The sequence below is a fragment of the Coleofasciculus sp. D1-CHI-01 genome, assembly GCF_040218875.1.
In the GTDB taxonomy this organism is placed as follows: domain Bacteria; phylum Cyanobacteriota; class Cyanobacteriia; order Cyanobacteriales; family Coleofasciculaceae; genus Coleofasciculus.
The window spans coordinates 1-45,442 of the sequence record NZ_JAVJQP010000185.1; the positions used below are offsets into that span (position 1 = coordinate 1).

The following is a 45,442-nucleotide window of genomic DNA, read 5'->3' on the forward strand; positions in this document are numbered from 1 at the left end:
GAAACTGCATAAAGTGCTTTCGTTTTGACACATATATGCTGGATATCCTGGCATTTGTCGAGGATGCGATCGCCTTCGACACTAAGCTGTTCGGCATTTAAACCTTAATGTCAATAATGGCTCTCATCCTTGTAGTGCGAGGTAGTGCGAGCATCTTGCTCGCTACCCCTTCCCAATTTAAATGCATGACAGCCTATTCCCCATTCCCCATTCCCTGACAAATGACAAATGACTCATAATCCAGAAAATCGTTATGATAATGTTTTTCGCCTCTCGTCAAGGGCAACAATCCCGATAGGATAATAGAAACGCGGCATTTCATTTCTAAACGATTAAGTCGAGAAGCGTATTTATGGATCTAGTTTCACTCCAAAACAGCTTAGATAATATTTCATTTGCAGTTCTCCTAGTCACCATGCTCCTGTATTGGGTTGGTGCAGCCTTCAAGAACATCCCCTATCTGCCCACCTTAGGCGGAACGGGTATGATTATCGCCAACCTTTGTATCGCCGCCTTACTCGGTGCCCGTTGGCTGAGTGCGGGGTATTTTCCCTTAAGCAATCTCTATGAATCACTCTTTTTCTTAACCTGGGGCATCACCGCGATGCATCTGGTAGCCGAGAAAATGAGCGCGAGTCGTTGGGTGGGCGTGGTTACCTCCCCTGTCGCCATGGGAATTACCGCTTTTGCCGCTCTGTCACTCCCTGCTGATATGCAAAAGGCGGAACCCTTAGTTCCGGCGCTCAAATCCAACTGGCTAATGATGCACGTCAGCGTGATGATGCTCAGTTACGCCACATTAATGGTGGGATCACTATTAGCGATCGCCTTTTTAGTCGTGACTCGGGGTCAAAATGTTGAACTGCGAGGGAGTTCCGTGGGTACAGGTGGCTTTCGCCGTAAACAAGACTCCATGGGGACGGCTTCCTATCAGCTTAAACGGAATCAGGATAACCTTCAGCCCCAGGGTGGCGATAATGGAGCAATGGCGATGAGTTGGCAAGACACGTCAGGTTCGACAAGTACAGCCGTTCTGAATCCTGTCACCTCTACGCCATCCTCCGCATCCGAGTTGGCTAGCGCCCCCACCCTTTCTCCCCAACGCCTCAACTTAGCAGATACGTTAGATAATATTAGCTATCGGATTATCGGGCTAGGATTTCCGTTGCTGACGATTGGCATTATTGCTGGTGCAGTTTGGGCAAATGAGGCATGGGGTTCCTATTGGAGTTGGGACCCAAAAGAAACCTGGGCATTAATTACCTGGCTAGTCTTTGCCGCTTACCTTCATGCTCGCATTACCCGAGGGTGGCAAGGACGCAGACCTGCTATCCTAGCGGCAACAGGATTTGTTGTAGTCTGGATTTGTTATCTTGGGGTGAATCTATTGGGTAAAGGATTGCATTCCTACGGCTGGTTCTTCTAGGCATTCCAGGAATGATCAACGCGACGACCAAATCGCTTACTCCTAGGTGATCCAGGGAATGACCCAATTTGTAAATCATTAAGCACACAAGTAGAACGTTAATCGGGGAAAATGGGCGTAGATAATCAGTTTGAGCCACTCGCTAGTGGTGAAGTCTTATCCGTTGACGAATCAGCGCAAATCTTAATTGGGCATCGTACCTTTCGAGTAAGCGAATTGGCGGACGCGATCAAAACGCAGCTTGAGCATGGGTTGAGCGAATGGACTCAAGACAAAAATGCCTGGTTTAGTGAGGAGGGTATCTCCTGTGAAGTCTTGCGATTTAGTTCCGGTGGCTGGCAAAAAGGCAAGGTGAGAATCAATCTGGAATTTTGTCCCCAGGTGGCTGAGGATGAAACACCAGTAGCACCCGTCAGTGGAGACGCTGAGACTGAGGATGAGCTGGCTGAGGAAGAGTCCTCAATCAGCATGGATGAGGACTTTGATGTAGAACAGCCGTCGATGAGTCTGGATGAGGCGGATCATGAGTATGAATTATCTGCTGAGGATCAACAGCAAGACAGCCTCGGTGACTTCATGGATGAGGGGACAAGCTTTTCCATGGAGGGGCTAGAAGAAGAGGAGCCACCTGTTACCTTTGAAAGCGACTTCGATGAACTCTCTGTCGAGGAGGAGGAAGAGCCATCCGTCAGCTTTGAGAGTGATTTCGATGAAATGTCTCCCGGTGAGGAGGAAGAGCCATCCGTCAGCTTTGAGAGTGATTTCGATGAAATGTCTCCCGGTAAGGAGGAAGAGCCACTTGTCAGCTTTGAGAGTGATTTCGATGAAATGTCTCCCGGTGAGGAAGAAGAGTCACCTGTCAGCTTTGAGAGTGGCTTCGATGAACTCTCTGTAGAGGAGGAGGAAGAGTCACCTGTCAGCTTTGAGAGTGATTTAGAGGAACTCTCTGTCGAGGAGGAGGAAGATACATCAGCTAGCTTTGATGATGAATTTGATGAACTCTCCAGCAGCATCGAAGAAGAGTTGGAGATGGAAGAGGAAAGCACCAGCAACGACGAGGAGTTGCTAGATTTGGGATCGATTTCCACAGAAAGTGATAAGGAACTCGATTTTGATGAAACCTCTGCTAGTGATGAAGATGAGTTTGATTTAGGTGATTTTTCCTCCTTAGAGGAAGAGGAGAATAATGAGACAGACTCCCTTCTCGATGATGTTTGGCAAGAAATGAGTCAAGAAGGTTGGCAAAGTAATCAGTAACGTTCAGTAGGTTGGTGGAAATGAGGGAGCAGGGGGAGTTGGGGAAGCATGTAGAGACGTAGCATGCTACGTCTGGAAGCTGGGGAAGCGATTTCCTCAACAAAGGACGAATGACGAAGGACGAATGACAAATAACGAATGTCTAAACGTTCAGATTGGACGCTACTTCACGCCCGTCTTCATCAAACGCTACGGCAAAGACAGCTATTAGCGCCAAGTCATCCTGTTTTAGTGGCGGTATCGGGGGGACAAGATTCCCTCTGTTTGATGAAACTGCTGTTAGATTTGCAGCCGAAGTGGAAATGGCAATTAGCGATCGCGCATTGTGATCACCGTTGGTCTGCAGATAAGGGGTTGGCGGCTCACATTGAACAAGTGGCTCAGAGTTGGGCGATTCCTTTTTATCTGGAAATTGCGGATCAAGTGACTAAAAGCGAGGGAGCGGCTCGACAATGGCGTTATCAGGCACTGGGGAAGATTGCTCACACCTATCAATTTCAATATGTAGTCACGGCTCACACCCAGAGCGATCGCGCGGAAACGGTTTTGTATAATCTGATTCGAGGGACGGGGGTTGATGGTCTCCAATCGCTGACCTGGCAACGTCCTCTAGTAGCAGGGGTACAGCTAGTACGCCCGTTGCTAGAGGTTACCCGTAGGCAAACGGGGGAGTTTGTGGAGCAACAGCACCTCCCGGTTTGGCTGGATGCCTATAATCAAGACCTCCGCTATGCTCGTAATCGCATTCGCCAAGAGGTACTGCCTTATCTCAAAACTCATTTTAATCCGAGGGTGGAAACTGCTCTCGGTCATACAGCAGAACTGTTACGGGCGGATGTGGAGTATTTAGAGACGGCGGCGCGATCGCTACGAGAACAAGCTATGGGTTCTAGGAGTGAGCATGAACCCGATACAACGCCCAAACTCAATCGCGTAGTCTTGCGACAAGCTAATCTCGCCTTACAACGTCGTGCGATTCGGCAGTTTTTAGCGATCGTCCAACCGACGGCTGCCAATTTTGAGCAAATCGAAGCGATTACCGCTTTAATTCACGCGCCCAATCGCTCCCGCACTTCAACCTTTCCCGGAGGAGCCAGCGCTCAAGTCGAAGGGGATTGGATTATTTGGCAAACCAGTCTAGCGGACTAAGCTGTCACGCTTTCCTATTATTAACCCACACCCTACATCCCACACCCTACACCCTGCCAATTCCTCAAGTCGTTTACCCGCCCCCTCAGCTCTAGGAAGCCGCCAGTTCCGGTGATTCCACCATACCATCAACTGTTTGCCGCATCTCGGAAATTGCTTGGAGTTGATAATCGCCAACTTCCTGAATTTGATTGAGAGCTTCTGCGATCGCGTCGAGGATCTGGCGAATTTGATTCAGAGCCTCTTGCTTGGGCGGTAAGAGTTCTTGATACAGATTCACTTGACTCCACAGTTCAGTGACTTCCTGTTTCATCGATTGCCAGTTTTCTTCCAAACCTTGTAACTCAGAGCGTTTGGTATCTTGCTCACTTTCTTGCTGATTCAACATTTCCTCGGCTTGGCTAATGCTTTGGCGCATTTGCTCAACTTGGTTTTCCAGTTTTTCCAGTTCGCTTTCCTGCTGTTGTCGCTGTTCCTCGAGCTGGTTTAAGACAGGACCGAGGTCGATTTTATGGGTATCGGTGCTACCCCCTTCACTAATTCCCTGGCGACGGCGTAAAACTCGATTATGCTGATTGAAAATCTCTTCCCTCTCCCGCAGGTTGCGGCGTTGACCGACGAGGGTTTCATCCAACATTTGGTAGCGGTCTTGCTCGTCGGTTAGCTCACTTTCCAAACTAATGCGATCGTACTCGCTGGCGTTATTAATTTTTTCCTGGATTTCTTCAACCGTTTGGCGCTGGAATGTGAGTTCCTCTTCCTGGTCGTTGACAAAGCGCACCGTCCTCTCCAAATCTTGCTGTAAATTTTGCACGATTTCCTGGAGTTCACCCAGGGGCATATTTTCCAGCGCTTGAATGTTAACCTCTTGACTAATTTTAACATCGGCTGAACTGGTCGCTAAACGAGCAAGTTCTTGATGTAACTCTTGATGAGTTTGAAGTTGCAGGCTGAGTAGATGTACGGATTCCTGCTTCATCTCCAAAGCATTCCGCTGCACCTTCAATTCCGCTTGTGCCTCTTCAAATGAGGTTTGAACCTGCTCTAACTCTTGCTGACGCTGGTCAATGTCCTCAGCTTGCTCGTCAATTTCGCTTTGGCGTTGCTCTGCTTGTTGGCGCTGATTGTCTAGTTTTTGCCAGTCACTATCTAGTTCTGACTGCTGTTGATCAATGATGTCAAACGCTTGATTCAACTGTTCCCGCACAGTATCTGTAGGAGCGACAGCCGTCGATAGGCGATCGAGCAACTCCTGCATCGCCGCAACATCGTCCTCACTTAAACCCGAAGTTTGTTGCAGTTGTTCTTTTTGCTCATCCCAACGCCGCTGTTCACCGCGCAGATGTTCCCAAGCGCCTTCAAGTTCCTGTTGTTTTCGATCAAACTCCTCTCTGAGGCGTTCAGTTTCCTCTTTCGTACTTTCTAAGTCTTGACGCTGCTGATCGATTTGTTCAGCCTCTTCCTCCATGGCTTGCATCTGTTCCAACCGCGCTTCCATTTCCATCTCGCGGCGGTTGAGTTCTTGACTTTGATACGTCAAGGACTGCTTCCACTGTTCAATTTCTTCTTCTTGACTTTTCGCCTTGTCCAACAGACGCGAAAAATTTTGTAAGATGCTCGCCAGTCTCGTCCCGGCTGGCTCAACTTCGCCTTGAATCCGATTGTTACTGACATTGACAATTGCCAAAGCCCCATCGCTCATACCACCGGCTTCGTCTCCTGGGATGATTTCATCACCTGGGACAGCGCTCCAACTCTGATCATTCCGCTGACAAGCCAGCAGTTTGAGTTCGGTCTTACTGCCGCCAAAAGGGCCAGTTTTCTGCTTTTTGACTTCTGCTAGATACAGCACACTGATCGTCCTCTTTACTTGTCTTGTGCCCAATTCTTGACTAAGCCAACCTGAACTAAATCTTAGTTGATTGGGTTGCTGGTCGCACTGCTCCTGATGTTCGAGAGAGCTAACCCTGATTTATAGACCGAGCAGCTTTGTCTACAATGCTAGCTTTTAGAAAGTGACAGAGGTAGCCGTGTCTTGGATTATTGTCCTGAATCTAAGCTACCACCGGATAGTCCTGACAGATCGAGAAATGCTACATATCTCCAACCCAACCCTCCTTAAAGGGCAAGTTTAGGTAAGCTAGGAACAGAGTAGCCTTGGCTGATTGAACCCCTGTTCCTTACCATCTTCGCGCTCTACGTCAGTAGCGCGGGGTAGTTGAAGTTTATTTAACGAAGCCATTCTCGATGCATGACTTTGGCTGTATTACAATTAGTTATGAATTTCTATCAGAGATTATAAGTCCTTGACTGGTACAGACACCAGCTTTTTGCTCGATCCTACTCCATTGGCTATAAAATTTTAGCTAATTAGTCTCCTGAAGCCATTGCCTTGCCCCTGTATCCTAGCCAACCCTGCTAATTGGTGATTAACGCCAGCGAAGCGATCGCTCACCGCCGTCCAACCCGCCTGATCAGGAGGTGTTACAGCAAGTCTAATCCTCAATTATACTGAATACATGGAGGTTTTGATTGACTCTTCTTCTATAAATTTCAATGGCTCTATTGAGCAAAGTTAAATTTAAAGTTTAAATTGCTCTGTTGAAACACATCCGTTAAACGATCCATTCCCACCTAACTAATTGGATGATATCTTAACATGGTCAGTCAGCGGTGGTGGTCAAGCATCAAGTTGGGGTTGAGGTTAAGATGGCAGGCAACTTGGGAACCCAACAGACCATTCGCGCCTCAGCATTGAACGCAAGGTTTTAGGAGTACATTTTCCTTAAAATGCAGGGAACGTTAAATGAAATTGATATCCGCAGTATCCTGCAACTGATCGAACTGGGTCAGCGCACAGGAGAACTTTTAGTTGAGGCGCAAAGCTTCCACACCAATAACCCTGGTAGTGATGTGACTCATCAATTTATCCAGGGACGCTCTCACCTCGCGACCCCACCCCGTTGCCCTGGACCATTTTGGTTTGTTTTTTTTCTCAACGGACAAATTGCTTATGCGGCAAACAGTGATCACAGTTTGTCACGACTGCGCGATTACCTGCGTCGCTATCGAGCTGAAGCAGCTTTGGATGACATCGAAGAACCGTCGATTGCTTCGACCAATGCTCCCGAATATGGCTATCTTTGGGCGTTGCTAGAAAACCATATTATCACGCCAGCTCAAGGGCGCAGCATTCTCCACAGTATGGTACATGAAACCCTATTTGACCTGTTGAGCCTCCACAATGGATATTTTGTCTTCGAGGTTAGTCCAGCCTTAGCGCCCCAACTCACCACCTTAGAAATTGCCCCCCTAGTGACCAAGATTATGAAGCAAGTCCAGGAGTGGAAGCAGTTTCATCCCCATATCCAATCCCCTAATCAATGCCCACTGATTACGGATGAAACGAAATTAAAGGCAGCATTACCGGAGAATGCATTTAGAACCCTCAAACGGTGGGCGAATGGCAAAAATTCTCTGCGACAGATGGCTCGCTATCTCAATCGTGACATCCTGACTGTCACCCGAGCTATTTACCCCTATATCCAACGGGGTTGGATTCAATTGCTGACGTCAGCACCTCAACAAACCCTCGCCGTTCGACAACCTTGGGAATCCACCCGGGCAGATAATGCACCCTCTGTAGTCTGTATTGATGATGACAAGGCAGTTGGCAAAACCGTCGAGTATATGCTGCAAGCCCAAGGATATGAAGTAACGGCAATTCAAAATCCCCTCAAAGCTCTCAGCTTACTCTTCCAAATCAAACCAGCTCTAATTCTCTGTGATTTAGTCATGCCCCAACTCGATGGATATGAACTGTGTGGCATGTTGCGACAATCGACGACATTTCGACAAACTCCAATCATTATGCTGACGGGCAAAGATGGCTTTATTGACCGTGTGAGAGCTCGCATGGTAGGCTCAACGGACTATTTGACTAAACCGTTTGGAGCCAGTGAGCTGTTGATGTTATTGGAGAAATACGTAGGTCCGGGAGATCCGGAAAAAATGAGTTTCGATAGTTCCCGCCAAGTCCTAGAGGAGGAGGTCAAGGCAAGCGATATTACTAAATCAGCATCGGCTTAACAACAGCGATGATCATGTAACACCCAGGAAGGTAATTCTTCCGCTACAATCACCTCATAGACTCATACAGCGATACGCCCTGATCTATTTCGCAGTTAAGCCTGTCACAATAGAGAAAGGGATCAGTTCAGGATGAAGCTACCATAAAGGATACATTAATCATTACTCTATCTATGTTTAAGGGTATAGCTCAACGATACAGCTCAGTTCACGTTCAAAATTCGTGCGCTTATTGGCAAATCAGGTAGGGGGTTATGAGTACAGTTTTGGTTGTAGAAGACAGTTTGGCACAGCGACAGATGATCTCAGACCTCCTCAAAGGCAGTGGGTTGACGGTCTCTGTGGCAAGCGATGGAGTGGAAGCCTTAGAACATATTCTGCAGTCTCGTCCTGATGTAGTGGTATTGGATATTGTTATGCCTCGTATGAATGGGTACGAGGTCTGTCGTCGTTTAAAGGCTGATCCCAAAACCCAAAATGTACCCGTGGTCATGTGTTCTTCAAAAGGCGAAGAATTTGATCGATATTGGGGCATGAAGCAAGGGGCAGATGCTTACATCGCTAAGCCCTTTCAGCCCACCGAGTTGATTGGCACAGTCAAACAGCTACTCAGGTCATAAATATAGTTAAGACTCTAGCTGCGAATGGTTGGAAATCCGGATTTTTTAACAGATACTGGTCAAGATCAAGCCCCAGAATTGCAAGAACTAGAAAGTCCTGAGGGTGAATTACACTTGCGATTTTACGTCCCTTCTGGTATGGAATTTGCTTTACCAGCGACTGGGATCAAAGAAGTGCTTGAGCCATCTCCCAACCAGATTACCCCCATCCCTAATGCTTCCCCCTTATTATTGGGGACAATCAATATGCGAGGTCGGGTTATATGGGTTGGTGATCTGGGTCAATTTCTGGGAGATGCGATCCCTGTGAATACAGACCGATCAGAAATTCCCGTCATTGCCATCGAAGATCAAGATACAATGCTCGGTTTAGCAGTGGAGCGGATTGTGGACATGGATTGGTTAGATGTGGAGCAATTACAAATGGCAATGAATGTTCCTGATACGATGGCACCTTTTTTAAAAGGAGAGTGGTTATTAGATCCAGAATCTAATCAATTTTTACGACTTCTCGATCAGGTGGCAATTCTACGAGCAGCGCGGTGGGCAGCATGAATGAACAGTAAAAGAAAGGAAAAAGAAAGTAACCTTTTGTTTGTTACTTTTTCCTGGTGAGCAAAGGGAGGAGGTCAATGGCATCAAGTACAGATTACGTTCAGGAATATACACAAGCACAAACGGCTTACGCACAAGGTAAATACCAAGAAGCGGCCGATCTTATTAGTCGGTTGATTGAAGAGTATCCCGATGATCCAAGTGCTTTGTTACTTAAGGGTCATATCTGTTGCTATGGTCTACATCAGTACGATCAAGCACGGGAACACTATGAGCAAGTTCTTAATTTAACGTCTGAACCTGATTTTATCGAATATGCCCATAAAGGTCTAGAAGATGCTAATCAATTGTCCAGTGAATTCGATTCTGGCGATTCACCCCCATCCACAGAGGAGTTCGATAACAATTTCCACGATATTGATGAAACCGACGATTTGAATGAGATACCTACATTAGAAACCTGGCAAGACTCGGAAGCTATTGATGAGTCTATTGATGAGTCTGAGGATTTCGATTTAGGGGCTTTAGATTTGGATGAAGCGGGAATAGGGGATGATTTTGACTCAACCTCATCTTCGCCCTTTGCCAAACCCCTAGATAGTTCAGCTATTGAATCAGAGACGACAGACGAGCCAAGTTCTGTAGATGAATCCAATCCATTTGCCTTGTCCGGTTTAGACGAAGAGAGTGGTGATGTTGACAATCTTTATGAGTCATCGAGTGATTTTGATCTAAATGACAACCCCTTTGCTGAGGTAGACGATGAAAATTATGAGTCATCGAGTGATTTTGATTTAAATGATACCCCCTTTAGCGAGGCAGATTATCAGGAAAATGTTGAGGAGACAACAAGTGATTTTGATTTAAATGACACTTCCTTTAACGAGGCAGATTACCAGGAAAACATTGAGGAGACAACAAATGATTTTGATTTAAATGACACTTCCTTTAACGAGGCAGATTATCAGGATCACTTTGAGGACTTTTCAGCGGAATTTGATGAGGATGATACGGCGGCAACATTTGTCATGCCTCCCGGTAGCGCCCCTGAATTTGAAGATGCTGAGGAGCAGATTCCACCCTCTTATGAGTCAGAATCCCATTTCGATGAAGACTTATCGGACGTTGATCAGGAAATGGAGGATTGGCATGATGAATCGATTGACGAGTCATATCCAGACCACCCCGTTTATGAAGACGAAACCCTACTGATGAATTCAGGGGAGTTGGGGGAAAGTTTACCAACGGATACCGATGAGTTTGACTATTCGGCTGAGGAGACGGATGAGGCGATTGAAGCATTTGAAAGCCAGGACTACACTCAGGATGAATCAGACTTCGATCAGAATGGATTTAACGCTCCCGATGATCACTTCGACTTTGAGAACTTTGACGATGCTTTCGGCAATGACTCATTCCCTATAGATGAAGTTGCTGAGGCTGATGCTGAGAACTTCTCAGAACTTGAAACGGACAAAGACTTTTTAGACGCTTTTGATGTATTTGAAGATGATTTAGGCTCTCTTCCCGATTTCGCCATAGACGATCAGGATGAATTAGCTGAGTCGGGCGCGAGTGAATCAGATTTTGATGTTTTAAGTAACAGTGGAGTCATACCAGCAGGTGGCGAAAGTGAGGGAGTTAGCGAAAATGGCGATGCTGTCCGAGATAGTGTAGGGGCTCACCAGCAATCGGCTCAGGAGTATCGCTCAGTTGATAGTGATGAAGAAATTTTCAGTATTGGTAGCTCAACTGAACAACTCCCAGTTTTTAGTCAAGCCAAAGAGGGGGGACATGAAGCTGTCGTTAATGTTGATCAAGGGTGGCTGGCTCCCTTTGAAAATGCTTCCCTCCATCATAAACAGTGGATTATGGCGTTTGCGGCTGGGATTGCCTCCGCTTTTGTCGTTGCCTTAGTCAGTTTTTCGGCACAAAGTATTGCTGCGCGAAGTTCAGTACCCCAAGGGCAAGCTCAACCCGCGATCGCGAATCTCAAATTTGCCCATGCTTTAGCCAGTGGTGCAGCATTTGCAGCTAGTTTTGGCGTTACCCTGTTTTTGGGTCGGATCACCACTCGCCAGATTCAACAAGTCACAGTGGATTTACAAACCCAGTTTGATGCCGTTGCTCAGGGGAATCTGAATGTCAGTGTCCCCATTTACTCCGAGGGAGAACTGGGTCAACTGGCTTCAGGTTTTAATCAGATGGCGCGAGTAATCCTCACCACCACCAGCGAAGCCACCCGCAAAGCCGAAGAACAAGAGCAAGCCAAAGAAGACCTGCAACGCCAGGTAATTCGATTGCTAGATGATGTTGAAGGGGCTGCACGAGGGGACTTAACGGTACAAGCTGAAGTAACAGCCGACGTTTTGGGAGCGGTGGCTGACTCCTTTAACCTCACCATTCAAAATCTGCGGGAAATCGTTCAACAAGTAAAAGATGCCGCCCGTAAAGTGACAAAGGGTTCGACTGAAAGTGCGGCATTTGCAGGCAGTTTATCCAATGACGCCTTGCGCCAAGCCGAGGAACTAGCGGTTACCCTCAACTCCGTTCAGGTGATGACCGACTCCATTCAACGAGTCGCTGAAGCCGCCCGGGAAGCCGAGGAAGTTGCTCACACCGCTGCGGATGTCGCCCACAGAGGCGGTCACGCGGTAGAACATACGGTGGCAGGCATCTTGCAAATTCGGGAAACTGTAGCAGAAACTACGCGAAAAGTCAAGCGACTGGCTGAATCTTCCCAGGAAATTTCCAAGATTGTCGCCGTAATTTCCACAATTGCATCCCGAACCAACCTGTTAGCGCTCAATGCCAGTATCGAGGCAGCTCGAGCTGGAGAGGCGGGTCGAGGGTTTGCCGTCGTTGCCGATGAAGTGCGGCAACTGGCAGACCGTTCAGCCAAGGCACTCAAAGAAATTGAGCAAATCGTCATGCAGATTCAAAGCGAAACGGGTTCGGTGATGACGGCGATGGAAGAAGGCACCCAGCAGGTTATTGATGGGACTAAACGGGCAGAGCAAGCCAAACAAGCATTGGAAGATATTATTCAAGTGTCCAATCGCATTGATGCGCTGGTGCGGGCAATTAAAGCGGATACGGTGGAGCAAACCGAAACATCTCGTGCTGTTGCCCAAGTCATGCAATCGGTTGAACTAACTGCCCAAGAAACCTCTCAGGAAGCCCAACGGGTATCCAGTGCCTTACAAAACTTAGTTGGTGTGGCACGAGATCTACTCAATTCTGTAGAACGTTTCCGTGTGGAATCAAATGAGAGCAGATAGTTCTTGGAGAGTGAACAGTCAACAGTGAACAGTCAACAGTGAACAGTCAACAGTCAACAGTGAACAGTCAACAGTCAACAGTGAACAAGGACAAATGACGAATGACGAATGAATGAAACCTCCTCCTCTAGCTTAGGATTGTGGCTCCAGCGCTTGCTAGCTGCCATTTTGTTAGGCGGTCAAGTCATCGTTCATCTTCTCGGTGGCAAAATCTACCGACGCAATACCCTGGAGCAAATGGCAGTTGTTGGTCCGGATTCACTCACCATTTCCCTAATCACGGCTACTTTTATCGGTGCCGTGTTTACAATTCAGGTAACGCGAGAATTTATTAACTTTGGGGCAACTACAGCCATTGGAGGGGTTTTGGCACTGGCATTGAGCCGGGAACTTGCGCCTGTATTAACGGCTGTGGTGATTGCCGGACGAGTGGGTTCAGCATTTGCGGCTGAGATTGGCACAATGCGCGTGACTGAACAAATTGATGCACTTTATATGCTCAAAACCGATCCCATTGATTATTTGGTCATCCCTCGTGTCATTGCCTGCTGTCTAATGCTGCCGTTATTGACAATTCTCTCAATTATTCTCGGCATGACGGGCGGCGTATTGATTGCTATTAATTTTTACAATATTCCTCAATCTGTCTTTCTGGATTCCGCCCGGAATTTCCTGGGAATCTGGGATTTGTTTACGGCGATGATTAAAGCCGCTGTGTTTGGGATGCTGATAGCTGTCATTGGCTGTAGCTGGGGATTAACAACGACTGGTGGTGCCAAAGGAGTCGGTCAATCCACAACAACGGCAGTCGTCACGGCTTTACTGGCAATTTTCATCACTAACTTTTTTTTATCGTGGCTGATGTTCCAAGGCACAGGCAGTGCAGTTCTGTAGTCAGAGGTATAATGAACTACCCAGACCTACTTCGTTGAGGTCCCTTGTTTCTACAACCAGACCAGTAGGACTGTGTTTCTGGCGCTTCATTTGCCCTAGTTGCTTCATGCTTCCCGTTTGTTTACACTGACGGGTTTCTGAAGTAGAGCTAGAGGCTTGACTCGTCTACGAGGCTCGTTCCAAACCCCGGTAGAATTCCTAACGCCCACAAAAGCATTACTAAGGCAGCGGCTAAATCCCTGTCCATCGTGAATTTGCATTTATGGCAATGGTGAACTCTTTCATCCAAAGTCTTTTGCGCTTGGTTTCCACAGTTAGGACAGGTTTGGGATGGTTTCACTTTTCGAGTAGGAACCTCGATAAAAACCCCGCCAGCGTCTTTTACTTTGTACTCAATCGCTGACCTCAGCATCCCCATACCCACGTCTAAAATGGATTTATTTAGCCCAGCCTTTTGCTTCTTTCGTTTGCCTTTTTTGGCTTTGCGGGTCATTCTAGAGACTTCTAGTTTTTCCGTAGCAACGAAGCTATTACAGCGAACAATGTCTGTTGCTACTTGGTGTACCCAATTTTGACGCTGATTAGCTATCTTACGGGTTACTTTGCTAATTTTTGCTTGGGTCTTTTTCCACCGACTCGGGCCTTTCTGTTTCTTCTTTCTATTGGGAGCCGTTTTACGACGCTTTCCCTTGGAAAGATGCTTAATTTTTGCCTCAGCTTTTCGCAGTAATTTAGGAGCTTTAATGAAAGAATGATTTTCCCCATCGGTAATTGCTAATGCTGACTTGCACCCAAAATCAATGCCAACTGAACCAAAATCTGTTTGTCTTGTCGCTGCTTGCAATTCGGTTAGGTTGACGGTTATACTGGCATACCATTTTTCATTACGGTAGACAAGGGTGCAGGTCGTTGGAGTTCCCCAGATACGGGCTTTACCGCGCATCTGAATCGAACCAATTTTAGCTAAATCTAGATAACAGTTATCACCTGTTGTGTGTACCTTCCAGCCTGTTTTACTCGGATACGTCCAGCCAGAATAATGCTTGATTGACTTATACCTAGGACGTTTAGCTAACCCTTTAAACCAACGATTAAAAGCGTAATCGACACGCTTTAAAGTGGCTTGTAAGGTCGTGCTGTTACATTCCTTGTACTCAGTCCAAACTTCCTTGAAAGCGGGCAAGGAGTTTTGTTGCTCGAAGTAGTCAACCCGATGGTTAAACTTTTGGTACTGGGTGAACCGATTGCAAACAGCAGCGTTATACAGATCTTTATGCAACTTACGGTGATACCGCAATGTCTGCTCTTGCTTCTTATTGGGGTATAGCCGAAAAGTTACACGTCGGACTGGCATCGCTGTTCACTCCTGTTACACTTAACCTAGCACCTTAAAGTGGGGGTATGTCAAGTGAAAGCTAGAAAAGGTTCTCACTCTGTATTTTCTATTCAACTGCATATCGTGTTCGTGACTAAATACAGGCGCCCATTGAGAGAATTAAGGCTTATATCAAGTCCCAGGAAAAACCTCAAGATTGATTGCCTCCGTTCCTCCGGCAATCCGCTCCCTATCCCCACCCTATAGGCGTCATTCTTTCCTGACGGCTACGAATCCTGACGGCTACGAAAATCCGCCTATTGAGGGTGGGGACTTCCGCGATACGTTAAAATATATCATTTGTGTCGATAAACAACGGGAATTTAGTCTAGTGACCTCTGCTACTTCTTCATCTTCATCAACCCAAACCATCGAACTTGCCCCTAGCTACGCGATTCCTTTGGTATTGGTTCTGGGCAGTATACCTATGGTGCTGCTCCAAGTTTGGGTCGGTTTACTCATTGCTCTTTTCGGGTTATTTTTAATGATTCAAGCGGTAACTATCCGTCTGCAATTTACAGAAACCGCATTGGATGTCTATCGTTCCCAGACTCTAATTCGCCGTTTTCCGTATAAAGACTGGTCAAATTGGCGGATCTTCTGGTCATCGTTTCCAATCCTTTTCTATTTTAAGGAAGTTAATAGCATCCACTTCTTGCCAATTTTATTTGATCCCAAACAGCTTAAACGTTGCTTAGAGGAGCGCTGTCCCCAGAGTTGAGACTACTTTCCGATATGCCTTGCTGAAATTAACGCTTAGGCTTGAGAACACCTTGTACCAAAGGCTCTCTTGCCCGGTAACTCGCCCTAGAGAATAGTCCCACCGTTTAGGGGTTGGGAATGTAAATCATTATCAGATATTAATTATTCAATGAATTCAGACGAACCACAAACCCAAGAATCCAATTTAGAACAACAACCAATCTCTGAGGAATTTGATGAAGACTCTCCAGAGCAAAAACCCGAAGCAGAACGATCTGAGCCGTTAACCAATTCATCTGACCAATCTAACGTGACACAACCCCAAGCTGACTCTTCAAATGCTTTAGATTTACCTGCGCCAGATGATAGTCAGATGACACCATCAAGAAACCAACAGGAAACCGTCGCGAATTTAACTCAAACGATCGCGGACCTTGAGGCGCAAGAACAACAGTTGAGGCAAAAAATTGCCCAGCTACAAGCCAGCCAAAATCTGATTTTATCTGACCAGTTAACCAAAACCCAAGCCACCATCCAACAAATGCTCCAAGAGGGGTTAAGCGAATTAGAGCAGCGCAAGCAAGCCCTTTTAATTTCTGTGGAGCAACTAGAACGCCGCCGAGAACGCATTCGCACGGAAATGCGAACCACATTTGCTGGGGTATCTCAAGAATTGGCAATTCGGGTGCAGGGTTTTAAAGACTATTTGGTTGGTAGTTTACAAGACTTGGTTGTAGCGGCGGAAGAGTTAGAATTAGCCGAACCGACGGCAGAATTTTCCCAACCTAGGATGGATAAACCTCAGTCGCCAGTTTCTTCTCCTACACCCAAATTTGCTGAACAGGCGTTTCAGGATCAGATCCAGCAAATTCGGGACATTATTGACCAATACCGCAAAATGCCAGATTACTACGGTCCGCCTTGGCAATTGCGTCGCACGTTTGAGCCAATTCATGCCGAGCGAGTGTCCAATTGGTTTTTTAGTCAAGGGGGGCGTGGGGCGATTCGCACTATCGGTAGCCGCTTGCAAAATATTTTGGTCGCCTCCGCCGTGATGTCTGTTATGCGGACGCTTTACGGTGATAGACTACGAACCTTGGTTCTTGCCAATACCCCTGAACGGCTAGGAGAGTGGCGCAGAGGATTGCAGGATTGTCTGGGTATTGCCCGCAGTGATTTTGGTCCAGAACGGGGGGTCGTTTTATTTGAGGAACCATCCGCCCTCGTGCAAAAAGCCGATCGCTTAATGACCCAGAAGCAACTTCCTTTAATTATTGTGGATGAAACAGAAGACCAGATTAGTCTTTCAATTCTGCAATTTCCGCTTTGGTTAGCCTTTGCTCCCGATCCTCAGCAACTGAGTAATTACTAAGGAATCTACTGATCACCTCTCAAAAAAATCCACCCTTCGGTCATAAGAGGGAGATATAGGTAACGAATGTTACGATTTTCCTGCCATGCCCTTACCCGTATCACACGCTCCCATATAAAATCGGCTAGGGGAGATGTTCCAATAAATAAAGTAACTATCTCCCCTAGATTTTTAATTGTGGAGGGTTTAAAACAATGATGCGTGAGTTGAGTTGGATTGGGCTACTGCTGATCAGTGCTTACTTACTTGGCTCAATTCCAACTGGATATTTGGCAGGACGTCTGGTTAAAGGAATTGATATTCGGGAAATCGGTTCGGGATCAACGGGGGCGACCAATGTTTTGAGAAACCTGGGAAAAGGTCCAGCTTTAGTCGTTTTACTGGTTGATGCGGCGAAAGGAGTGGGTGCTGTTGCGTTGGTACATGGCTTCTTTGCCCTAACGGGATCATCCGTGATGCCGGATATCTGGAAACCTTGGTTGGTGGCTGTTGTCGCTTTGGCGGCTATGTTGGGTCACAGTAAATCAATCTGGATTAACTTTACGGGAGGAAAATCAGCCGCTACAGGGTTAGGCGTCTTATTGGCTATGTCTTGGTTCGTCGCGCTGAGTGTATTGGTAATCTTTATTGGGGTAGTCAGTTTCTCGCGGATTGTTTCTCTGGGTTCGATTGCGGCTGCGATCGCAGTTGCTGTTTTGATGATAGTCTTAGCTCAACCATTGCCCTATCAGCTATTTGGGGTTGTGGCGGGACTATACGTTATCTTGCGCCATCGAGCCAATATTCAGCGCCTACTTGTCGGTACTGAACCCCGTTTAGGGCAATCTGCATCAGCGGAAATGATTAGCAGTTAAACCGTTGTTGGTAGGGTGTAGCTTTTCACCTCTCAGGTTAGAACCGATGTGAACTAGGATGGAGATAGTCAGTTTCCAAAAAGTACCGTGAACCAGTACGATCCAAAACTTGCTCAGTTTAACCTATCAGGCGTGGGCTGTTGGCTCACCCTATTAGCCACCTTTCTCTTACTGGGAACAGTTGGCTTGGGCTGGCTGGTCAACGGATTCTTAATTCTGATTGGGTTAGTCATCCTAGCGCCTGTGATTGGCTGGATTGGCTTCCGCTGGTGGTTGCAGCGTAACTTGGTTGAGGACAAATGTCCTGTCTGTACCTACGAGTTTACCGGGTTTAATCGTACCGAATGTCGCTGTCCCAACTGTGGCGAATTGTTGAAAGTCGAACAGGGTCAGTTTAACCGCTTGACGCCGCCGGGTACGATTGATGTAGACGCCGTAGAGGTTTCAGTAAAGCAACTTGAAGATTAAGCCCATTGTCAGATATAGCGCTACGCGCTAGGCTTTCTTGCAATAGGCAATGGGCAATAGTGCAGAAAAAAGCTTGCCTGACAAGGGATTGAGCGATTTGAATTTTTCTTTATTTGTCCTAGCTACTGACTAATGGAGAGAGTATAACTTTGCCCTCCAGTGCTATCGACAATATAGATCTTGTAAGTGCCTTCTTCCCAATATCCCGGTGCTTCAACGGTTTGCCCTGGCGCAGTGGCTAACACACATTGTCTACCACTTGCCACGGGTTCACCTGTTGAATTCAATGGTTCAATGATCAAAGCCGATTGACCAGCGCTTTGGAGGCTGAAGTTCAACGAACCGAAGTCTTGTTCCAATGTGATTGTATACTGCGGTTGGATATTACCCACTTGGCAATTGTTCCCTTGAGCGGAAGTGCCTTGGAGTTCTAGGGCATTAAATCCTGGCGCTAACCGTTGCACGGTTTGACTATGGAGCAAACCTGCGTTCGCTAGCAGCATTGCTAAGGTGGTTGGAACAATTATCCACTGTTTGAGTCGTTTCATTATCTTAAGCTCCACTATTTATTGTTCTAAATCTTTCTCAAGCTGATTATCTTAAATAAATAGACAGCGTGAAACTGACTCTGTTCCTGTTTGTCAGTTGTCACTCGTCAGTTGTCATTTGTAATTTGTGATAATTGAACAGTTAGGTCGGGGCGGGTTTAGTTATATCAGGGTGAAAACGAAACGTTAGTGGTAAAACCCGCCCCTACAGACGCCCAATGGCACGTCTGGTCACTTAACCGTTAATTCTACCCGATGGGCGCTGTTTGACCCCCTAAGAATTGCCCCAAACCTTGCTCAAACCGATAAAATCAAAACATATAACCTGATTTCTACAACCTAATTCTCTTGGCAGATGGAACCGAATCGAGACGACGACCAATTCACGCCCGTGGGCAATCCCTTTCAACCGCCCTTCTATAACACCTATCCGATGAAGCAACGGTTCAATCAAATCAGTGCTTGGTTTAACAGCCTGCCTACCGTTGGTAAAGTTATTGTGGTGATTGTCGGCGGCAGCTTGAGTTTATCCCTCTTGAAGACTGTTTTCCAACTGATTACCTCGTTAATTAGCCTTGCCCTATTGGGAATAATCCTCTATGTAGTGTATAAATTTTTCATTACCCCTAAGTCTCCCCAATAGTTGCCCACCCTTTATCCGCGTCGCGTGAGAATTGAACATGACTAGCCCTACCATAAAACAAGTCCATAATCAAGCGGTTAGTCGATCATTTTCACTGCGACTAAACCGGGCATTGCCGATGATGACCCGGCGGTTAGCAGCCGTGGTTCTGGAAGTGTCGTTAGTGACGGCAAGTGCGGTCATTCCGTACAGTATCGGCGAGTATGCCAAAGACCATTCCCCGGCTGAACCCGTTCCCATAAATCCTGTCGTCGCAGCAACGGAAGAGGCGATCGCGAAAACCCTGGCATATCCACGAGCGCGATTAAATCGTCAGGTTGCCCCCCTGACTAATTTGTTCTGGTGTGGGGCAATTGTTATACCTGTCGTGGTAGTTAGTTGGCAGCTTTACCAACTGGGGAAAACAGGGCAAACCACGCCCAAACAGTGGTTAAAGCTGCGGGTGGTGACACCAATGGGAACCCCACCGGGATTAATTCGGGCAGTTTGGCGTGAGGCAGTCGGACGCTGGGGATTACCTCTCGGTACAGCTTATCTGCTGTGGCGGTATACGGGTGCATTTCCCGACTTTGGCATTTTATTAGGACTGGCGGGAGTCATGCTACTCGTAGAACATGGCAGTGGTTGGATTCACTCACGACGCCGCACCTTCCACGATCGCATGGCAGGTACTTATGTGGTGAATGCGTCTCAGGGATTGACATCCGGCTCATTCAACGGCTGGCGATCAGCTGATCGGGATCACTCCGTTACCCTCGAATTTGACAACGGCTGGCATCAACGTAGTGACGCATCCAGACAGGATCAGCCGAATCATCCCTCCGTAACCACCATCGTCCTCACCTCCCAATCCTCATCTCGACGAGTCCCCCATCTGTGGTGGTGGATGCGCCGCCATCCTGGAGCAACCTTGCTAATTCTCTCATTTACAGGAATGGCATCGGTTTTGGGAACGTTTGTCGGGACTCAGGTGTATATTCAACGTCAGGCAAATTGGCGAGAATTTAACCAACAGAATAACCAAGTATTTCTAGCGCTGATTAAACAGTTGAGTTCTACCTCAGCCACAGCCCTAGAAGAACGACAAGCGGCAATTCTGGCGCTGGCAAGGCTGGATGATCCCCGTGCTGTGCCGTTTCTGGTGGATTTATTGGGACAGGAAAACACACCGAGTCTGATTGATACCCTACAGCAAGCCTTAGTCAGTAAAGGTGCTGAAGCCCTACCTCCGTTGCAACGGTTGAATCAGGCGCTGCAAAATGACCGAGACACATTAGCCCGTCGGGGAACGCCGGGAGAGCAGCAGTTAGTCGCCCTGCGACAACGGGCAACCAATCGCGCGATCGCCAAAATTCTCACCATCTACAGCAGTCAACTGCACGACGCGGATTTGAGTCGCACTGACTTGAGTCAAATGGACACCCGTTCAGTTCAATTTACCTTAGTTTTGGATAACCTTGACCTAGCCGGACTTAATTTCCGTTCCGCCATCTTAGCTGGGGGCAGTTTCCAAAACAGCCGTTTTTATGGGGCGGGTGCGGATCAACGCTGGGGTACATTTGATGATTGGATTGCGGATTTAAGTGGGGCTGAACTCAAGGAAGCTGATTTAACCGGGGCAAATTTAAATAATGTTTTGATGGCTCGCACAAATTTGATCCGGGCAATTCTCAATCGGGCAAATTTAGCTGATAGCTATCTCATTGGCGCGAACTTCAGCAGCGCTCAACTAATTGGTGCTGATTTAAGGAGAGCTGTATTAGAAAATGCTAGCTTGACGGGAGCGAATTTAGGAGAGGTAAAGGCGTCTCTGGTGAATTTACATGGGGGAAGTCTCGGTCAAGTGAGTGCCGTTGGCGGAGATTTTAGCTTTGCGGATTTGACCCAATCGAATTGGCAAGGGGCTGATTTATCGGGAGCCAATTTCAGTCATGCCAAGTTACAGGATGCGGATTTGAGTTCGACGAAATTGGTTAAAGCAAATTTGAGTCAGGCTCAATTGCAAAATGCCAAGCTACAGAATACGAATTTGAGTGCGGTAGATTTACGCGGGGCGAAGGTGACAGGAACGGATTTCCTAGGCGCTATGTTTGCCACAGCGATGCCTGTTAAATCGGATCAGTTTATCACCCAACCTCCAGCCGCCGCGTCGGGAGCGCGAGTACAGGGGGTGAATTTTGCCCGGGCGAAAAATTTAGATACCAATCAGTTGCAATATATCTGTAGTCATGGGGGGCGGCATCCGGAATGTCCTTAAATCAAGGGGGAGCGGTGTAGAGACGTGCCATGGCACGTCTGGGAGCAGAGGGAGATGGGGGAGTAAACGAATGACAAATGACAAATGACGAATGACGAAGGGAGAATGTTAAGTCCCAAATCCTTTACCTCGATTTACCGAGGGTAAACAAAGACAATTCTCAATTTGCTTGTACAACTTATCAGAGTCTAAATCCTGACCAATCAGCACCAATTGATTTTTCTTTTCCCCTTTCCACTGATCATCTTCAATATTAAACCGCTTACCGCTGAGGTGAAAAATGTGGCGATTTGGACTTTCGTCAAACCAGAGAATTCCCTTAGCCCGGAAAATATTCGTTGTCAGTTGATTGTCTAAGAAATATTGAAACTTCCGGATGTTGAAGGGTTTATCACTCTGGAAGGAAATCGAGGTAAACCCATCATTTTCTAAGTGATGGGAGTGATCATGATCGTGGTGATGCTCATGATGGTGATGGTCATGATCGCAATCGTGGTCATGGTGATGCTCATGATCGTGATGATCATGGTCATGATCCGATGACTCATCAAAATACTGATCCGACTCAAACAATCCTACACTTAAAATCAGCGGTAATGGCACTTGGGATTGAGTGGTGCGAATAATCCTCGCCCCTTCTTTAATTTCGCGAATTCTTACCTCTAAGGCGTCTACATCACCTTCATCAACTAAGTCGATTTTATTCAGCAGAATAATATCGCCGTAAGCAATTTGGCTATATGCCGCTTCGCTATTGAATAGATCCAAACTGAAATTCTCGCAGTCTACCACGGTAACGATGGAATCGAGGCGCGTCATGTCTCGCAGTTCGGTTCCCAGAAACGTGAGGGCGACGGGTAGGGGATCAGCTAATCCTGTGGTTTCCACCACTAGATAATCCACCTTATCCTCCCGTTCGAGTACCTTGTAAACGGCATTGACTAAATCTTCATTAATGGTGCAGCAAATACAACCATTACTCAATTCCACCATGTCATCCCCGGTGGTGACAATGAGTTCATTATCAATGCCGATTTCGCCAAACTCATTGACTAAAACGGCAGTCTTTACACCGTCTTGGTTGCTCAAGATATGATTAAGCAGCGTCGTTTTGCCACTACCGAGAAATCCAGTAATAATCGTGACGGGTAAGCCATGTATCGCCGCGTCCATGGTTAGATCGGATGCAGACTGAGTTGTAACTGATTGCATAAGGCGCTATGTTGAACTGTCTGTGAACGTCAGAATATAGGAAGATAACGTACAGATGTGATTCAATAAGACATCAAGCTGTACGCTGGATATGCCAATCCTTTCTCATTATTGCGTATCCGTTCCCAACTGAGTTTACTGTTCTTGTGCCATGACCCTAACCCTGTACAACACACTCACCCGTCGTAAAGAACCGTTTTCCCCTGTAGAGACGGGTAAGGTGCGGATGTATTGCTGCGGCATCACCGCTTATGACTATTGCCATTTGGGTCATGCTAGAACCTGCATTATCTGGGATACTGCCCGTCGTTATTTACAATGGCGTGGCTATGATGTGAACTACGTACAGAATTTTACCGATATTGACGATAAAATCCTGAATCGGGCGCGACAAGAGGGAACCTCGATGGAGGCTGTCTCGGAACGCTTCATTCAGGCGTATTTTGAGGATATGGCGCGGCTGAATGTGGATGAGGCGGATGCCTATCCCCGGGCGACGCATTGCCTGGATGGGATTAAACGGCTAATTTATGACCTAGAACAGAAAAATTACGCCTACCCCGCCGCCGGAGATGTTTACTATGCCGTGCGTCGTTTTGGTGAGTATGGCAAACTGTCGGGACGTAAGTTAGAGGAGTTGCAAGCGGGGGCGAGTGGGCGAGTTGAAGTTGAGGATACAAAGGCGGCTAAGAAAAAAGACGCTTTTGATTTTGCCCTGTGGAAGGGTTCTAAGCCCGGAGAACCCGCCTGGGAATCGCCTTGGGGGGCGGGACGCCCTGGATGGCATATTGAGTGTTCCGCGATGATTCGGGACAATTTGGGGGACACGGTGGATATTCATGCGGGGGGATCGGATTTGGTGTTTCCCCACCACGAGAATGAAATTGCCCAATCAGAAGCAGTGACGGGTCAACCCTTGGCGCGTTACTGGTTACATACGGGAATGGTGATTGTGAATGGGGAGAAGATGTCGAAATCCCTGGGGAATTTTATCACCATTCGGGATTTACTCGATCGCCCCACTGATCCGATGGCGGTGCGGTTGTTTGTCCTCCAGGCACAGTATCGTAAACCGTTGGATTTTACCGATGAGGCGTTGGCGGCGGCGACGAATGGGTGGCATACGCTGAAGGAAGGATTGCTGTTTGGGAATCAGTATGGTGAACAACTGGGGTGGCAAGACTCGGGGAAACGGCAAACGGCGGCGGTAGAACGGTTTCAAACTGCTGTTGATGATGATTTTAATTTTGCCGAAGGGTTAGCTGTATTATTTGAACTGGCAAAAGACTTGGGGCGCGAGGGGAATATTTTGGTGCATGAAGGGAAAACCCGGACATCACCCCAGGAATTAGAAGCACAATGGCGGACATTGGTAGAACTGGCGCAGGTGTTTGGATTAGAGGCGCAAGGGGAGGAAATCAGTCAGGAATCGACGAGTGGTTTAAGTGATGCAGAGGTTGAGGCGCTGATTCAGCAACGTACTGAGGCGCGGAAACAGAAGGATTTTGCGGAAGGCGATCGCATTCGGGATGAACTCAAAGCCCAAGGGATTACGCTGATTGATCAAGCGGGTGGTGTGACTCGTTGGCATCGGAATTAAATGTTCAGATTTTTGGGCGCACGCTTAATGTTATGGGTAAATATGATGGGCGCACGCCATGCGCCCCTACCGATTACCGTTACAGTAATGTAGGTTTGGAAAACCCAAGTAAACCCAACTGATTAGGCTGAGAATCCAATACCAGGAGTGAAATGGGCTGTTCAACCGCAATCCGAACAATTGAAGACTTGCAAGAACACCGGGATGAGCTGCTTGCCATTTTTGCCAAGCATGGCGCTCATAGTATACGGGTATTTGGCTCTGTAGCACGAGGTGAAGCAACCGATGAGAGCGATATTGATTTTTTGATTGATTATGACCGAAATTGCACGAGTGCTTGGTTTCCGGGAGGATTAATCAATGAGTTAGAGTCTTTCTTGAAAAGCAAGGTAGATATTACGACGACTCGGGGCTTAAGTCCGCTGATTGCTGAGAATGTATTCCAAGAGGCGATCGAACTATAAATCGGCGAGAATTTAAGGAATGAGTAGAGCCGTCAATCATATTATCTACATTCGCAACGCCATCTCGGAAATTCGGCAATGGACGATCCAGGGAGAAACGGAGTTTAAGCAAAATAATCTTCTGATCAAGGCAACGTTATACAATCTGCAAACATTGGCAGAATCAACCACTCTATTACCCCAGGCTTGGAAAGATGAACATCCTGAAGTCGATTGGAATGGGATCAAATCATTTCGCAATTTTTTGGCGCATCAGTATATGGAAATTGACACCGATACAGTCTGGGATGTTGTAACACGCGATTTATCGCAACTTGAAGCCGCTATGGAAGCGATCGCCCGTGACCATTTCAATGAGTAGGGATGTCCGCTGCTATAACATTGGTGAGTAGGCGGACAGAATTTTATGTCTCAGTGCTCACCTGTCTCTAGCTAGAAGTCAAACTAGGGATGGGCAATGTAGTCTGTTTTGGTTCAGAAAGCCGAAAACTCACTATTTTATGAAAATGCTACTGAATTCTTGGCAAGGGATAGGTTCGCGTCGATTCACTCTTGTCGTCTTTGCCACTGGATTTCTTTTCTTAGCTAGTCCTCACCGGAGTGTCGCCCAAGACGAGATGGTTCCTATACCAGCGTCCGCGAATTCACCCCTGAAAAATAATCCCGATAGTGAAGTCTATTTTGCCGATATTTTAGTTAGAGGTAGACCTATATTTCAAGTGGGTAGCCTGGCGGATTTGGGCGCAAGAGAACGGGCAAAAATTATTAATCGGCGGGTTAACAGTCTTTTGGCACAATCAGAAACTTTAGGACAGGTGACAGTGAACCCAGATGACCCTCGTCAAGTGGCAACGTTGCGATTGAATAACCGAGTATTAATGACGGTTACTCAACAAGATGCCCAAGATTTTGGGTTGTCAGTGGAAGCCTTAGCCGAGAGATGGGCAGAACAATTGAATCAGGCAATAAAAAAACCGTCCTTGGCGATTGATGTGGGACAGCGTCTCTATGGAACAGTACGACAACTTTTACGGGATACGGTGACGAATCTCCCCTCTTTATTAGGGGCGCTGGTTATGGTTGGGATTACCTGGGGAGTGGCGAAAGGGGTGCGGTTTATTGGCTTTAGTTGGGCGCAACGGACAGAAGGCGATCGCAGTACGGAAATTCTTATTGGACGTTTGGGTTATGGTGGCGTCTGGGTACTGGGTTCAGTTGTTGCTTTAGGGGTTTTAGGACTAAATTTTGGCGCATTATTAGGGGCATTAGGACTCACCAGTGTAGCGATTGGTTTCAGTCTCAAAGATGTCTTGAGTAATTATATTTCTGGAGTCATTTTACTCGCGGCTCGACCTTTTGGCATTAATGATCAGGTGGTGATTAGTGATTATGAGGGGACGATTACGCAGATTGACCTCCGGGCAACGACAATGAGAACCTATGATGGGCGGTTAGTTTATATTCCGAATCAGGAAGTATTTTCTGCCAGTATTATTAATAATACGGCTTCACCGCGTCGTCGTAGTTCGGTGATGGTTGGTATTGACTATGATGCTGATATTACTCAGGCAAAACAAGTGATTAAAAACGCTCTCGCCTCACTTTCTGGAATAGAAAAAGAACCGCCTCCAGAAATTTTGGTGATAGAATTAGCCGCGAGTACGGTGAATCTGGAAGTACGGTTTTGGGTAGATTCGCGACGATTAGGGTTTTTGACGATGACTTCTCAAGTCTGTCAAAGTATAAAAGAAGCACTACAAGAGGCAAATATTGAGATGCCCACTGATATCTATACTTTGCTGTTCCGTAATTCTCCTTTACCAACAGATACAACAGGAAATTATCACTCCGGTAATTCTGATTCCAAGTTAGTTATTCCTCATCAAAACTCAGCTAACGGATAAAGTATTACTTTAGGTTTTCTGGGGGAAATCACACCTAAGACGAATGGCACTGAAAATTTGCATTAGGGAATCGCCGAAACCTTGGATACACCATAGGGTGGGTTTCGACTTCGCTCAACCCACCAGTTTTAATTCAGTGGCATTCTACCTAAGACAGTCTTAATAAAAGCATTTTTTTCCATATTTTAGAGACGCTATATGTCATGTCTCTAGTTAATTTTGTTTTTTATTTATTCTATAAAAACAATATAATCATAGTTTTTTAAATCCAACTTTCGGCAGAGCTATGACTCCGTTATTCCTGTACTCAAGAGAGACGTTACCTCATCCACCACTGAGATAGAATGCCAAATGTAAACGATTAACTTTTAGAAACGGATATGCATACACCACCAACCCTAACCTTATACGAGAAGTTAGGCGGACAGCCAGTTGTTGCTCAAATTGTGGATGATTTTTACCAGCGTGTGTTAGCAGATGATACCGTCAGTCACTTTTTTGCTAACACTGATATGGAAAAGCAACGGCGTCATCAAACCGCTTTTATTTCCCATGCGTTGGGAAGTCCCAATCAATATACCGGACGCTCAATGGAAAAAGCTCACTCTGGATTAAACTTACAACCCGAACATTTTGGAGCGATTGCCAAGCACTTGAGTGAGTCACTGGCTGAGTATGGACTTACATACGAGGAGATCACAAGTGTACTTGAGCGTGTCTCGACATTGAAGGAGTCGGTTTTGTACAAGTAATCGTAATTGCATCACTGAATTCCAAGGGTAAAGTCCTGCACCTGTAAATGTCTCTGATGGCGGTAAGCTGTCATGCATTTAAATTTGGTATTAGTAGCGAGCAAGATGCAAAGCCTGCGGCATGGCTTCGCTAAACGCACTACGGCAAGGATTGCGCCATTATTGATATTAAGGTTTAAATAATGTGATTGTCTGGGTTGAAAGAGAAAAACATTAATGGAGTCGTAATTTTAGAAATTAGCGTTACCCGTGTGCTAACTGAAGGATCAACCTTTGAGTTTACGTTACCTTTATCCTGTCCTAGCGATTAATTTTAATGTAGGGGCGACCCGCTTGCACCAATTGACAATATTATTCACTCAATTTGATCGGGTCGCCCTTGACTCAATTTTTGGGGTGTATCCTGCAATATTATGGGTGAATATCATGGGCGCACGCCATGCGCCCTTACGGTTTCTTGTAATGAGTTGAGTACAATTACTGTAAGCTTTGGTTCTCAGGTAAAGTGGTGGGTATGGGGCAGTGGATGGAGTATAGTGTGTTTGAGTGCAGTTTGAGTGATAGTTGGTAGGCTAAGTTGCGATCGCGTCTGGGGTTTGCATCCGGTGAGTAAGCTAGATTAGGATGGATGGCACTGAAAATTTGCATGGCGCGATCGCTAAAACCTTGCCGAGTCCGTAGGGTGGGCATTGCCCACCAAACTTAAGGAGCGTGACATTCAGATAGCCAATTTCGTCTCAGAATTGGTAATTAACGCTAAAATGAAACCCATCGTCTTGAAGATTATCGCCGCGATCGTCTAAATCAACTAACGGCAGACCATAATCTAACCTGAGGTTCAGATTTCTTACGGGTTCGTAAAGAATACCCGTACCAATACTGGCTAGAAATTTTTGGTCGGGTAAATCATTAGGATTGTCGCCTTGGTTCCAGACATACCCTATGTCGGCAAATGGAATTAACAGAAGAATCGACTCTCCTCTATCATTGCGAGATAGGGTAATTCGATCCTCTACTGAAAGACGCAAGCCGTTATCACCATTACGGACACTTTCTCGATACCCTCTGACCGAGTAAAATCCACCAATAACAAACTGTTCAGACGGTAATAAAGGATCAGGGGTTAACTGAACGCTCGCTTGAGTAACAAGCGTATGATTGTCATTTAAACGCTGCACTCTTTGCACCTGACCATTCCAGCTAAAGAAAGCGCTATCTGGAATTGGCTCTGGATTAGACGTGGCATCAAATAGAGTGGTACCAAAATTGAACAAAGAGCGTAGTATCCAGGCACCCTTAGCATCACGGCGAATATAATCCTGCCCAAATCTGAACACGCTAGTACGACTCACACCCTCTTCATCGGGTCCAAAACCGAAGGGTGTAGGAATATCATCGAATGTAAAGGTCTGACCATCTTCAAAGCTAAATGCTAGGGAAAGCGCAAACTCTTCGGTTGGAGTACGAATCAGGGGTTGTCGGAAGCTAAGTTCATAGAATTGTGAATCACCTTCAATGCCAAGGTCATCGAAGGGATCTTCCGTGATTTCAGTCCAGTTGAATTGGGTGCGTAGTTGAATCGTGCCTTCCATGGGATTAACGGGTATTTGATAGAAGGCATCAATTAAATCAGAACCTCCCGTCGTACTCACGTAGTATGACGCAAAGAGATTATCACCATACCCCGTCAGGTTCCGGTAGCCTGCACCTATTCCTAATCGCTCTGACCCCAAGCTCGGAGGCGAGTAGTTGTCGAAGCTGGCAAATCCATAGAACGGATTTGCCTCATCCACTTCAATAGCTAAAATACTTTGTCCCAAATCTGTCCCCGGTTGCAGAGTCGCGCTGAGGGTATCAAATAAAGGATTTTGACGCAGCAGGCGGAGTTGATCTTCAAGTTTAAAGGCATTGAGAGGAGTATCAACACCCAACCTCACTCGACTACTAATATAATCGGATTTAACTCGTTGATTTCCTTCAATTTGAATCTCTTCCAGGCTGCCTTCAATCACTTGAATCTGGACAACGCCATCGACAACTTCTTGCTGGGGTAAAATTGCCCGTGAGGTCAAATAGCCTTCGTCTTGATAAAGGCGAGTAATTGCATCAGCAGCAGCCCTCAATTCCGCTACTGTTACTGTTCGCCCTTCTAACGGCTGTGTGAACTTCTGCCAATCTTCAGAGGTGTAAATCGTACTGCCCGTGACTTCAATCGCAGTCACTTCTACTTCCGCTTCAGAAACGTCTGGACTAATCGGATCGGTTTCCGTTTCGGACGGCGGTAGGACAGGTTCTTCCTCCTCTGGATCTGTTAATTCAGGCTCAGGCAACGGTTGTGGAAACCGATCCTGATTGGGGTCAGATACTTGGGCAATATCTAACAGCTGCTCTTGCCATTTCTCAGTGTTGCCAGCTATCGTTTCGATATCTTTGAGGTCATCTGCACTAAACGAAATTTCTGCTGATACCTCACCAGCGTTCAATTGTCCTAATAGAATAATCCAAGAAGCCAGGTAACTAAACTTGCGGTATTTAACACCCATATTCACTCACACCACACATTATTGCACACTAAAACTCTAGCCATTCATCTTTAACTCTCATGAGCGTCTAAGATGAAAGCTAATTTTTTCAGGTAACAGTCGTTCTACAATTGAATGTCACTGACTTAAGCGTTTGTAGTAAGCGCTTTAGCGCTTGAGGCACTTTAGTTGCGACTACGAACCCATCTTATTTCAGTGCTATTCGTTCTACAATTCGCGATCAAGAATCGCTCTCAGCAATTCTTTGTTCAATATATTCCTCGTAAGGTAATCGTTGTTCTGGTCTCAAAATTTCCCGGATAGCCATTCGTCGCTCAAACTGTAACTCAGAAACTTGCCGACGCAGTGACTCAACTTCTTCGTACTTCTTCCTCACTTCACGTTCTGAAGCATCTTCACTCCTAATTAAAACTTCTAACTCTTCTTGTGCCGCATTCCACGCCGGGTAAAGCTCATCGAGTTTAGGACTAAACTGCCGATCAACTTGGTAAAGCTGAGCTATCTGCTCATCTGTTAAACCTAGCTGAAGGATGATAGTTTCTACCTCTCCATCTGTCTGAGCATAAATTCGTTCATTGAACATATAATGGCTACTTGCATTCATCTCAGAGTTAAAGTCATCTGAAGTCGGTAATGCATTAGCTGTTCCAACTACTGAGAACATCAGAAAAACTGATAAAATGGTTGATTTGGAGAACATTTACGCTCCTTATTTCTACAGGTATTCCAGTACAATTGAATGTGATCAAGCATAGTCTGAAGCTAAAACCCGCTATCGAGTAAGATCTCACCTCGCATTTGAGTATTGAACGTCCTTAACTCAGTATCCATAGCCGAATTTTTTGCATCCCAAGCGCGAACCCCTTGGAAAGTTGTATTCCAAGCAATTTCAGACCGTGCATATGCATTCCACATATGAAGATTATTAGCGCTAAATCGACCCACACCTGGGATATCTATGCTGAAAGATGTGTCAATATTTGACCCTGCATAGCCGTTGTTTCTTGAGCCGGTAGAGCCAATATTGACAATGGCTCCGTTGACATTAACAGTGGTTCCACCGCCGGAAGTTCCACCGCCACCAGGAATTACACCACCACCAGAAATTACACCACCACCGGGTGTGCCACCACCACCGGGAGTCCCGCCCCCAGGAGTTTCGCTGCCATCAGTAGGAACGCCACCCACAATTTCATAAAAAGACAGGTTTCCTTGAGGCTGAACAACACCATTAACAGTGATTGTTCCATCTAGAGGGTCAGGAGGTATGGATGAACCGATTAAAGATTCAGCACCGATGTTCTCGAAACTCAAACTACTACCAGGACTTACTGAAATTTCTACATCCCCTGGATTGTTTACAAGACCAGCAGTGATGTTTCTAAAAGTAAGATCACCACTAGTAGTTGTTAGGCTAATTGAACCGCCAGATGTGCTGAGGTCGTATAGTACTAAAGAGTCCAGAGCAATGCTTCCAGCGGTGATGTTTATGTCTCTCCCATTGGTAATAATGCTGCTGTCAGAAACGAATGTCCCGTTTGCTTCAAATGTAATTGATCCTGAGCCAGCTTGAAAAGCTAGAAACCCGTCTGACATCTGCTCAATGGTGATTGAGTTAGTCGCTTGAATCGTGACATTGGTATTCCCAGCTAAACTCTCAATCTGTGCTTCAGAAATCTCTGTTGGTCCAGCATCTTCAAAAAGTACATCCCCATCAAAGCCACCAGCAGTTCCCCCAGCCGTAATCGTAATGTCAGCAGGGTCAAACAGTAACGTACCGGGCGCTCCATTTGGGGCATTGGTGTTGACATTCCCTGTAAAGTTCAGACTTTCTAAGCCAGACACTTCCACAAACCCACCATCGCCAGAGTTGATACCACCACGAGCGCTAATGTCTCCGGCAAACTGGGTGGTGCCATCCGCCCATAGAATCACCTGACCGCCATCGCCATCACTTAGGGCGTCTGCCCGAATCAGCGAGCCGTCATCCACAACGGTGTATTGCGCCGTCGGTAAGTCACCGCCTCCTTGCAAATCTCCGCCGACAAAAACCTCACCGCCACTCGTCCCGGAGACATCCACTGTGGCATCTAACAGAGCGATCTGTTCACCGAGGATTTGCACAGTGCCGCCGGGAGCCGTATCATTCGCCGCGTTAATCTCTCCGCTCACAATCGCGGTTCCCGGTTCATCTGGAATCATCGTCTGGGAATCTGTCAACCACACTCGACCTTGTTCATCCACTTGAATAGTCGAGGCAATGTCAGCATTCCCACCCGTCACCAGTTCTGGCAAACTCGCGGCAATGGGTTGGTCGGCGGGTACCTGCGCTAGTTCATCAGCATTCATCGCCAATCCTAGCACCATGCCATCTTGACTAATCCGAACCTGCTGGGTATCGGGTACGGCAACTACCGTAATTGTGCCGCCGGGAGCTGTTAGCGTCCCCGTATTAACAACGGTACTCCCCACCAAGGCAAGATTGTTGCCTGCCTCGACTGCCAAATCACCTGTATTGACGATAGAACCAGAGGTTCCGGTGACCAAAGAAAAGCTCTGGGGTGTTCCCGCTAGCGCTTGGTAATTAACCTCTCCAAAAGCGCTGAATTGCCCTGTCGCAAAATCGATGCTGCTTGCAGTAGTTGCAGCGAAAGACCCCGGCACATTGAGTTGGGCGTTCGGTCCGAAAACAATTCCTGCTGGATTCATCAGATAGAGGTTAGCAGCCCCACCACTCACCTGTAGCAATCCATCAATTTGAGAAGGGCTGCGACCAACTACACGACCTAGAACGTTGCGAATCTCAGGGTTAGAAAGAAAGTTGGCAATTTCCTGCTGGGTCAGACCGAAAGACTCAAAGCTGTGAAACAGATTTTGCCCGTCTCCAGAGAGCATTCCGCCAGTGATGTTATAGGTTTGACCATCAATAGTAACGACTGTACCTGTGCCATCGGTGGCGGGTGTGATGCTCTGCGCGTAGGCATCTCCAGAGATTAGCAACAGAGAAACCGTACATGAGGTAGCGAAAAACGTATTCAGTTTCCTTGCTCTAAAAACCATTAAGAAATAACCCCAATAAAGTCTATTTAAATTATTCAATAAAGCTAGACACTAGAAAGTGTTTGCCCCGAATAATTTTTCTGGTTTTTCCTGATCATAACAACTTATTGATTATTTGAAAACTAAGTAGTCGGACAAAAGAAAAGGGTACTTTATTAAGTTTTGTCAATCGCCCTCAAACCCTTAGTGTTCGCTGTTTCCTGTTCCCTGTTCCCTGTTCTCAACCGTTAACTTTAATTGTGTCCACCTACTTATGGCAAACCTGCTCCTGAATCAGCACTCAGGAACAGTCTCACAGGTCTTGGGAAGAGGATGTGATCGCAATCATCCTGAAAATTTCAAGCGATCACAGCAAATACCTGGACATAAGTTTTTTCGCTGTACTAAGAAATGTTAACAAGCTTCAAATGGTTACTGTTGCCTATTACCTTGTCCTCATGGTTAACGTTAATTCTGTCCGACTACTTAGAATCTGACCCAAAGGTTTGTTGTAAGCGATACCAGCGCTTATGGCACGCTTCGTGCAACTCCGAACCTGCACAATTGGCTCTAGCCGGATATAATAAAGAGTTCGAGATCAATGCTTTAGCCCAGAATTAGGAGTCTACCCGCCCGTGGTTGTACAAGTCGCCAATAGCATCTACGAAACCCAAACCACTGAAATTGCCAAACAGCTTCTCGACGCCACGCGGCAAAAACGCTCCTTTTTTGCCCAAATGCGGGATCAAATGCGCTGGGATGATAAACTCCTAGCTTGGGCGATGAGTAATCCGGGTTTGCGGGTGCAGCTTTTTCGCTTCATTGATGCCTTACCCGCCCTTCAGAGTAAGACTGAGATTGCCCGTCATTTGCAAGACTATTTAGGGGATGAGTCGGTGGAACTTCCCGCCGCCCTGAAAAATTTACTCAACTTTGCCAATCCTGACTCGATGCCGGGACAATTAGCGGCTTCAACGGTATCTACGGCGGTGGAAACCTTAGCGAATAAGTATATCGCTGGGGCAACGATTAAGCAGGTAATTAAGACGATTGAACGTCTGCGGAAAGATAAGATGGCATTTACTCTAGATTTACTGGGGGAAGCCGTGATTACCGAAACCGAAGCCCAGTCGTATCTGGAACGCTATCTGGATTTGATGGAACAACTTACCCAGGAAGCGAAACAGTGGTCAACGATACCATCAATTGATCAAGCCGATGGGGAAGAATTACCACAAGTTCAAGTTTCTGTCAAGTTAACCGCATTCTATTCCCAATTTGACCCCCTAGATCCAGAGGTTAGCAAAAAACGGGTGTGCGATCGCATCCGGATTCTGTTACGTCGTGCCCAGGAATTGGGGGCGGCGGTTCACTTTGATATGGAACAGTATGTCTATAAAGACATGACTCTGGGCATTCTCAAAGACTTGTTGATGGAAGATGAATTCCGCGATCGCACAGACTTAGGTATCACCCTACAAGCCTATCTACGAGACAGCAAAGGGGATTTAAAAGATATTATCACCTGGGCAAAAGAACGGGGCAATCCCCTCACCGTGCGTTTAGTCAAAGGGGCATATTGGGATCAGGAAACGATAAAATCCTTACAAAACCATTGGCAACAACCCGTCTATAACCAAAAAAGCGCCACGGATGCCAATTTCGAGGAAATGACCCAACTATTGCTAGAAAATCACCAGTATCTCTATGCTGCCATCGGATCACATAACGTGCGATCGCAAGCCAAAGCCATCGCGATTGCAGAACAGTTAAATATTCCTCGTCGCCACTTCGAGATGCAAGTTCTCTACGGAATGGGAGATCAACTAGCAAAAGCCTTAGTGCAACGGGGACATCGGGTGCGGGTTTATGCGCCTTACGGGGAACTGTTACCAGGAATGGCATATCTAATTCGTCGCTTACTGGAAAATACCGCCAATAGTTCCTTCCTGCGTCAAAGTTTAGAAGAACGCCCGGTTGAGGAATTAATCGCCCCTCCTGTGGTGGATGAGGAACCTGTAGAGACGTTGCATGCAACGTCTCTACAATTCGCCAACGCGCCAGATACCGATTACGCCCAAACCGACGCCAGAGAAAAAGCCCAAACCGCCCTGGAAACGGTGCGCCAACAATTAGGGAAAACCTACTATCCCTTAATTAACGGCGACTATCAACCCACCCCCGAAACCGTTGATTCGGTTAATCCTTCCAATCCCAGTGAAATAATCGGTAAAGTGGGATTACTCTCCATCGACCAAGCCGAAACTGCCTTAAACGCCGCCAAATCCGCCTTTCCCGGATGGCGTCGCACCCCAGTTAAACAACGGGCGGATATTTTGCGTCAAGCGGCGGAATTAATGGAAGGGCGTCGGGAAGAACTTTCGGCTTGGATATGCTTAGAAGTCGGCAAAGCCTTACGGGAAGCCGATGCCGAAGTCTCCGAAGCCATCGACTTTTGCCGTTACTATGCCTCAGAAATGGAACGGCTGGAGGGCGGCTATATCTATGATGTGGCTGGCGAAACCAATCGCTATGTCTATCAACCCAGAGGAATTGCGGTGGTAATTTCGCCCTGGAATTTCCCCTTGGCGATTGCGACGGGAATGACAGTAGCGGCGTTAGTCGCGGGAAATTGTACCTTACTCAAACCCGCTGAAGCCTCATCCGTGATTGCAGCGAAACTGGCAGAAATTTTAGTCGAAGCCGGAATTCCCCAGGGTGTGTTTCAATATGTCCCCGGTAAGGGTTCCCAGGTGGGGGCGTATATGGTGAAGCATCCCGATACCCATTTAATCGCCTTTACCGGTTCTCAGGAAGTCGGATGTCGGATTTACGCCGATGCTGCAATGGTTCAACCGGGTCAAACGCACCTGAAACGGGTAATTGCCGAGATGGGCGGGAAGAATGGGATTATTGTGGATGAAAGTGCGGATTTAGATCAAGCCGTGGCGGGAGTGGTGCAGTCGGCATTTGGGTATAGTGGTCAAAAATGTTCCGCCTGTTCACGGGTAATTGTTCTCGACCCTATCTATAATACCTTTATCGAACGATTAATTGAAGCCACGCGATCGCTAAATATTGGGGCGGCGGAATTACCCAGCACTCAAGTTGGACCGGTGATTGATGCTACTGCCAGAAATCGGATTCAGGACTATATTGAAAAAGGACGGCAAGAGGCAGAAATTGCGGTGGAATGTCAAGTCCCCGAAACGGGTTATTTTGTGAGTCCGACTATTTTTACCAACGTTTCACCCGATGCCAAAATTGCTCAAGCGGAAATCTTTGGTCCGGTTGTAGCGGTGATTCGAGTCAAAGATTTTCCCGACGCCCTGACTGTGGCAAATGGGACAAATTATGCCCTGACGGGAGGATTATATTCCCGCACACCGTCCCATATTGATCAGGCATCTACCGAGTTTGAAGTCGGGAATCTTTATATTAACCGCACGATTACCGGGGCGATTGTTTCGCGCCAACCCTTTGGCGGATTTAAGTTATCAGGGGTAGGTTCTAAAGCAGGAGGACCCGATTATTTACTCCAATTTTTAGAACCGCGCACGATTACGGAAAATATTCAGCGTCAGGGGTTTGCCCCGATTGAAGGAGTTGATTAAGCTGATGTCAATAACCCTCAACCCCTTACAAATGACAAATGACAAATGACAAATGACAAATGACGAAAACCATTAGGGTAGCATCTGAGTCGTCAAATCCACTCATTAATCGTAGACTAACGCTAACGGATGTTACCCAGTTTTTTGCAAAAACCCTCGCTGAAGATGCGTTTGCGCCTTGTCCTTGTCGTTCCGTTTCTGCTGCAAATTACGACGGCTGTAGGATTAACGGGCTGGCTTTCCTTACGCAATGGTGAACAAGCGGTTCATGAACTGGCTAGCGATTTACGCCAAGAAATCGCTGCCCGGATTCAACAGAAACTCGATAGTTACTTGCAGATACCCCATGCCTTTAATCAACTCAATGCCAATGAAACCTGTCTGAATCAATTAAAATTAGACAATTTGCTGGATTGTGAGAAAACCGTCTGGCATCAGATGCAAGTTTTTCCGGTTAGCGCTACAGCCATCGGTACAGAAGATGGTAAATATCTGGAAGTGGTGCGACAAGAGGGGGATAATTTTCAAATTCATGAATCAGTGAATTATACTAAATATATTTATGCCGCGAATCAGCAAGGAAATCGGATAAAGTTATTAGAAACTCCTGCCTACGATGATCACCGCACTCGACCCTGGTATGAAGAGGCGGTAGAAGCAGGTGAGGAAACCTGGAGTGCGGTGTTCCGTTATGAACATGAAGACACATTAGCGATCGCGGCGAGTCTGCCCCTGTATCAGGGTGATACGTTGCTGGGCGTAACCAGTACGATTCTGTCTCTGTCTCATATTGGGGACTTTCTGGAAAGCTTGCAAATTAGTGACTTTGGACAGACGTTTATTTTAGAACCCAAAGGGAAAGGAACCTTAGTCGCTACATCGATGAGTGAAGATACATTTGTCTCTAATGATAATGCTAAATCTGAACGTCATGACTCAATTACCAGTGAAAACCAGCTAATTAAGGCGACGGCTGACTTTTTGGTGGGAAAGTTTGGTAGCTTTGAGAATATCCAAGGAGAATACCAGTTAGATTTTACATTAGATAAAAAGAAGCAATTTGTCCAAGTTCTCTCGTTTCAAGACAATAAAGGACTCAATTGGTTGATTGTTGTCGTGGTTCCCGAAGAGGAATTTATGGCACGTATCCACGCCAACACGCGCACAACCATTCGCCTCTGTGTAGCCGCGTTGATTCTTGCCACCCTTTTGGGATTATTTACCTCTCGTTGGATTAGTCAACCCATTTTACAACTGAGTATGGCGTCGGGCGCGATCGCGAGTGGGGAACTTGATCAACGGGTAAAAGTCGAAGGTATTTATGAACTGCGGATTTTATCCAAATCCTTTAACCAAATGGCGCAGCAGTTGCAGGAATCCTTTACCGCCTTGGAAGATGCCAAAGCTGAACTGGAATTGCGGGTAGAACAACGCACAGCAGAACTAAAAACAGCGAAAGAAGACGCGGATACAGCGAATAACGCCAAAAGTGAGTTTCTAGCAAATATGAGTCATGAACTGCGAACGCCACTGAATGGGGTGTTAGGCTATGCCCAAATTCTGCAACGATCAAAAACGATGAGCGATCGCGAATTGGATGGTGTTCGTATCATCCACCAGTGCGGTTCTCATCTGTTGATGTTGATTAATGATATTCTCGATTTAGCGAAAATTGAAGCCCGGAAGATGGAACTTCATGGCAGCGATATTCATTTTCCCTCGTTCCTGCGTAGCGTTGTCGAAATTTGTCGGATTCGAGCGGATGCAAAAGGCATTTCCTTTATCTATCAACCCACATCATCCCTTCCTGCTGGTATCCACGTAGACGAAAAGCGACTGCGACAAGTTCTGATTAACCTCCTCAGCAATGCGATTAAGTTTACCGATGCTGGAGGCGTTACCTTTAAAGTCGGATATGCGGAGACTCAAACCAGTCAACCCATCGGGGTAATGAATGAGGTTAGCACAGAAGGAGTATCTCGTCAACCCCAAACATCAACCCCTCCCCATCACCGAATCCGGTTTCAAATCGAAGATACAGGGGTAGGGATGAGTCCCCAACAATTGCAGCGCATCTTTTTACCCTTCGAGCAAGTGAGCGATCGCAAACGTCAGGCGGAAGGAACTGGACTAGGTTTAGCGATTAGCACTAAGATTGTACAACTCATGGGCAGTACAATTCAAGTCCACAGTAAAATCGGCAAGGGGAGTGTATTTACCGTGGATCTAGACTTACCCGAAGCCAAAGAATGGATACAAAAAATTACCACCCCCACTCAGGGTAGAATTATTGGCTATCAGGGCAAATCACAAACAATCCTCGTTGTCGATGATCGCTGGGAAAATCGTTCAGTCATCATCAATTTGCTCGAACCTTTAGGATTTGAGGTGATTGAGGCGAATAATGGTAAAGAAGGATTAGATATCGCCATGACAGCTATGCCGGATCTGATCATTACCGACTTGATCATGCCGATTATGGACGGCTTTGAGGTGATGCGACATATTCGCCAGTCCAAAACCCTAAAAAATATGCTAATTGTAGTATCGTCAGCCAGTGTTTTTGAGATGGATCGGCATCACAGTTTGGCAGCCGGAGGTAATGATTTTCTGCCCAAACCTGTTCAAATTGATGAGCTACTCCAGACGTTACAACAACATTTAGGACTGACCTGGATTTACGAGTCCGCATCAGGGAATGGTAGTCAGTCGGCGGGTGTTAAGGTAACACCATACGAGCCACAAAAACCGGGCAAACCCGAAGCGATTATTTTTCCTGAAGAAGAATTAGACATTCTCTGGGATTTAGCCATGAAAGGTCGCATTAAAGTTCTGCTCGAAAAAATTGATAGTATCGAGAGTTCTGATCATAAGTTCGCCCCATTTGCTCAATATGTACGCCAGCTCGCTAAAGGCTTCCAAGTCAAAAAAATACGAGATTTTATTGAGGAAAATCGGTGCATTCACTAAACGCAATGAACCTATAGCTAACAACTAGAAATTATAGCCATGCTTAAGTCTAACTCTACTACGCTGAACCGGATCGAACAACGCAAACAGGCAATGATAGACAAGTTAAATAAAACGATTATTTTAATTATTGACGATAGTCCCAACAATCTAGAAATACTCTCAGAAACCCTGACTAGCGCTGGATTTGAAATTGCCGTTGCTCTTGATGGAGAAACCGCGCTTGAGCAAATTGCTTATGATCCACCGACCTTAATTTTGTTAGATGTGATGATGCCAGGAATTGACGGATTTGAAACCTGCCGACGCCTGAAAGCCAATCCTGACACTCACGAGATTCCGATCATTTTTATGACGGCTTTGACCGATACCATTGATAAAGTTAAGGGGTTAAATTTAGGAGCCGTAGACTATATCACCAAACCCTTTCAGCAGGAAGAGGTATTAGCACGAGTGAAGGTGCATTTGAAACTCCGAACCTTAACCAAAACCCTAGAAGAGCAAAATACACGATTAGTTGAGGAAGTTGAACAACGGGGTAAAGCAGAAGCCGCCTTACAAACATTGACTCAGGAACTCGAACAACGGGTAGAAGAACGCACGAATGAACTCGCCCAAGCCCTCAACAATTGGCAACAAGCCCAAGCCATGCTAGTTCAAAATGAAAAAATGTCCAGTCTGGGACAAATGTTAGCCGGGGTTGCCCATGAAATTAATAATCCCATTACTTCGATTCATGGCAATTTAAGCTGTGCCAGCGAATATAGCCGAGACTTACTTAAACTCCTGCAAATCTATGCTCAACATTATCCGAATCCAGTTTCCGAAATTCAAGATAAATCTCAAAAAATTGACACGGATTTTCTGGTAAAAGATTTACCCAAAACCTTTAAGTCGATGGAATTGGGCATCGAACGCATTTGTCAAATTATTAAAAGCTTGCGGAATATATCTCGTCTCGACGCAGGCGAAATGATGATGGTTGATTTGCACGAGGGGTTAGAGAGTACGCTGGTTCTCTTGCAACATCGGATCAAACCCTCCGGGAAACATTTAGGCATTCAAGTGATTAAAGAATATGGTAAGTTACCGCCCATTGAATGCTATCCAGGACGCCTGAGCCAAGTGTTTATGAATATTCTGGCGAATGCGATTGATGCCTTAGAAGAAGCCGAATTTAGAAAGCAAAATTCAGATAAAATTTCAGAGAGTGATACAACACCCGCGCCTCCCACCATCTGGATTCGTACCAGAGTGATTGATAACCAGCGAGTAGAAATCCGTATTTCTGATAATGGTTCTGGTATCCCTGAAGAGATACAAGAAAAGCTATTCCACGCCTTTTTTACGACTAAACCCTTTGGTAAAGGAACCGGGTTAGGGTTATCGATTAGTCATGAGATTGTTGTCGATAAACACGGCGGACAGTTATGTTGTGTGTCTCACCCTGGAGAAGGTGCTGAGTTTATCATTGAACTTCCGATTGGTTAATATCGTCATTCGTCTTATGCTTCCGCCCTGAGCGTAAGCCGAAGGGTCATTTGTAAGGGTTTGAGGACTATTTGCAAAACTAAACCAATCACTGATTTCTTGATAGAATAGCATAACCTAATACCTGACAAAAAAAGGAGGTGAAACCATTGCCGAAAGTTCGCGTGCGCCAACATGTCAATCCCCTGAGTAAAAAATACCTGACTCCAGTAACGCCTCCTCCGTGGGAAAAGGTTTATCATCAACCCATGCAACCGCTACATCTAGATATAGGGAGTGCTAGAGGTGAGTTTTTGTTAGACATGGCAACCCAGAACCCCAATTGGAATTTTCTGGGATTAGAAATTCGGGAACCTTTAGTTGAGAAAGCCCAAGAATTAGTAACGGAGTTAGGATTAAATAATCTTCATTTTATATTTTGCAATGTCGATAACTCATTAGCGCCAATTTTAGCCTCTTTACCCCAGGGACTATTAAAGCGCGTAACCATTCAATTTCCTGATCCATGGTTCAAAAAACGACATGCTAAACGCCGTGTGGTCAAACCGGAATTGGTCAATACTTTGGCAAAATACTTGGTCAAAGGTGGCGAAGTTCTGATTCAGTCTGACGTTGAAGCCGTAGCCCAAGAAATGTGCGATCGCTTTACTGAGAATCCAGCCTTTCAACGTCAAGGAACTGACTGGTTAGCCACGAATCCTCTACCTGTTCCCACCGAACGAGAAACCTACACAATAGCTTGTAGACAACCTGTTTATCGGGCGTTGTTTGTGATTGGTGATTAAATGGGTAATTCGTCATTTGTCATTTGTCATTTGTCATTCGTCATTCGTCATTTGTATTAATTATAGGTGTAGGGGCGGGTTTAGGGACTTTCTTCTCGCTATTGATAATTAGGTTTATTCAAAACCCGCCCTTCTACGTCTTATCAAAAACAGATTCCATTTTATTAATTAAAGGTGTAGGGGCGGGTTTAGGAGCTTTCTTATCGCTATCGATGATTAGATTTATTCAAAACCCGCCCTTCTACGTCTTATCAAAAACAGATTCCATTTTATTAATTAAAGGTGTAGGGGCGGGTTTAGGAGCTTTCTTCTCGCTATCGATGATCAAATTTATTCAAAACCCGCCCTTCTACGTCTTATCTTTGATGTTAGTCAGGGCGGGTTTTGCTACATAAATTATCGGTGAGATTCAAGATTAAGTGGCTAAACCCGCCCCTACAGAACCTCTCGATTAGGTTTATTCAAAACCCGCCCTTCTATGTCTTATCTTTGATGTTAGTCAGGGCGGGTTTTGCTACATACATTATCGGTGAGATTCAAGATTAAGTGGCTCGCGCCCGCCCCTACAGAACCTCTCGATTAGATTTATTCAAAACCCGCCCTTCTACGTCTTGTCTTTGATGTTAGTCAGGGCGGGTTTTGCTACATACATTATCGGTGGGATTTAAGATTGAGTGGCTCGCGCCCGCCCCTACAGAACCTCTCGATTAGATTTATTCAAAACCCGTCCTTCTACGTCTTATCTTTGATGTTAGTCAGGGCGGGTTTTGCTACATACATTATCGGTGGGATTTAAAATTGAGTGGCTCGCGCCCGCCCCTACACGCCCCTACAATTGATTGACAGAGGTTTTGATTGACAGACGTTCCACCGGAACCCCTCTACCGGATCGTCACGCGATCGCGCCCCTGTCGTTTTGACTCAAATAGTGCTTCATCAGCCGCCTGTACCAGATTTAATGGATCATCCTCTGGATCGGGAATCATCACAGCGACACCCAAACTCAGGGTGATAATTGAGGAATATCCACACATCCGATAGGGATCATGGGAAATATTTAAGGCTTTGACACGTTCTCGGATTTGCTCTGCTAATTGTACCGCTTGCTCTCGATTTGTTTCTGGCATAATTACGGCAAATTCTTCCCCACCAAAACGAGCAACTAAAGCCCCTGAATGCTTGACGCACTCCCGAATTGCCTGGGCGATTTGCTGTAAACAGAAATCTCCTGTCAGATGACCAAATGCATCGTTGAAAAGCTTGAAAAAGTCGATATCCGCTAAAATCAGTGCCAGAGGAACCTTTTCTTCCGCTAATTGCTGCCATTCTTGGGTAAGGTGATCGTCAAAGTCGCGGCGATTCGCCAGCTTGGTTAAGTCATCAATTCTTGATAAATACTTTAACTGTTCATTCTCTTGTTCTAACTGTCCAATACGCGGATTGGGTGGCGATTCCAGGGAAAGTTGTTCCCTCAAATAAAGCCGATATAACTTACATCGGATTGTCGCCTGATTTCCCTGTAGTTTTATCAACCCCATACTCTCTAACTTATACGCCGCGATCGCGTCTAAACGCACGCTCTCTGTTGCCATCACCACCTGTTGCAACGCCGCCACTAACTCTGGATTCTTTTCCACCGTGGCGAATTGATGCCGCAAATGATGACTATAGATTCCCGCTAAGGTTGGTGCTTCTTCTAATAACTGCGGTAAGCTGAGATTATCGTAACGCAGGTGATAAAGTGCCAGTTGAATTAGATAAGGATGTCCTCCCACCATTGCCATTAAGTCGGCGACTTGAGACTCATCCATCCCATCGAGTTGGTAACGACGGGCTAACTCCTGCACCTGCTCTAACGTCAACTCCGGCAAAACCAGGGGTAGTCCCACATTAAAGGGAGATTGATTAATATTTAATGACGTATAAATTTCCGTCGAATGTACCACAACAAAGCGCAGTTGCTCAAACCCCTCATCCAGTTGGGCTTCTTCATGCCAGGAACGCAGTAATGGCAGAAAGTCTTTGGCTATTTTATCATACTCTAACAGCCGATTCACTTCATTCAATGTCAGCAGAATCGGCGTGTAAATTTGCTCCAGCAGATATCCTTGAAAATAGAAGGTGCAGCTAACTTTACTACCAATATCTTCATCCCAATAGTCATCCAGATTAGGTGGGAGATGCAACTGCCGAGCAGCGTTAGCACAGAACCAGCGCAGAAATTTATCCAGGTTAAAAAAAATACTTTCATCAGCTTTTTGGAAGTCGAGATTAACTGTGTGGAATCCTTGCGCCTTAGCCTGAGCAATAATCCGTTGCAGCAGAGAACTTTTTCCCATCTTTGAGGGTGCTTTGATACGAATGATACTGCCAGGTATGCCAATTTCCGCGTAAGCGATTTCTTCGACAGGGGGGCGATTGATGTAAAATTCGGAGTTAAGTGGCAGAGGACTACCAGGGAATTCTAACCGAGCTGGTGTTCTGGTTTGGTTTAACATAGTATTGCTTAAGTTGTTTAGAGGAGGTTGGGCTGAAATATCTTTTGTTCCGTTGATAATATAGTACTCAAAGACAGTATTGATATTATTTTTAGTTACTTTTTCTCCAATAATCTGAGAAAGGCGTTGCCAAAGTTTAGCACCAACATCTCGAATATAACTCTCTTCATATCCGATGTTAGCCGAAATTTCCGTATAGGTTAACCCTTGCCAAGTCAAGTGAAAGACTTGTTCTTGAATGTTACTCAGTGGCGGCTCACGAAGCATCGAACTCAGGACAGCTAGCGCTTCTATACTATTCATTGAGTATCATTATGTGTTGCATTAACTCAGTCGCTTTAAGTTTATTTTAAGGGACAGAGTGCCAAAAACCAACATTTTCCAACAAAAATGCCTATTTTGGTTCATCCTGAACGCCAAAGCGGAAAGTATAGGACATTATCCAACAGACAAGGCAGAAGGAGATCAGTACACTTAAAAAGGTTAAAATGCTCATGACTGAAACTTTGAAAAACAGAATAATTAAAAAAATAATTATGGCTTATACAGCGCTTTTCAAGTAAGTGAGGTACACAGACAGATCCCCGACTTCTTGGAGCAGTCGGGGATCTTGCTTAGAAACTATACCTAATGTTAGACTACAATTTGGTATGAGTTATGCGATCGCGCATTTAGAAACCTCTATTCAAAACAGTCAATCCATAGTAAATTCACAGCAATTTACCCGTTGTAAGTCCAATAACTCCTCAATAACTGCAGTTATTAGTTATTTTAAAAACGGGATAAAATACCGCTCACAGGATACACCTATAATTCATGGTAGCGCCGTTTCCCAGGACGATGAATGGTTGTTTTCGGTCAGGGATAATGGAATAGAAATTGTTCCGAGATATAGCCGCCAGATTTACCAAATTTTTCAACGCCTGTATAGCAAACAGGCTCACCGTTCGCTCATTTTGGTAACTCAGTAGCCAAATGAGCAGCCACACAGTAGTCTGAGTAAGCAATTGGACGATTAAGGAGAGGACTAGGAAGCGATGCATACCAGACTAAGTACTTGATTGAGTACAAAAGCTGAGT

At 46.1% G+C, this 45,442-nt stretch carries 32 protein-coding genes and 1 pseudogene; 23 read left to right on the forward strand and 10 right to left on the reverse strand.

The window, feature by feature from the left end:
• The first annotated feature begins 352 nt into the window (after positions 1 to 352).
• The 3 genes from ccsB to tilS all read left to right on the forward strand — a co-directional run bounded on the left by ccsB (position 353) and on the right by tilS (position 3,832).
• Entirely contained in the window at positions 353 to 1,426 is a 1,074-nt protein-coding gene (gene ccsB / locus RIB93_RS31295; RefSeq protein WP_446379007.1) for a c-type cytochrome biogenesis protein CcsB, read from the forward strand.
• A 111-nt stretch (positions 1,427 to 1,537) separates the two neighbouring features.
• Complete coding sequence (locus RIB93_RS31300; RefSeq protein ID WP_446379009.1) at positions 1,538 to 2,683, forward strand: KGK domain-containing protein; 1,146 nt, start codon at positions 1,538 to 1,540, stop codon at positions 2,681 to 2,683.
• Positions 2,684 to 2,821: 138 nt separating this feature from the next.
• On the forward strand, positions 2,822 to 3,832 hold the full coding sequence (gene tilS / locus RIB93_RS31305) for a tRNA lysidine(34) synthetase TilS (protein WP_446379011.1): 1,011 nt from the start codon (positions 2,822 to 2,824) through the stop codon (positions 3,830 to 3,832).
• A 91-nt stretch (positions 3,833 to 3,923) separates the two neighbouring features.
• Here tilS and hmpF read toward each other — a convergent pair whose 3' ends face one another.
• Together hmpF and RIB93_RS31315 are read right to left on the reverse strand one after the other, a co-directional pair.
• Positions 3,924 to 5,684 (reverse strand): pilus motility taxis protein HmpF, encoded by a 1,761-nt coding sequence (gene hmpF / locus RIB93_RS31310; RefSeq protein WP_446379013.1) that lies wholly within the window; start codon positions 5,682 to 5,684, stop codon positions 3,924 to 3,926.
• 510 nt (positions 5,685 to 6,194) lie between these two features.
• Positions 6,195 to 6,338 carry a hypothetical protein gene (locus RIB93_RS31315; protein ID WP_446379015.1) on the reverse strand — a complete coding sequence of 48 codons (144 nt, stop codon included), beginning with the start codon at positions 6,336 to 6,338 and terminating at the stop codon, positions 6,195 to 6,197.
• 284 nt (positions 6,339 to 6,622) lie between these two features.
• Here RIB93_RS31315 and RIB93_RS31320 point away from each other — a divergent pair, with 284 nt between their 5' ends.
• The 5 genes from RIB93_RS31320 (at position 6,623) to RIB93_RS31340 (ending at position 13,271) form a co-directional block, all read left to right on the forward strand.
• Positions 6,623 to 7,921 carry a response regulator gene (locus tag RIB93_RS31320; RefSeq protein WP_446379017.1) on the forward strand — a complete coding sequence of 433 codons (1,299 nt, stop codon included), beginning with the start codon at positions 6,623 to 6,625 and terminating at the stop codon, positions 7,919 to 7,921.
• A 254-nt stretch (positions 7,922 to 8,175) separates the two neighbouring features.
• A complete protein-coding gene (locus RIB93_RS31325) occupies positions 8,176 to 8,541 on the forward strand; it encodes a response regulator transcription factor (protein ID WP_006099778.1) in 366 nt (121 codons plus the stop codon).
• Positions 8,542 to 8,565: 24 nt separating this feature from the next.
• Positions 8,566 to 9,096, forward strand: a complete 531-nt coding sequence (locus RIB93_RS31330) for a chemotaxis protein CheW (RefSeq protein WP_446378666.1) — start codon at positions 8,566 to 8,568, stop codon at positions 9,094 to 9,096.
• Positions 9,097 to 9,173: 77 nt separating this feature from the next.
• The gene (locus tag RIB93_RS31335) at positions 9,174 to 12,377 is read left to right on the forward strand and encodes a methyl-accepting chemotaxis protein (RefSeq protein ID WP_446379019.1); all 3,204 of its coding nucleotides are present in this window, start codon (positions 9,174 to 9,176) and stop codon (positions 12,375 to 12,377) included.
• Between the two features lie 108 nt (positions 12,378 to 12,485).
• Positions 12,486 to 13,271 (forward strand): MlaE family lipid ABC transporter permease subunit, encoded by a 786-nt coding sequence (locus tag RIB93_RS31340; protein WP_446379021.1) that lies wholly within the window; start codon positions 12,486 to 12,488, stop codon positions 13,269 to 13,271.
• Here RIB93_RS31340 and RIB93_RS31345 read toward each other — a convergent pair.
• A pseudogene (locus RIB93_RS31345) lies at positions 13,272 to 14,625 on the reverse strand (RNA-guided endonuclease InsQ/TnpB family protein). It lies immediately after the preceding gene.
• Positions 14,626 to 14,977: 352 nt separating this feature from the next.
• On the opposite strand from RIB93_RS31345, the gene RIB93_RS31350 reads away from it, so the two are divergent.
• The 4 genes from RIB93_RS31350 to RIB93_RS31365 all read left to right on the forward strand — a co-directional run bounded on the left by RIB93_RS31350 (position 14,978) and on the right by RIB93_RS31365 (position 18,042).
• Complete coding sequence (locus RIB93_RS31350) at positions 14,978 to 15,367, forward strand: DUF3119 family protein (protein WP_446379065.1); 390 nt, start codon at positions 14,978 to 14,980, stop codon at positions 15,365 to 15,367.
• A gap of 150 nt (positions 15,368 to 15,517) precedes the next feature.
• Complete coding sequence (locus tag RIB93_RS31355; protein ID WP_446379023.1) at positions 15,518 to 16,720, forward strand: DUF3086 domain-containing protein; 1,203 nt, start codon at positions 15,518 to 15,520, stop codon at positions 16,718 to 16,720.
• 194 nt (positions 16,721 to 16,914) lie between these two features.
• Positions 16,915 to 17,574 (forward strand): glycerol-3-phosphate 1-O-acyltransferase PlsY, encoded by a 660-nt coding sequence (gene plsY / locus RIB93_RS31360; protein ID WP_446379025.1) that lies wholly within the window; start codon positions 16,915 to 16,917, stop codon positions 17,572 to 17,574.
• 87 nt (positions 17,575 to 17,661) lie between these two features.
• Entirely contained in the window at positions 17,662 to 18,042 is a 381-nt protein-coding gene (locus RIB93_RS31365) for a hypothetical protein (RefSeq protein WP_446379027.1), read from the forward strand.
• A 122-nt stretch (positions 18,043 to 18,164) separates the two neighbouring features.
• Here the strand turns inward: RIB93_RS31365 and RIB93_RS31370 are convergent, their stop codons facing one another.
• Positions 18,165 to 18,590, reverse strand: coding sequence for a hypothetical protein (locus RIB93_RS31370; protein ID WP_446379029.1), 426 nt, complete (start codon positions 18,588 to 18,590; stop codon positions 18,165 to 18,167).
• A gap of 355 nt (positions 18,591 to 18,945) precedes the next feature.
• On the opposite strand from RIB93_RS31370, the gene RIB93_RS31375 reads away from it, so the two are divergent.
• Both RIB93_RS31375 and RIB93_RS31380 read left to right on the forward strand, forming a co-directional pair.
• A complete protein-coding gene (locus RIB93_RS31375) occupies positions 18,946 to 19,233 on the forward strand; it encodes a hypothetical protein (RefSeq protein WP_446379031.1) in 288 nt (95 codons plus the stop codon).
• Positions 19,234 to 19,270: 37 nt separating this feature from the next.
• Positions 19,271 to 21,490 (forward strand): pentapeptide repeat-containing protein, encoded by a 2,220-nt coding sequence (locus RIB93_RS31380; protein ID WP_446379033.1) that lies wholly within the window; start codon positions 19,271 to 19,273, stop codon positions 21,488 to 21,490.
• Positions 21,491 to 21,598: 108 nt separating this feature from the next.
• Here the strand turns inward: RIB93_RS31380 and RIB93_RS31385 are convergent, their stop codons facing one another.
• Entirely contained in the window at positions 21,599 to 22,702 is a 1,104-nt protein-coding gene (locus tag RIB93_RS31385; protein ID WP_446379035.1) for a CobW family GTP-binding protein, read from the reverse strand.
• Between the two features lie 151 nt (positions 22,703 to 22,853).
• Here RIB93_RS31385 and cysS point away from each other — a divergent pair, with 151 nt between their 5' ends.
• The 5 genes from cysS (at position 22,854) to RIB93_RS31410 (ending at position 27,422) form a co-directional block, all read left to right on the forward strand.
• A complete protein-coding gene (cysS, locus tag RIB93_RS31390; RefSeq protein ID WP_446379037.1) occupies positions 22,854 to 24,302 on the forward strand; it encodes a cysteine--tRNA ligase in 1,449 nt (482 codons plus the stop codon).
• 152 nt (positions 24,303 to 24,454) lie between these two features.
• Positions 24,455 to 24,766 carry a nucleotidyltransferase family protein gene (locus RIB93_RS31395; protein WP_446379039.1) on the forward strand — a complete coding sequence of 104 codons (312 nt, stop codon included), beginning with the start codon at positions 24,455 to 24,457 and terminating at the stop codon, positions 24,764 to 24,766.
• 19 nt (positions 24,767 to 24,785) lie between these two features.
• Positions 24,786 to 25,127, forward strand: a complete 342-nt coding sequence (locus RIB93_RS31400) for a HepT-like ribonuclease domain-containing protein (RefSeq protein WP_446379041.1) — start codon at positions 24,786 to 24,788, stop codon at positions 25,125 to 25,127.
• Between the two features lie 139 nt (positions 25,128 to 25,266).
• Positions 25,267 to 26,670, forward strand: coding sequence for a mechanosensitive ion channel family protein (locus RIB93_RS31405; RefSeq protein ID WP_446379043.1), 1,404 nt, complete (start codon positions 25,267 to 25,269; stop codon positions 26,668 to 26,670).
• A gap of 380 nt (positions 26,671 to 27,050) precedes the next feature.
• Entirely contained in the window at positions 27,051 to 27,422 is a 372-nt protein-coding gene (locus tag RIB93_RS31410) for a group I truncated hemoglobin (RefSeq protein WP_446379045.1), read from the forward strand.
• Positions 27,423 to 27,899: 477 nt separating this feature from the next.
• On the opposite strand, the gene RIB93_RS31415 is transcribed toward RIB93_RS31410, so the two are convergent.
• The 4 genes from RIB93_RS31415 to RIB93_RS31430 form a co-directional block, all read right to left on the reverse strand.
• Complete coding sequence (locus RIB93_RS31415) at positions 27,900 to 28,112, reverse strand: hypothetical protein (RefSeq protein WP_446379047.1); 213 nt, start codon at positions 28,110 to 28,112, stop codon at positions 27,900 to 27,902.
• 47 nt (positions 28,113 to 28,159) lie between these two features.
• Positions 28,160 to 29,965: a ShlB/FhaC/HecB family hemolysin secretion/activation protein gene (locus tag RIB93_RS31420; protein WP_446379049.1), complete on the reverse strand. Its 1,806-nt coding sequence runs from the start codon at positions 29,963 to 29,965 to the stop codon at positions 28,160 to 28,162.
• Between the two features lie 220 nt (positions 29,966 to 30,185).
• Positions 30,186 to 30,629: a Spy/CpxP family protein refolding chaperone gene (locus tag RIB93_RS31425; protein WP_446379051.1), complete on the reverse strand. Its 444-nt coding sequence runs from the start codon at positions 30,627 to 30,629 to the stop codon at positions 30,186 to 30,188.
• A gap of 98 nt (positions 30,630 to 30,727) precedes the next feature.
• Positions 30,728 to 33,025 carry a two-partner secretion domain-containing protein gene (locus RIB93_RS31430; RefSeq protein WP_446379053.1) on the reverse strand — a complete coding sequence of 766 codons (2,298 nt, stop codon included), beginning with the start codon at positions 33,023 to 33,025 and terminating at the stop codon, positions 30,728 to 30,730.
• 614 nt (positions 33,026 to 33,639) lie between these two features.
• Here RIB93_RS31430 and pruA point away from each other — a divergent pair.
• The 4 genes from pruA to trmB all read left to right on the forward strand — a co-directional run bounded on the left by pruA (position 33,640) and on the right by trmB (position 41,864).
• Complete coding sequence (gene pruA / locus RIB93_RS31435) at positions 33,640 to 36,618, forward strand: L-glutamate gamma-semialdehyde dehydrogenase (protein WP_446379055.1); 2,979 nt, start codon at positions 33,640 to 33,642, stop codon at positions 36,616 to 36,618.
• Positions 36,619 to 36,747: 129 nt separating this feature from the next.
• Complete coding sequence (locus RIB93_RS31440) at positions 36,748 to 39,588, forward strand: ATP-binding protein (RefSeq protein ID WP_446379057.1); 2,841 nt, start codon at positions 36,748 to 36,750, stop codon at positions 39,586 to 39,588.
• A 39-nt stretch (positions 39,589 to 39,627) separates the two neighbouring features.
• A complete protein-coding gene (locus RIB93_RS31445) occupies positions 39,628 to 41,079 on the forward strand; it encodes a hybrid sensor histidine kinase/response regulator (RefSeq protein WP_446379059.1) in 1,452 nt (483 codons plus the stop codon).
• A gap of 149 nt (positions 41,080 to 41,228) precedes the next feature.
• Positions 41,229 to 41,864 carry a tRNA (guanosine(46)-N7)-methyltransferase TrmB gene (gene trmB, locus RIB93_RS31450; RefSeq protein WP_446379061.1) on the forward strand — a complete coding sequence of 212 codons (636 nt, stop codon included), beginning with the start codon at positions 41,229 to 41,231 and terminating at the stop codon, positions 41,862 to 41,864.
• 881 nt (positions 41,865 to 42,745) lie between these two features.
• Here trmB and RIB93_RS31455 read toward each other — a convergent pair.
• The gene (locus RIB93_RS31455) at positions 42,746 to 44,665 is read right to left on the reverse strand and encodes an AAA-like domain-containing protein (RefSeq protein WP_446379063.1); all 1,920 of its coding nucleotides are present in this window, start codon (positions 44,663 to 44,665) and stop codon (positions 42,746 to 42,748) included.
• Positions 44,666 to 45,442: the final 777 nt, after the last annotated feature.

Coding starts and splice junctions, on each gene's coding strand:
- ccsB (WP_446379007.1), top strand. CDS start 353: ATGGATCTAGTTTCACTCCAAAACAGCTTAGATAATATTTCATTTGCA.
- RIB93_RS31300 (WP_446379009.1), top strand. CDS start 1,538: ATGGGCGTAGATAATCAGTTTGAGCCACTCGCTAGTGGTGAAGTCTTA.
- tilS (WP_446379011.1), top strand. CDS start 2,822: ATGTCTAAACGTTCAGATTGGACGCTACTTCACGCCCGTCTTCATCAA.
- RIB93_RS31320 (WP_446379017.1), top strand. CDS start 6,623: ATGCAGGGAACGTTAAATGAAATTGATATCCGCAGTATCCTGCAACTG.
- RIB93_RS31325 (WP_006099778.1), top strand. CDS start 8,176: ATGAGTACAGTTTTGGTTGTAGAAGACAGTTTGGCACAGCGACAGATG.
- RIB93_RS31330 (WP_446378666.1), top strand. CDS start 8,566: ATGGTTGGAAATCCGGATTTTTTAACAGATACTGGTCAAGATCAAGCC.
- RIB93_RS31335 (WP_446379019.1), top strand. CDS start 9,174: ATGGCATCAAGTACAGATTACGTTCAGGAATATACACAAGCACAAACG.
- RIB93_RS31340 (WP_446379021.1), top strand. CDS start 12,486: ATGAATGAAACCTCCTCCTCTAGCTTAGGATTGTGGCTCCAGCGCTTG.
- RIB93_RS31355 (WP_446379023.1), top strand. CDS start 15,518: ATGAATTCAGACGAACCACAAACCCAAGAATCCAATTTAGAACAACAA.
- plsY (WP_446379025.1), top strand. CDS start 16,915: ATGATGCGTGAGTTGAGTTGGATTGGGCTACTGCTGATCAGTGCTTAC.
- RIB93_RS31370 (WP_446379029.1), bottom strand. CDS start 18,590: ATGAAACGACTCAAACAGTGGATAATTGTTCCAACCACCTTAGCAATG.
- RIB93_RS31375 (WP_446379031.1), top strand. CDS start 18,946: ATGGAACCGAATCGAGACGACGACCAATTCACGCCCGTGGGCAATCCC.
- RIB93_RS31380 (WP_446379033.1), top strand. CDS start 19,271: ATGACTAGCCCTACCATAAAACAAGTCCATAATCAAGCGGTTAGTCGA.
- RIB93_RS31385 (WP_446379035.1), bottom strand. CDS start 22,702: ATGCAATCAGTTACAACTCAGTCTGCATCCGATCTAACCATGGACGCG.
- cysS (WP_446379037.1), top strand. CDS start 22,854: ATGACCCTAACCCTGTACAACACACTCACCCGTCGTAAAGAACCGTTT.
- RIB93_RS31395 (WP_446379039.1), top strand. CDS start 24,455: ATGGGCTGTTCAACCGCAATCCGAACAATTGAAGACTTGCAAGAACAC.
- RIB93_RS31400 (WP_446379041.1), top strand. CDS start 24,786: ATGAGTAGAGCCGTCAATCATATTATCTACATTCGCAACGCCATCTCG.
- RIB93_RS31405 (WP_446379043.1), top strand. CDS start 25,267: ATGAAAATGCTACTGAATTCTTGGCAAGGGATAGGTTCGCGTCGATTC.
- RIB93_RS31410 (WP_446379045.1), top strand. CDS start 27,051: ATGCATACACCACCAACCCTAACCTTATACGAGAAGTTAGGCGGACAG.
- RIB93_RS31415 (WP_446379047.1), bottom strand. CDS start 28,112: ATGCCCACCCTACGGACTCGGCAAGGTTTTAGCGATCGCGCCATGCAA.
- RIB93_RS31420 (WP_446379049.1), bottom strand. CDS start 29,965: ATGGGTGTTAAATACCGCAAGTTTAGTTACCTGGCTTCTTGGATTATT.
- RIB93_RS31425 (WP_446379051.1), bottom strand. CDS start 30,629: ATGTTCTCAGTAGTTGGAACAGCTAATGCATTACCGACTTCAGATGAC.
- RIB93_RS31430 (WP_446379053.1), bottom strand. CDS start 33,025: ATGGTTTTTAGAGCAAGGAAACTGAATACGTTTTTCGCTACCTCATGT.
- RIB93_RS31440 (WP_446379057.1), top strand. CDS start 36,748: ATGTTACCCAGTTTTTTGCAAAAACCCTCGCTGAAGATGCGTTTGCGC.
- RIB93_RS31445 (WP_446379059.1), top strand. CDS start 39,628: ATGCTTAAGTCTAACTCTACTACGCTGAACCGGATCGAACAACGCAAA.
- RIB93_RS31455 (WP_446379063.1), bottom strand. CDS start 44,665: ATGAATAGTATAGAAGCGCTAGCTGTCCTGAGTTCGATGCTTCGTGAG.